The 56,952-nt window shown below is 70.6% G+C and carries 47 protein-coding genes (1 of these 47 only partly in view); 22 read left to right on the top strand and 25 right to left on the bottom strand.

All coding sequences use genetic code 11. From position 1 onward, the window contains the following. The 3 genes from ACBJ59_RS33655 to ACBJ59_RS33645 form a co-directional block, all read left to right on the top strand. Window positions 1-5,021, top strand: the 3' portion of a protein-coding gene (locus tag ACBJ59_RS33655) for an RHS repeat domain-containing protein (protein ID WP_375114223.1). 1,039 nt of this gene lie to the left of the window's left edge; the window shows 5,021 of its 6,060 coding nt (coding positions 1,040-6,060); its start codon lies beyond the left edge, outside the window; the stop codon is at window positions 5,019-5,021. A gap of 496 nt (window positions 5,022-5,517) precedes the next feature. Continuing rightward, the gene (locus tag ACBJ59_RS33650) at window positions 5,518-6,345 is read left to right on the top strand and encodes a carbohydrate ABC transporter permease (RefSeq protein ID WP_375114222.1); all 828 of its coding nucleotides are present in this window, start codon (window positions 5,518-5,520) and stop codon (window positions 6,343-6,345) included. Between the two features lie 11 nt (window positions 6,346-6,356). Further along, entirely contained in the window at window positions 6,357-7,238 is an 882-nt protein-coding gene (locus ACBJ59_RS33645) for a carbohydrate ABC transporter permease (protein ID WP_375114221.1), read from the top strand. Window positions 7,239-7,281: 43 nt separating this feature from the next. Here the strand turns inward: ACBJ59_RS33645 and ACBJ59_RS33640 are convergent, their stop codons facing one another. Then, window positions 7,282-8,685: a DUF4832 domain-containing protein gene (locus ACBJ59_RS33640; protein WP_375114220.1), complete on the bottom strand. Its 1,404-nt coding sequence runs from the start codon at window positions 8,683-8,685 to the stop codon at window positions 7,282-7,284. Between the two features lie 145 nt (window positions 8,686-8,830). On the opposite strand from ACBJ59_RS33640, the gene ACBJ59_RS33635 reads away from it, so the two are divergent. The 3 genes from ACBJ59_RS33635 (at window position 8,831) to ACBJ59_RS33625 (ending at window position 12,979) form a co-directional block, all read left to right on the top strand. Further along, on the top strand, window positions 8,831-10,201 hold the full coding sequence (locus tag ACBJ59_RS33635) for an ABC transporter substrate-binding protein (protein WP_375114219.1): 1,371 nt from the start codon (window positions 8,831-8,833) through the stop codon (window positions 10,199-10,201). A 78-nt stretch (window positions 10,202-10,279) separates the two neighbouring features. Continuing rightward, window positions 10,280-11,773 (top strand): glycoside hydrolase family 36 protein, encoded by a 1,494-nt coding sequence (locus ACBJ59_RS33630; protein ID WP_375114218.1) that lies wholly within the window; start codon window positions 10,280-10,282, stop codon window positions 11,771-11,773. A gap of 48 nt (window positions 11,774-11,821) precedes the next feature. Then, entirely contained in the window at window positions 11,822-12,979 is a 1,158-nt protein-coding gene (locus tag ACBJ59_RS33625) for an ROK family protein (protein ID WP_375114217.1), read from the top strand. 390 nt (window positions 12,980-13,369) lie between these two features. Here the strand turns inward: ACBJ59_RS33625 and ACBJ59_RS33620 are convergent, their stop codons facing one another. The 4 genes from ACBJ59_RS33620 to ACBJ59_RS33605 all read right to left on the bottom strand — a co-directional run bounded on the left by ACBJ59_RS33620 (window position 13,370) and on the right by ACBJ59_RS33605 (window position 17,307). Next, window positions 13,370-15,160, bottom strand: coding sequence for an FtsX-like permease family protein (locus ACBJ59_RS33620; RefSeq protein ID WP_375114216.1), 1,791 nt, complete (start codon window positions 15,158-15,160; stop codon window positions 13,370-13,372). Between the two features lie 5 nt (window positions 15,161-15,165). Beyond that, window positions 15,166-15,906, bottom strand: a complete 741-nt coding sequence (locus tag ACBJ59_RS33615) for an ABC transporter ATP-binding protein (RefSeq protein ID WP_375114215.1) — start codon at window positions 15,904-15,906, stop codon at window positions 15,166-15,168. Next, the gene (locus ACBJ59_RS33610) at window positions 15,903-16,436 is read right to left on the bottom strand and encodes a PadR family transcriptional regulator (protein WP_375114214.1); all 534 of its coding nucleotides are present in this window, start codon (window positions 16,434-16,436) and stop codon (window positions 15,903-15,905) included. Before ACBJ59_RS33610 ends, ACBJ59_RS33615 begins: the two co-directional genes overlap by 4 nt. Window positions 16,437-16,587: 151 nt before the next feature. Continuing rightward, complete coding sequence (locus tag ACBJ59_RS33605; protein WP_375114213.1) at window positions 16,588-17,307, bottom strand: TetR/AcrR family transcriptional regulator; 720 nt, start codon at window positions 17,305-17,307, stop codon at window positions 16,588-16,590. A gap of 181 nt (window positions 17,308-17,488) precedes the next feature. Here ACBJ59_RS33605 and ACBJ59_RS33600 point away from each other — a divergent pair, with 181 nt between their 5' ends. Continuing rightward, the gene (locus tag ACBJ59_RS33600) at window positions 17,489-18,139 is read left to right on the top strand and encodes a dihydrofolate reductase family protein (protein WP_375114212.1); all 651 of its coding nucleotides are present in this window, start codon (window positions 17,489-17,491) and stop codon (window positions 18,137-18,139) included. A gap of 206 nt (window positions 18,140-18,345) precedes the next feature. Here ACBJ59_RS33600 and ACBJ59_RS33595 read toward each other — a convergent pair whose 3' ends face one another. Then, window positions 18,346-19,416, bottom strand: coding sequence for a LacI family DNA-binding transcriptional regulator (locus tag ACBJ59_RS33595; RefSeq protein WP_375114211.1), 1,071 nt, complete (start codon window positions 19,414-19,416; stop codon window positions 18,346-18,348). A gap of 147 nt (window positions 19,417-19,563) precedes the next feature. Between ACBJ59_RS33595 and ACBJ59_RS33590 the strand changes: the two genes are divergently transcribed. From ACBJ59_RS33590 to ACBJ59_RS33575, 4 genes are all read left to right on the top strand, one after another. After that, the gene (locus ACBJ59_RS33590) at window positions 19,564-20,925 is read left to right on the top strand and encodes an ABC transporter substrate-binding protein (RefSeq protein ID WP_375114210.1); all 1,362 of its coding nucleotides are present in this window, start codon (window positions 19,564-19,566) and stop codon (window positions 20,923-20,925) included. 5 nt (window positions 20,926-20,930) lie between these two features. After that, window positions 20,931-21,860, top strand: a complete 930-nt coding sequence (locus ACBJ59_RS33585) for a carbohydrate ABC transporter permease (RefSeq protein ID WP_375114209.1) — start codon at window positions 20,931-20,933, stop codon at window positions 21,858-21,860. After that, window positions 21,857-22,681, top strand: a complete 825-nt coding sequence (locus ACBJ59_RS33580) for a carbohydrate ABC transporter permease (RefSeq protein ID WP_375114208.1) — start codon at window positions 21,857-21,859, stop codon at window positions 22,679-22,681. The genes ACBJ59_RS33585 and ACBJ59_RS33580 overlap by 4 nt, the downstream gene beginning before the upstream one ends. A gap of 170 nt (window positions 22,682-22,851) precedes the next feature. Continuing rightward, window positions 22,852-24,033, top strand: a complete 1,182-nt coding sequence (locus ACBJ59_RS33575) for a glycoside hydrolase family 68 protein (RefSeq protein ID WP_375114207.1) — start codon at window positions 22,852-22,854, stop codon at window positions 24,031-24,033. Between the two features lie 45 nt (window positions 24,034-24,078). Here ACBJ59_RS33575 and ACBJ59_RS33570 read toward each other — a convergent pair whose 3' ends face one another. Continuing rightward, on the bottom strand, window positions 24,079-25,101 hold the full coding sequence (locus ACBJ59_RS33570) for a LacI family DNA-binding transcriptional regulator (RefSeq protein WP_375114206.1): 1,023 nt from the start codon (window positions 25,099-25,101) through the stop codon (window positions 24,079-24,081). 124 nt (window positions 25,102-25,225) lie between these two features. Further along, on the bottom strand, window positions 25,226-26,269 hold the full coding sequence (locus tag ACBJ59_RS33565) for a LacI family DNA-binding transcriptional regulator (RefSeq protein WP_375114205.1): 1,044 nt from the start codon (window positions 26,267-26,269) through the stop codon (window positions 25,226-25,228). A gap of 245 nt (window positions 26,270-26,514) precedes the next feature. On the opposite strand from ACBJ59_RS33565, the gene ACBJ59_RS33560 reads away from it, so the two are divergent. Genes ACBJ59_RS33560 through ACBJ59_RS33550 form a run of 3 tightly spaced genes read left to right on the top strand, consistent with a single transcriptional unit; the run spans window position 26,515 to window position 29,559 of the window. Then, entirely contained in the window at window positions 26,515-27,786 is a 1,272-nt protein-coding gene (locus ACBJ59_RS33560) for an extracellular solute-binding protein (protein WP_375114204.1), read from the top strand. 1 nt (window position 27,787) lies between these two features. After that, window positions 27,788-28,732 (top strand): carbohydrate ABC transporter permease, encoded by a 945-nt coding sequence (locus ACBJ59_RS33555; protein WP_375114203.1) that lies wholly within the window; start codon window positions 27,788-27,790, stop codon window positions 28,730-28,732. Further along, window positions 28,729-29,559 carry a carbohydrate ABC transporter permease gene (locus ACBJ59_RS33550; RefSeq protein WP_375114202.1) on the top strand — a complete coding sequence of 277 codons (831 nt, stop codon included), beginning with the start codon at window positions 28,729-28,731 and terminating at the stop codon, window positions 29,557-29,559. The genes ACBJ59_RS33555 and ACBJ59_RS33550 overlap by 4 nt, the downstream gene beginning before the upstream one ends. 241 nt (window positions 29,560-29,800) lie before the next feature. Here ACBJ59_RS33550 and ACBJ59_RS33545 read toward each other — a convergent pair whose 3' ends face one another. Further along, the gene (locus ACBJ59_RS33545; protein ID WP_375114493.1) at window positions 29,801-31,234 is read right to left on the bottom strand and encodes a non-reducing end alpha-L-arabinofuranosidase family hydrolase; all 1,434 of its coding nucleotides are present in this window, start codon (window positions 31,232-31,234) and stop codon (window positions 29,801-29,803) included. 58 nt (window positions 31,235-31,292) lie between these two features. Continuing rightward, window positions 31,293-32,729 (bottom strand): endo-1,4-beta-xylanase, encoded by a 1,437-nt coding sequence (locus ACBJ59_RS33540; protein WP_375114201.1) that lies wholly within the window; start codon window positions 32,727-32,729, stop codon window positions 31,293-31,295. A gap of 525 nt (window positions 32,730-33,254) precedes the next feature. Here ACBJ59_RS33540 and ACBJ59_RS33535 point away from each other — a divergent pair. The 3 genes from ACBJ59_RS33535 to chrA all read left to right on the top strand — a co-directional run bounded on the left by ACBJ59_RS33535 (window position 33,255) and on the right by chrA (window position 35,668). Continuing rightward, window positions 33,255-33,737, top strand: a complete 483-nt coding sequence (locus tag ACBJ59_RS33535) for a Chromate resistance protein ChrB (protein WP_375114200.1) — start codon at window positions 33,255-33,257, stop codon at window positions 33,735-33,737. Then, window positions 33,734-34,165 carry a chromate resistance protein ChrB domain-containing protein gene (locus ACBJ59_RS33530; RefSeq protein ID WP_375114199.1) on the top strand — a complete coding sequence of 144 codons (432 nt, stop codon included), beginning with the start codon at window positions 33,734-33,736 and terminating at the stop codon, window positions 34,163-34,165. Before ACBJ59_RS33535 ends, ACBJ59_RS33530 begins: the two co-directional genes overlap by 4 nt. 132 nt (window positions 34,166-34,297) lie before the next feature. Further along, window positions 34,298-35,668, top strand: coding sequence for a chromate efflux transporter (chrA, locus tag ACBJ59_RS33525; protein WP_375114198.1), 1,371 nt, complete (start codon window positions 34,298-34,300; stop codon window positions 35,666-35,668). A gap of 48 nt (window positions 35,669-35,716) precedes the next feature. Here the strand turns inward: chrA and ACBJ59_RS33520 are convergent, their stop codons facing one another. From ACBJ59_RS33520 to ACBJ59_RS33500, 5 genes are all read right to left on the bottom strand, one after another. Then, complete coding sequence (locus ACBJ59_RS33520) at window positions 35,717-36,961, bottom strand: MFS transporter (protein ID WP_375114197.1); 1,245 nt, start codon at window positions 36,959-36,961, stop codon at window positions 35,717-35,719. After that, window positions 36,937-37,974, bottom strand: coding sequence for a PLP-dependent cysteine synthase family protein (locus ACBJ59_RS33515; protein ID WP_375114196.1), 1,038 nt, complete (start codon window positions 37,972-37,974; stop codon window positions 36,937-36,939). Before ACBJ59_RS33515 ends, ACBJ59_RS33520 begins: the two co-directional genes overlap by 25 nt. Window positions 37,975-38,045: 71 nt before the next feature. Continuing rightward, window positions 38,046-38,423, bottom strand: coding sequence for a hypothetical protein (locus tag ACBJ59_RS33510; protein WP_375114195.1), 378 nt, complete (start codon window positions 38,421-38,423; stop codon window positions 38,046-38,048). An 87-nt stretch (window positions 38,424-38,510) separates the two neighbouring features. After that, entirely contained in the window at window positions 38,511-39,182 is a 672-nt protein-coding gene (locus ACBJ59_RS33505; protein WP_375114194.1) for a response regulator, read from the bottom strand. Then, window positions 39,179-40,351 carry a sensor histidine kinase gene (locus tag ACBJ59_RS33500; RefSeq protein ID WP_375114193.1) on the bottom strand — a complete coding sequence of 391 codons (1,173 nt, stop codon included), beginning with the start codon at window positions 40,349-40,351 and terminating at the stop codon, window positions 39,179-39,181. The genes ACBJ59_RS33505 and ACBJ59_RS33500 overlap by 4 nt, the downstream gene beginning before the upstream one ends. A 167-nt stretch (window positions 40,352-40,518) precedes the next feature. Here ACBJ59_RS33500 and ACBJ59_RS33495 point away from each other — a divergent pair, with 167 nt between their 5' ends. Genes ACBJ59_RS33495 through ACBJ59_RS33485 form a run of 3 tightly spaced genes read left to right on the top strand, consistent with a single transcriptional unit; the run spans window position 40,519 to window position 43,825 of the window. Then, window positions 40,519-40,716, top strand: a complete 198-nt coding sequence (locus ACBJ59_RS33495) for a hypothetical protein (protein WP_375114192.1) — start codon at window positions 40,519-40,521, stop codon at window positions 40,714-40,716. Next, window positions 40,713-41,408, top strand: a complete 696-nt coding sequence (locus ACBJ59_RS33490; protein WP_375114191.1) for an ABC transporter ATP-binding protein — start codon at window positions 40,713-40,715, stop codon at window positions 41,406-41,408. The genes ACBJ59_RS33495 and ACBJ59_RS33490 overlap by 4 nt, the downstream gene beginning before the upstream one ends. Next, complete coding sequence (locus tag ACBJ59_RS33485; protein WP_375114190.1) at window positions 41,405-43,825, top strand: ABC transporter permease; 2,421 nt, start codon at window positions 41,405-41,407, stop codon at window positions 43,823-43,825. Before ACBJ59_RS33490 ends, ACBJ59_RS33485 begins: the two co-directional genes overlap by 4 nt. Window positions 43,826-43,973: 148 nt before the next feature. Here the strand turns inward: ACBJ59_RS33485 and ACBJ59_RS33480 are convergent, their stop codons facing one another. Further along, window positions 43,974-44,096 carry a hypothetical protein gene (locus ACBJ59_RS33480; RefSeq protein WP_375114189.1) on the bottom strand — a complete coding sequence of 41 codons (123 nt, stop codon included), beginning with the start codon at window positions 44,094-44,096 and terminating at the stop codon, window positions 43,974-43,976. Between the two features lie 80 nt (window positions 44,097-44,176). Here ACBJ59_RS33480 and ACBJ59_RS33475 point away from each other — a divergent pair, with 80 nt between their 5' ends. Beyond that, window positions 44,177-45,064, top strand: a complete 888-nt coding sequence (locus tag ACBJ59_RS33475) for a hypothetical protein (protein ID WP_375114188.1) — start codon at window positions 44,177-44,179, stop codon at window positions 45,062-45,064. 100 nt (window positions 45,065-45,164) lie between these two features. Here ACBJ59_RS33475 and ACBJ59_RS33470 read toward each other — a convergent pair whose 3' ends face one another. From ACBJ59_RS33470 to ACBJ59_RS33445, 6 genes are all read right to left on the bottom strand, one after another. Beyond that, entirely contained in the window at window positions 45,165-45,800 is a 636-nt protein-coding gene (locus ACBJ59_RS33470; RefSeq protein ID WP_375114187.1) for a response regulator, read from the bottom strand. Beyond that, window positions 45,797-47,041 carry a sensor histidine kinase gene (locus tag ACBJ59_RS33465; RefSeq protein ID WP_375114186.1) on the bottom strand — a complete coding sequence of 415 codons (1,245 nt, stop codon included), beginning with the start codon at window positions 47,039-47,041 and terminating at the stop codon, window positions 45,797-45,799. The genes ACBJ59_RS33470 and ACBJ59_RS33465 overlap by 4 nt, the downstream gene beginning before the upstream one ends. Before the next feature lie 7 nt (window positions 47,042-47,048). After that, entirely contained in the window at window positions 47,049-47,753 is a 705-nt protein-coding gene (locus ACBJ59_RS33460; protein WP_375114185.1) for an ABC transporter permease, read from the bottom strand. Then, complete coding sequence (locus ACBJ59_RS33455) at window positions 47,753-48,670, bottom strand: ABC transporter ATP-binding protein (RefSeq protein ID WP_375114184.1); 918 nt, start codon at window positions 48,668-48,670, stop codon at window positions 47,753-47,755. Before ACBJ59_RS33455 ends, ACBJ59_RS33460 begins: the two co-directional genes overlap by 1 nt. 562 nt (window positions 48,671-49,232) lie before the next feature. Continuing rightward, window positions 49,233-50,132, bottom strand: a complete 900-nt coding sequence (locus ACBJ59_RS33450) for a peptidoglycan DD-metalloendopeptidase family protein (RefSeq protein ID WP_375114183.1) — start codon at window positions 50,130-50,132, stop codon at window positions 49,233-49,235. Between the two features lie 545 nt (window positions 50,133-50,677). Further along, complete coding sequence (locus tag ACBJ59_RS33445) at window positions 50,678-51,361, bottom strand: SDR family oxidoreductase (protein ID WP_375114182.1); 684 nt, start codon at window positions 51,359-51,361, stop codon at window positions 50,678-50,680. A 265-nt stretch (window positions 51,362-51,626) separates the two neighbouring features. Between ACBJ59_RS33445 and ACBJ59_RS33440 the strand changes: the two genes are divergently transcribed. Next, the gene (locus ACBJ59_RS33440; protein WP_375114492.1) at window positions 51,627-52,862 is read left to right on the top strand and encodes an IS110 family transposase; all 1,236 of its coding nucleotides are present in this window, start codon (window positions 51,627-51,629) and stop codon (window positions 52,860-52,862) included. A 232-nt stretch (window positions 52,863-53,094) separates the two neighbouring features. Here ACBJ59_RS33440 and ACBJ59_RS33435 read toward each other — a convergent pair whose 3' ends face one another. From ACBJ59_RS33435 to ACBJ59_RS33425, 3 genes are all read right to left on the bottom strand, one after another. Continuing rightward, a complete protein-coding gene (locus ACBJ59_RS33435; RefSeq protein WP_375114181.1) occupies window positions 53,095-53,751 on the bottom strand; it encodes a DUF4389 domain-containing protein in 657 nt (218 codons plus the stop codon). Between the two features lie 346 nt (window positions 53,752-54,097). Beyond that, window positions 54,098-54,706 carry a hypothetical protein gene (locus ACBJ59_RS33430; protein WP_375114180.1) on the bottom strand — a complete coding sequence of 203 codons (609 nt, stop codon included), beginning with the start codon at window positions 54,704-54,706 and terminating at the stop codon, window positions 54,098-54,100. A 10-nt stretch (window positions 54,707-54,716) separates the two neighbouring features. Beyond that, the gene (locus ACBJ59_RS33425; protein WP_375114179.1) at window positions 54,717-56,399 is read right to left on the bottom strand and encodes a tectonin domain-containing protein; all 1,683 of its coding nucleotides are present in this window, start codon (window positions 56,397-56,399) and stop codon (window positions 54,717-54,719) included. Between the last annotated feature and the right edge of the window lie 553 nt (window positions 56,400-56,952).

Below are 56,952 nucleotides of genomic sequence, written 5' to 3'. Positions count from 1 at the left end.
GGGTCACCACGCCGGACGGCACCCAGTACACCTTCGGCCTGAACCGGCTGCCCGGCTGGGTCACCGGCAAGGCGGAGACCAAGTCGGTGCAGACGGTGCCGGTGTTCGGCAACAACAGCGGCGAACCCTGCTACAACAGCACCCCGGCCAACGCCTGGTGCCAGCAGGGCTACCGGTGGAACCTCGACTACGAGGTGGACACGCACGGCAACGCCACCACCTACTGGTACGAGCGCGAGACGAACTACTACGGCCGCAACATGAAGCCGGAGCTGGGCACCCAGTACGTGCGCGGCGCATACCTGACCCGGATCGACTACGGCTACCTGAAGAGCGAGCTGTTCACCAAGGCGCCGGCCGCTCGCGTGGTGTTCGAGGTGGCCGAGCGCTGCCTGCCCAGCGGCACCATCACCTGCGCCGCCGACCAGCTGAAGAAGGAGACCGCCGGCCACTGGCCGGACGTGCCCTTCGACCAGATCTGCGCCGCGGGGGTGACGTGCACCGACCGCCTGGCGCCGACGTTCTTCACCCGCAAGCGCCTGGCCAAGGTCACCACCCAGATCAGCAACGGCGCCGGCGCGTACAAGCCGGTGGACTCGTGGGCGCTGGCGCACCAGTTCCCCGCCTCGGGTGACGGCATGAGCCCGGCGCTGTGGCTGGCCTCGGTCCAGCAGACCGGTCACGTGGGCGGCACGATCACGCTGCCCCCGGTGAAGTTCACCGGCGTGCAGCTGCCCAACCGGGTGGACGCCCTTGAAGGGCGCGCCCCGCTGGTCAAGTGGCGCGTCCAGGCGATCAACAACGAGTCCGGCGGCGAGCTGCGGATCAACTACTCGGCGGCCGACTGCAAGCCGGGCGACGTCCCCACGGCGGACAAGAACACCAGGCGCTGCTTCCCGCAGCGCTGGGCCCCGCCGAACGAGGCCGAGGTCACCGACTGGTTCCACAAGTACCTGGTCACCCAGACCATCGAGGTCGACCGGGTCGCCGGCTCGCCGAACGTGGTCACCGACTACGAGTACCTCGACGGCGCCGCCTGGCACTACGCCGACAACATCCTGGTCAAGCCCGAGCACCGCACCTGGGCCGACTACCGCGGCTTCGGCCGGGTCCGCGTCCGCCAGGGCGACGGGCAGGACGGCAAGCGCACGCTGACGGAGTTCCGGTTCTTCCGCGGCATGCACGGCGACAAGCTGGCCGACGGCACCAGGCGGGTGGCCCAGGTCGAGGACACGGAAGGCGTCAAGCTGGACGACCTCGACCAGCTCGCCGGGTTCGAGCGGGAGGAGATCCTCTTCGACGGCGACGGCGGGACGCTCCTGACCGCGACCGCGCAGGAGCCGTGGTCGGTCAAGACGGCCGAGTCCACGCAGGGCGGCGTCACCAAGGCCGCGCACGTGGTCCAGCCCAAGTCCATGGTCACCCGCACCGCGCTGCCCGGGGCCAGGTGGCGGCGTACCGGCGAGGACCGCTCGTACGACGCCAAGGGCCTGCTGCTCCAGGTGGACGAGAAGGGCGACCTGGCCAGCACCGAAGACGACGAGTGCACCCGCTACAGCTACGCCCGCAATGACACCTCCTGGATGCTCGACTACCCCAGCAGGGTCCAGACGGTCGCCGCCGGCTGCGGCACCGCGGTCTCCACGCTGGCCGCCGGTGAGGTGATCTCCGACGAGAAGATCCAGTACGACGGCCAGGCGAACGGCCAGCCGCCGACCAAGGGCGACGTGACCACGGTCCAGGAGCTCGTCTCGGCCGACGGCCAGACGATCACCGGCACCACCCGCACCTACGACGCCTACGGCCGCGAGACCAGCGAGACGGACCCGGTCGGCACCAAGTCCGTCACCACCTACAGCCCGGCCGCCGGGGCCCCGGCGACGGAGACCACGGAGACGAACCAGCTCGGCCACGTCGAGCGCACCCAGCTCGAACCGGCCTGGGGCGAGCCCATCGCCGAGATCGACGCCAACAACCGCCGCGTCGACATGGAGTACGACGCGCTCGGCCGCCTGATCAAGGTCTGGCAGGCCGACCGCAGCAAGGCGGCCGGGCAGTCGCCCAGCACCGAGTTCTCCTACACGGTGCGTACCGACGGGCCCAGTGTCGTCACCACCAGGACGTTGCGCGCGGACGGCGGCTACACCACCAGCCACGAGCTGTACGACGGCCTGATGCGCGAGCGCCAGACCCAGGAACCCGCGCCCACGGACGACCAGACGCAGGACCCGGCGCTACGCGACGGGCGCACGATCACCGACACCTTCCACAACTCCCAGGGCGAGGAGTACAAGGCCAACACCGGCTACTTCGCCACGGGCACGCCGTCCACCGACCTGCTGGCGGTGGCCGACTCCGCCGTCCCCAACCAGGTCGTGTCGTTGTTCGACGGCGCGGGGGAGGTCAACGCCGAGATCCTCAAGGTGAAGGGCGTGGAGAAGTACCGGGTGACGGCCAAGGAGGAGGGCGACCGGCTCCACGTCACCCCGCCGCCGGGCGGCACGGCGACGACCCGGATCGGTGACGCGCAGGACCGGCTGATCGAGCTGCGCCAGTACAAGGGCGCCACCCCGACCGGCGAGTACGACTCCACCAAGTACACCTACGACCACGCCGGCCGGCTGTCCACGGTGACCGACCCGGCGGGCAACGTCTGGCGCCACCACTACGACCTGCGCGGCCGGGAGATCAGGACGGAGGACCCGGACAAGGGCGTCACGACCACCACGTACAACGACGCCGACGAGATCGTCACCACCACCGACTCGCGCGGCAAGACCCTGTGGTACGGCTACGACGCCCTGGGCCGCAAGACGCAGATGCGCGAAGGCTCGGCGAGCGGCCCGCTGCTGGCCGAGTGGAAGTACGACGCGCTGGCCAAGGGAGAGCTCAACGCCAGCATCCGGTACGTGGACGGCCAGGCGTACACGGCCGAGATCAACGCCATCGACGCCGAGTACCGCACCCTGCGCCAGACCGTGACCATCCCGGCACGGGAGGGCAAGCTGGCCGGCTCCTACCAGCTCAACACCCGCTACACGCTCGACGACCAGGTCCAGTCGATCAGCTTCCCGGCCGCCGGCGGGCTGGCGGAGGAGCAGGTCGTCTACAGCTACGACGGGCTCAGCCAGCCGACCAAGGTCACCGGCCTGTCGGCGTACGTGAGCGCGGCCCGCTACTCCAAGCTGGGCGAGACCCTCCAGTACGAGCTGGGCGAGGGCACCAGGAAGACCTGGCTCACCTACACCCACGACGAGGGCACCCGCAGGCTGAGCAGCATGCGCCTGGACCGGGCCGGTGCCGCCGCCAGCGATCTGGACCTTAACTACACCTACGACGCGGCCGGCAACGTCACCAAGATCGCCGACAGGGCCGGCCAGGACACGCAGTGCTTCCAGCACGACCATCTGCGCCGGCTGACCTCGGCGTGGACGGCCACCGACGACTGCGCCAGTGGCAGCCCGCAGTCCGGCACGATCGGCGGCGTGGCCCCGTACGCGGTCAGCTACGCCTATGACGTCACCGGCAACCGTACCCAGGAGACCAAGCACGCCTGGGGCGGCACCGCGGGGAGCGTCCGCACCTTCACCTATCCCGCGGCGGGCGGCAAGCAGCCGCACGCGCTGCAGACCGTCGGGTCGGACCTGTTCGAGTACGACGCCGCGGGCAACACCACCAGGCGCAAGGTCGGCACCTCCGACCAGAGCCTGGTCTGGGACGCCGAGGGCAACCTGGAGTCGGTGACCGAGGCCGGCAAGACGACGTCGTTCCTCTACGACGCCGACGGCGACCGGTTGCTCCGCAAGACCCCCACCGACGCCACCCTCTACATCGACGACATGGAGCTGCGCCTCGACTACGCCAAGGACGCCGTCGAGCAGACCCGCTACTACACCATCGGCGGCGAGGCCATGGCGGTGCGCACGCCGGACAACCAGGTCTTCTTCATGGCCAACGACCACCAGGGCACCGCACAGGCCATGGTGAACGCCGGCACCGGAGACGTGGCCATCCGCCGGCAGACCCCGTTCGGCGAGGACCGCGGGACACCACCGTCCTGGTGGCCGGGACAACGCGGCTTCGTCGGCGGCACCAAGGACGCGACCACCGGGCTCGTCCACCTCGGCGCCCGCGAGTACGACGCCACGAACGGCCGCTTCCTGTCGGTCGACCCGATCATCGACGAGAGCGATCCGCAGCAGCTCAACGCCTACGCCTACGCCAGCAACAGCCCCGTCACCATGAGCGACCCCGATGGTCAGCTGGTCTGGTTCGTCGTCGGCATCGCGGCGCGGCTCGCGGCGCGCGCCATCGCCAGGAAGCTGGCCCAGGCGGCGGCCAGGCGGGCCGCGCAGGCCGCGGCCAGGCGGGCGGCGCTCGCCGCGGCCCGGCGCAGGGCCGCGGAAGCGGCCAGAAGGCGGGCACTGGAGGCGGCCAGGCGCAGGGCCGCCGAAGCGGCCAGGAAGAAGGCGGCTGAGGCGGCGAGGAAGAGAGCCGCGGAAGCCGCCAAGAAGAGGGCGGCGCAGGCGGCCAGGAAGAAGGCCGCGCTGGCCAGGCAGCGGGCGGCCGCCGCGGCGGCCAGGCGGCGGGCCGCGGCGGCAGCGCGCCGGGCGGCGGCGGCCAGGCGACGGGCCGCGGCCGCGCGCAGGGCGGTGACCAGGCGTGCGAGCAGGCCCCGGAGCACGGTCAGGCATCGGCCCGCCGTCCGTCCGACCAGCCGCAGGGCGGTCCAACGGCAGTCCCCGCCCAAGGCACAGCGGAACCCGCCGAACACCGGCCAGAGCCAGTCGCGCGGGCTGACCGACGCGCAGAGACGCTCGGTCGACGAGCAGTTGGGGAGGGTCCATCCCACAGGCTCCCACCAGGGGAGCGCCCGGAAATACACGGAAACGATAGCTGACCAGGGCACCGGGCACGGCCCGGCCTCCAAGCCGTACACGTCGGACACCCCGTCCTCGAAGACGCCGACGATCCTCTGGCGCCTCTGGCAGGTCCTCAGGCCGCTGGAGCCCCCGGGGTAGCCACGCCGGGTGGCCAGGCGTGATGAGGAGCGGAGCTCCCGCCCGGACGGTGTCGACAAGACCACCGTCCGGTGCGGGAGCTCCGTTGCCGTACGGCTCAGTCCACGAGATCCACGGGGGTGCCGTCATCGCGCAGGCCGGCGACGAACTCCGCCGCCCGGGTACTTGGCGCCGTAGTCGTCGCCGGGGAACAGGTAGGGGGCGAAGCCCTTCAGCGGCCGCCCCACCGGCGTGGGGGCGTAGGGGTAGGTGTGGGTGGTCAGCGTCGTGTCGGATATGATTAGGCCTTGACAAAATATCGATAGCTCGCATCATTATTACCGACGACCGGCCCCATGGAACGCCGGCGAGTGGCTGTCGACAGGGAGCGCCCATGCAAGCGGTTGGGACACGACTCGATGCCGGGACCGACCGGCGTCAAGGGTTTCTCGGCCGCCAGAGCCGCCCGCGGCGACGGCGGGACGATCGCCGGGTCGCGTGGTTGTTCCTGCTCCCGGTGATCTTCGGTTTCGCGGTCTTCTACGCCTACCCGACGGTCCGGGGCGTCTGGTACTCGCTCACGGACTACAGCCTGCTGGCCGACCCGAAGTACGTCGGCGCGGACAACTACCGGCAACTGGTCAGCGACGGGCAGTTCTGGAACGCGCTCAAGGTCACGGGCTACTACGTGGTCGTGAACATCGTCTCGCAGACGCTGCTCGCGCTCGGGCTGGCCGCGCTGATGCACCGGCTGACCCGGTCGGTCGTCCTGCGCGCGACGCTGCTGGTGCCCTGGCTGGTGCCGAACGTGACGATCGGCCTGCTGTGGGCCTGGCTGCTGGATCCCGAGCTCGGGTTCGTCAACCACCTCGTCGGCCTGACCGGGCTCGACACGACCCTCTCCTTCAACTCGCCGGACTGGGCGATGCCCCTGGTGGCTCTGGTCAACACCTGGACCTACACGGGCTACACCGCGCTGCTGCTCTACGCGGGGATGCTGCAGATACCGCCACACCTGTACGAGGGCGCGGCGATCGACGGCGCGGGCGAATGGCGCATGTTCCGCTCGATCACGCTGCCGCTCCTGCGGCCGATCCTGGCGCTGGTGCTGGTGGTGTCGCTGATCGGCTCGTTCCAGATCTTCGACACGGTCGCGGTCGTGTACGGCGGCAAACCGCCCATCCCGGAGGCCCGGGTCATCTACTACTACATCTACCAGCGGGCGTTCACCTACTTCGACATGGGATACGCCTCCGCCCTGGCGATGGTCCTCGTGGTCATCCTCGGCGTGCTGACGACCATGCAGTTGCGGATGCTGCGCGCGTCGCGTTCGGACCTGGGTTAAGGAGCCTTCGGATGTTCTCCGGAATGAGAGTCGGCAGGAGGGCCGCCTGGCTCGCCCTCATCGTCGCGGTCGTGCTCACCGTCTTCCCCTTCTACTGGATGGTCCGCACGGCCCTGACCCCGGCGGGCGACCTCTACACCAACTCGACCGCGCTGTGGCCGGACAACCCCACGCTGATCAACTTCGCGCGGGTGCTGGGTCTGGTGGACGCCGAGACGGCCAGGGCCGCGGGCGGGTCGGGCGCGCAGCTGAACTTCCTGCTGTACACGATGAACTCGATCATCTACAGCGGGCTGATCGCCGCCGTGCAGACCTTCTGCTGCGCCATGGCGGGCTACGCCTTCGCCCGGCTGCGCTTCCCGGGCAGGGACCTGGCCTTCGCCGTCATCATCGCCGCGCTGATGGTGCCGCCGATCTTCACGATCCTGCCCAACTTCGTGCTGGTCAAGCAGCTGGACCTGCTGAACACCCTTCCGGGGCTGGTCCTGCCCAGCCTGCTGATGACGCCGTTCGCGGTGTTCTTCCTGCGCCAGTTCTTCCTGTCCATCCCCCGGGACGTGGAGGAGGCCGCGACGCTGGAGGGCATCAGCCGGTGGGGGATGTTCTGGAAGATCGTCCTGCCCATGAGCCGCGGCCCGCTGATCACCATCGGGCTCACCACGATCGTGTGGAGCTGGAAGGACTACCTGTGGCCGCTGCTGGTGGGCAAGGGTGAGGACACCCGGGTGCTCACCGTCGGGCTGGGCGTGTTCCTCCAGCAGTCGCCGAACCGGGGGCCGGACTGGACCGGGCTCATGGCCGGATCGGTGCTGTCCGTCATCCCGGTGCTCATCCTGCTCGTCTTCCTGGGCAAGCGGCTGGTGCAGTCGATGAACTTCTCCGGCATCAAGTGACGAAGCGGGGTGCGGCCGGCGCCGCACCCCTTTCGTGGTGACGTCAGGAGGCCCGGATCCGCCCGAGGGTCAGCCAGCCGGGAACGGTCGTGTCCTGGCCGGCGTTGGCGAAGCGCAGCGGCATGCCGTTCCGCAGCGGGTTTGCGGCCCGCAGGACCAGCGTGTACTCGCCCTTCCGCAACCCGTCGGCCGGTCCGTCGAAGGGCAGGGCGGCGGTGAGCTCGGCCGGCTCGCCGGGCATGACGCGGGTCAGCTTCCAGGACGTCGTCCAGGTCCGGGCGATCCGCCCGTCCCGGCCGAGCGCGGCCACCTGGACGGGCCAGTCGTAGGAGAACGGGGCGACGCCGTCGTTGCGGATCCGGACGGCGACGTCGAGGCCGCCGCGCCGCTGCTCGGTCCGCACCGCGGTGACCCTGAGCTCGTAACCCAGTGACTTCGCGCCCTTCAGCGCCTGGTCGTAGGCGGCGCCGGTGTACCCGGGGCTGAAGGCGTAGTGGTTGAGCAGCCAGGTGGCGTGGGTCTGGGCGACGCTCGTGGCGAAGTCCTTGTCCCCGTCGCCGGGACAGTCCATCGGCGTGTTGAACAGGCAGCCCTGGAGCTCGGGCCGCAGCTCGCCGGCGACCGTGTTGGTCCGCCACTTGTCGGTGGTGCCGGCCTGCCGCATCAGGTCCATGAAGTGCCAGCCGGGGCCCGGCAGGGTGGAGTAGGCGAAGGAGTCGTCGTGGTAGCCCAGGTCGTGTTCCTTGTTGTCGGCACCGGGGTAGCGGACCATGAGCCTGGTCCGGTCGAACGCCTTGTCGTAGGCGTCCAGCACCCTGAGCTGCTCGGCCGGGGACGCGAACCAGTTCTCCGTGCCGGGGTCCCCGTTGTGCGGCCAGGTGTGCCACTCGCCCCAGAAGCCCAGCAGGCCGAGCTGGACGAACCCGATCCGCGGGTCACCGTCGTAGCGGCGGCCGAGCGCGGCGATGAACCGATCGAGCGCGGCGGTCAGATTCGGGTCGTCGTAGTCGGGCGACACGCTCTGCCCGTTGTTGCCGAAGTCGTCGTACGGCCGGGTCAGCAGGTTCTGGTCGAGCAGGAACTGCGGGATGCCGCTGGGCTTGCCCGGATAGTCCAGGTAGAAGCGGAAGGCCGCCTGGTGGCCACGGGCGGCGATGGCGTCCAGCTGCTCCTCCAGCGCCCGCCAGTCGAACCGGTGCGCACCGGTCATCACCGCGTTCAGCGGTAGGTAGAACCACTCCATCGAGTGGGGGAACGTCGTATAGGCGCCGGCGTAGGGGATGAAGCCCTCCAGCGGGTTGGCGTCCGGGGCCTCCGCCGCCGCCAGGTTCCGCCAGCCCGGCTGGGCGGCCGAGGCCGAGCTCGGGGTGGGCAGCGCCGTGACGGCCGCGGCCAGGAGGGCGACGAGCGCCATCCGGGCAGGCCGGCCGGTCGGAGAGTGGACCATCGAAGCCTCCACGTGACGATTGCCAAGGCATTATGAGCTGGCCTTGACAAATTTTCGATGAGCCGCATCATTATTCGAGAGAGCCAACAAGGCAAGAGGGAACTTCTCGGGCCCTCGGCCCCATCCCCCAGGAAGAGGCACCTCGATGATCAATAGGAAGCGGGTCGGAGCGGCGCTGCTGTGCGCGCTGCTGGCGGGCACCACGCTCACCGCGTGCGGCGGTTCCGAGACGGGCGAGCCGGCGGGCGGTGACGAGGGCGGCAAGGTCACGCTCGACTACTGGCTGTGGGACGACAACCAGATGGCCTCCTACCAGGCCTGCGCCGACGCCTTCCAGAAGGCGAACCCGAACATCACCATCAAGATCACCCAGACGGCCTGGGCGCAGTACTGGCAGAACCTGACCACGCAGCTGGCGGCCGGCGAGGCCCCGGACGTGTGGACCAACCAGGTGTCGTACTACCCGCAGTTCGTCTCCAGCCAGCAGATCCTCGACATCCAGCCCTACGTCGACGCTGACAAGGTCGACCTGACCCAGTACCAGGACGGGCTCGCCGACCTGTGGACCAAGGACGGCAAGCGGTACGGGCTGCCCAAGGACTGGGACACCGAGGCGGTCGTCTACAACGCGGAGATGCTCGACAAGGCCGGCGTCAAGCCCGCGGAGCTGGCCGACCTGACCTGGAACCCCACCGACGGCGGCACCTTCGGGGAGATCATCGCCAAGCTCACCGTCGACGAGAAGGGCCGCAACGGCCTGGACCCGGCCTTCGACAAGGACAACGTCGCGGTCTACGGGTACCAGCCGGAGTGGAACGACGGCTCCCAGGGCCAGAACGGCTGGGGCGAGCTGGCCGCCGCCAACGGCTTCACCTACCTCGACAAGAACCCGTGGGGCACCCAGTACAAGTACGACGACCCCAAGCTGATCGAGACCATCAGCTGGTATAAGGCGCTGACCGACAAGGGGTACGCGCCCCGCTTCGACAAGCAGTCGACGCTCGGCATCGACGCCGTGATGAACTCCGGGAAGGCCGCGCTCACCATCGCCGGCTCCTGGACCATCAACACGTACCTGGGTGACGGCGCCAAGCAGAAGTTCGCGCTCGCGCCGCTGCCCGTCGGGCCGGTCGGGACCCGCAAGAGCGCCATCAACGGCCTCTCGGACGCCATCTGGGCGGGCACCGAGAACAAGGACGCCGCGTGGAAGTGGGTGAAGTACCTCGGCTCGACCGACTGCCAGGACGTGGTGGCCGGCAACGCCGTCGTGTTCCCCGCGATCAAGACCTCGGCGGAGAAGGCGCTGGCCGCCCACAAGGCCAAGGGCCGGGACGTGCAGGTGTACGTGGACTACACCAAGACCCCCGGCGGCACGTTCCTCCTGCCGATCACCGAGCACGGCACCGAGATCAGTCAGATCGTGCAGGACGCCCTGCAGGCGGTCATCCTCGGCCAGATCGAGCCCGCCGAGGCGCTGAAGAAGGCCAACCAGCAGGTCAACAGCCTGTTCGCCTGATCGTTCCGTCCTCTGCCCCGTTCGGCGGGATCCGCGCCGCACTTCCGCCGGACGGGCACTGCTGCTCGAAGGAGAACCATGCCCCTGCTCGTCGACCTGGCCGGTCGTGAATTCGCGGTCGAGCTCACGGGTTCCGAGCCCCCCACGCCCGTCGCCGGCGGTCTCGTCCTGCCGCCCGGCCGGGTCGCGATCCTGCACGGCCTCGCCGACGCCCTGTTCTATCGGCACGGCCAGAACTCCTGGAGCCCGTGCGGGTGGCGCCGCCTCAGCGAGCCCCCCTTGCGGATCGCCGACCCCCAGCGGCGCCTGACCGCGGACGACACGGTCTGGGACGACCCGGCCCGCCACCACTCCTCGGCCGTGGCCGCGCTGCAGGGCGCAGACGGGCAGGTGCTGCTGCTGGGCTCACTCGGGCTGGGCACCCCGCGCCTGGCCGCCGACCACGACACCCTGGCCGGCTGGTGCGAGGACGACGGGGCCCCCTGGTTCCTCGCCTACGGTCCCGAGCAGGAGGTCTTCGCCCACTACACCGACCAGCTCGCGGCCCGGCTGGGCAGCAGCGACCGGCAGGCCGGCAACGTGTGGTGCACCTGGTACGCGTACTACGAAGGCATCAGCGAGGAGGCGCTGAACAAGGACATCGCCGCGCTGGCGGGCCTCCCGTTCGACGTCGTCCAGATCGACGACGGCTGGGAGCTGGCCGTCGGTGACTGGGAGCCCAACCACAAGTTCCCCTCCGGCATGCGCGCCCTGACCGAGCGGATCAGCGCCGCCGGAATGAAGGCTGGCCTGTGGCTGGCGCCGTTCATCGTGCTGCCCACGTCGGCGACGGCCCACGAGCACCCCGAGTTCCTGCTGCGGGACGCCGACGGGCAGCCGGTCGTCGCCGGGCACAACTGGGGCACCTCCTACTGGGCCCTGGACCTCACCCACCCCGGCGTCCAGGAGCATCTCAGCCGGATGATCCACCGGGTCGTGCACGAGTGGGGTTTCACCTACCTCAAGCTCGACTTCGTCAACGCCGGCGCGGTCCCCGGCGTCCGGCACTCCGGGGCGCCCCGCGAGCAGGCCTACCGGGACGCGCTCGCCCTGATCCGGCGCGTCGCGGGCCCGGAGGTCTACCTGCTCGGCAGCGGCGCCCTGCTGCTGCCCTCGCTCGGGCTGGCCGACGGGCTGCGCAGCGGCCCCGACGTCGCCCCGCTGTGGACCAACTACGCCAGCGACGACCCCTCGGACGCCATGGCCTACAACGCCGTCGTGAACACGCTGCACCGGCTGTGGCAGTCGCGCCTGCTCCAGGTCGACCCGGACATCGTGTACTTCCGCAGCCGGCTCAACCTGCTCACCGAGACGCAGAAGGGCTGGCTGCAGGACCTGGCCACGATCTGCGGCTTCAAGGCCGTCTCCGACCCGCCGTCGTGGCTCAACGCCGACGAGCTCGAACACCTGTCGACCTACCTGGCCGAGCAGCCGGAAATCGTCCCGACCGGCCGGTACAGTTTCGCCATCGACGGCCGTGCCGTCGATTTCGCCACTGCGCTGGACCCGGGACAGCAGTATCCGATCACGTGACAGGGCCGTTAGAATTACGCTATAACGAAGCATAATTGGGGGGTTGGGGTGCCCGAGGCGGCCGGAGCCGACGTCAGCAGACTCCGCGAGATCAACTCGCTCAGCATCGTCCGGGCGATGCGGGGTCAGCCACCCGCCACCGTCACCGAGCTCGCCACCCGCACCGGCCTGTCCCGGCCCGGCACCGACGTCGTGGTCCGCGGGCTGGTCACCGACGGATGGGTGCAGGTCGTCGAGCCCGACGGCAGCAGCGTCGGCCGCCCCGCCCGCCGCTACCGCTTCAACGCCGGTGCCGGGCACGTGCTCGGCGTCGACGTCGGCGGCCACAAGATCCTTGTCCTGCTCGCCGACCTCGAAGGGCAGGTGCTGCACAGCCACCGGCTCCCGGTCGAGCCCGACGCCGACCCCGCCGCGCGGCTCCGGGCCGTCGACGCCGCCATCACCCAGTGCCTGTCCGACGCCGGGATGCGGCCCGACCAGATCTGGGCGGTGACGGTCGGCGTGACCGGCCCGGTCGACGCCACCGGTCGCACCACGCTGTTCACCCCGCTGCCGGGCTGGGCGAGCGTCTCACCCGCCGAGCACCTCTCGGCCCGCTTCAGCTGCCCGATCCTGGTCGAGAACGACTGCAAGCTCGCCGCCGTCGCCGAGCGCTGGAAGGGCGCCGCGCAGGACGCCGACGACATCGTCTACCTGCTGGCGGGCATGCGGACCGGCGCGGGCCTCATCCTCGACGGCACCCTGCGGCGCGGGTACGGGGGAGCGGCCGGCGAGATCGGCGCCCTCAAGGCGGTCCGCTGGCTCGCCGCCCCCTCCCACATCGAGAACTGCCCGGGGGTGCCCGAGGACATCCACCCCAATGACAAGGCCGCCTGGGTCTTCGAACGCGCCCGCGAGGGCGACCAGCACGCCCGCACCGCGCTCCGCCGCTACGTCAAGGACCTGGCGGTGGGCGCCGCGGCCCTCGTGCTGACCCTCGATCCGCAGGTCGTCATTCTCGGCGGCGGCTACTCCCGCTCCGCGGACCTCCTCATCGAGCCCTTCGAGCGCGAGCTGGGCCGCCTCTGCCTGCGCGTCCCCGAGATCCGGGCGTCAAATCTCGGCGCGGACAGCGTCGCCCTCGGCGCGCTGCGCGTCGCCCTGGACCAGGTCGACGCGCGACTGTTCACGGACGGGATGCCCGCCCCGATCACCCTCCAGGCCTGACTCGCACGTCCCGATCGCCGGAAACCTGGCCTGGACCTCCTGCTCGGATCATGCCCGCCCGGCGCCGGGCCCGACCGGCTCGGCAGCGGCCGCGTCGGGCCGGAACAGCGCCCCGAGCGCCAGGCGGCCGGCCCGGCGACGACCGGCGCGCCGGTCCACAGCTCGGGCACGGCAGGCAGGCCGCCGCCGGTGGCCGAGGCGATGCCGATGTACAGCGACCAGGTGGCGAAGGCCGACAGCCCGGCGAAGGTCCAGTAGGCGGCGCGCCGCTCACCGACGGCCGCAGCAGTCGGATCAGCAGGTCGCTCACGAACCGGATGAGGTCTCCGCGGGGTGGTGGGGGCCCGGCCCGCTGGGGGGCACCGCTGCCGACGCCTGCTGGGGGGCCGATCACGCTGTCTCGGCGCTGAGGGCCTGCGCCACCGGCCGGCGCGCCGCCAGGCGTGCGGGCAGGGCGGTGAGCACCGCCGTGGCCAGGAGGATCGCGAGCGCGGCGCCGCACATCCAGGAGAAGGGCGGTGCGGTCGCGTTCCTCGCGCTGAACAGCCAGAACACGGCGATGCCCATGGGGATGCCGACGATGGCGCCGGGCAGGGCGGGCAGCAGCTGGGCGGCGGACAGCCCCGCGGAGATCTGCCCCGGGGTGGCGCCGAGCGTACGCGCGATGGCCATGTTCGCCCGGGCCTCCATGGCAGTGGTCCAGGTGAACGTGATGGTGTTCACGACGGCGAGTGCGATCAGCAGGATGGTGACGGCCAGCATCAGCCGGCGGTCGAGCTCGCCCCGCAGGTTGGGCAGGGCGGAGGAGCCGTGCAGGCCGTAGCCCCGCTCCGCCTGGGCGTAGAGGGCCAGCAGGGCGATGATCGCGATCACCGTCGTGGCGGTGGAGCACGCCTGCAGCACGGCGCGGCCCGGCCGGCGGGCGGTCAGCCGCAGCCCGAGCAGAAGCGGCGTGGGCAGCAGCGCGGACAGCGCGGTGAGCCAGGGCCGGTGACGGGGCTGGTACGCGGTGGCGGTCAGCGCCGTGACGGTCGCGGTACGTACGGCCCGCAGCGTGGGACGCAGCGTGGACAGCACCGCCACCGCCACGGCGAGCACGGTCGCCGCGGCGACGGTGGCGCCGGTCAGCCCGGCGGCGTCGCCGATCCGGCTGGCGGTGGGGCTGGCGATGGCGGGCGCGGTCAGGCGGGCGATCAGCAGCCCGAGCGCGTCGCCGGCCAGCGCCAGCGCCAGGTACTCGGTGAGCAGGACGGTGGCGATCAGGCCCGGGGTGGCGCCGACGGCCTTGAGCAGCCCGGCCCGGCGCGTCTGCTCGACGGCGCGGCCCGCGGCCAGCGCCGCCACTCCGGTGATGGCCAGGAAGCTGAGCAGCCAGCTACCGATGACCAGGATCGGCTGGCTGTTCCTGAGGATGACCATGTCCTGTTCGGCCTTGAACTGCCAGGAGTGGAAGTTGATCCTGATGGTGGCGCCGCGGTGGGCTTCGCGGAAGGCCTCGGTGGCGGCGGGGTCGCGCAGCTTGAGGTCCAGGGCCGAGGTCACCGGGAGATCCTGGGACGACGCCAGCGTCCGGGCGTCTGATGTGGTCATCCAGGCCAGTCCGGTGTAGTCGCTGGGGCCGCCGCCCGGGCCGATCTGCGCCGCCCAGGGGTAGATGGAGGTGGCCGCGGTCACGGCGATCCCGACGACGGGGTACGACCGGCCGGCGATGGTGACGCGGTCACCGACGCCGATGCCCAGCGCGGTGGCGAAGCCCCGTTCGACCACCGCGCCGCCGGGCCGTACCCAATGACCCGAGGTCACCAGCGGCCGGTTGACCGTGCCGGGCGTCTCGGCGAAGCCGTGCACCACCACCGGGGACGACGTGGAGCCGCGCGTGGTGAGGTTGGCGTAGACGATGCGATAGGGGCCGTGGTGGGCGACCACTTCAGGTGCGTTCGCCAGCGAGGTCAGGGCCGAGGTCACGTCGGGGCCCGTGTCGCCGGAGACCGCCACCACGTCCGGCCCTGCGGTGGCCGCGCGGGTCTGCTCGTACAGCGCGTCGCTCACGCCGCGCAGGGACAGACCCAGTGCCATCGTGGCGGTGGCCACGGTCACGGCGAGCAGGAGCATCACGGCCTGGACCCGGTGCCGCCGCACGTCAGCCAGCACCAGACGTATGACGAGCACGATGGAGCCCATGACGTTCAGCCCTCCAGCCCGATCAGCCCGCCGAGTCCGCGCGGGTGGGCGCCGGCCAGCCGGGTGTCGTCGACGAACATCCCGTCGCGCATCGAGATCAGCCGATCCGCCGTGGCCGCCACCCGCTCGTCATGCGTGACGATCACGAAGGTCTGCCCCGCGGAACGCAGCTCCTCGAAGATCCTCAGCACGTCGAGGGTGGCCGCGGTGTCGAGGTTGCCGGTCGGCTCGTCGGCCAGGACGACCAGCGGCTCGTTGACCAGCGCGCGGGCGATGGCGACCCGCTGACGTTGACCCCCGGACAGCTGCGACGGCAGATGCCGGGCCCGGTCGGCGAGCCCGACCCGTTCCAGCAGCAGGCCCGCGCGCCGCCTGGCCTGGCGGCGCGAGCGCCCGGCCAGCAGCGCGGCCAGCTCCACGTTCTCCGCCGCCGACAACTCCTCCACCAGATGGAAGGCCTGGAAGACGAACCCCACCGACCGGCGCCGCAACCGCGCCAGGGCCCGCTCGCTCAGGGTGTCGACGCGCCGCCCGGCCACCCACACCTCCCCGCCGGTGGCCCGCTCCAGGCCGCCCAGCAGGTGCAGCAGAGTGGACTTCCCGCAGCCGCTGGGCCCCATCACCGCCAGCATCTGTCCCTGAGGCACCTCCAGGTCGACCTCGTCCACCGCGCGGACCCGGCTCTGCCCCTGACCGTGCGTCTTCACCAGGCCGCAGGCCCGGACCGCGGCACTCGACACGTTCATCCACCCTCAACTTCGTCATCGACCTTGGACCAGGCCCGCTCGCAGGCATCCAGCCAGCGCAGGTCCGCTCGCAACCGCAGCGCGACCCCTTCCAGCAGCAGGCCGGCGCCCGACCCCGCCGGCTCGGCCAGTGCCGCCTGCTGCGCCTCACGCAAGCGGCGCAGCAGCTCACGGCGCTGCGCCGCCACCAGCTCCACCGGGTCGGCCAGCCGGGCCGCCGCGGCGGCGGCGAGCTTGAGATGGAACTCCGCCAGGTCCGGTTTCGGCCAGCCCACCTCGGCCAGCCAGGCCGCCACCCGCTGCTGCCCGGCCGGCGTCAGCGCATAGACCTTGCGCTCCGGCCGCTCGGGCAGGCCGTCCGCCCGCTCGCAGACCACGAGCCCCGCTCGCTCCAACCGGGCCAACGTCACATAGATCTGACCGCGGTTCATCGACTCGCCCAGCGGGCCTAGGCTGCGCCGCAGCCGAGCGTGCAACTGGTACCCGTGCGACGGCTCCTTGGCGAGCATCGCCAGCACTGCGTCCTGCACTCCTGCCCCCTAACGGTTGGCCAATAGATAGCGGTTATCCGTGGGAGGTGTCAAAACGGTACATCTGGCGATGTCCTGACCGGCCCGCCGTCAGCCGGGCTCCTGGTCCTGCCCGGACGCTCGCCTGACCGTGACCTGTCCTCGCGATGGCTCAGACATCGGCACTGTTCCGGGTGTGCCGGGTGACGGCGTGTTCCAGGCCGTCGAGGATGGCGCGCAGGCCGAACTCCTGCGTCGTGGTGGCCGAGGGGGCGGCCTGGGTGGTGGCCAGCAGCGGGAAACGGTCGGCGTTGAGGAGGAGCAGGTCGCGCATGATCGAGGTGGCACTGCCGCCCGTCCAGGTCTGAGTGCCGGGAGTGGCGGCCGCGTGGGTGGCGCGGATGTGGTTGGACACCAGCATGACCGCCTCCAGCCGTTCGCGTTCGGTCAAGGGGGTGTCGGCCAGGGCACTGAGGGCGCTTTCCGGCCAGCCGGTCTCGCGTGGGCCCATGACGCGGTCGCCCACGGTGACCGACGGCAGCCAGGGGTGGCGCCGCCAGGCGGCGGACAACTGGCGCGCGTACTCTTCCAGCCTGGCCCGCCAGCCGGTCACCCCGCCCAAGTCGGGGGGTGTGCCGACCGCCGCCTCGATCATGACGGCTATCAGCTCTGACTTGCCGTTGACGTAGCGGTACAGGGCCATCTTGGTGAGACCGAGCTCGGCGGCCACCCGCTGCATGGAGACGGCCTCCAGCCCTTCGGTGTCGGCGACCTTCACGGCGATGTCGGCCACCTGGGCGACGTCGAAGGCGGGCCTGGGGCCTCTGCTACGCGGTTTCCGCTGGCCCCACAGCAGTTCGGCCACTGCCCTCGGATCCTCGTTGGCCGACATCGCGCCCTCCCACTTGTCATCTCCCCGAAACTGTATCTATGATACACAGTGTCCTAGAGACACAGTTACTCCCCGGAGCGTGGGAGCAGAACCTGGGGCGGCGATGACAGAATGCCGCGACCGACCTTCGTTTCCGGACCGCCGACGACAACCGACCCCGATCACCGAAGGGGCATCAGTCATGTCACTCGCCCGCGTCCACAACTTCTCCATCTCACTCGACGGCTTCGGCACCGGTGAGGGTCAGAGCCACGACGCACATTTCGGTCACGCCGGGCAAAGGCTGCACGAGTGGATGTTCGCCACCCGGTGGTGGCGGCACAAGAGGGACGGCCAGTCCGGTGGCACCGGCGGAGTCGACGACGCCTTCGTCCACCAGCACAGTGCGGGAATCGGCGCCGAGATCATGGGTGCCGGGAAGTTCGGCCATCCCGGGTGGCACGAGGACCCGGAGTGGAAGGGCGCGTGGGGTCCCAACCCGCCGTTCCACACGCCGGTCTTCGTCCTCACCCATCACGTGCGCCCGTCCATCGAGATGGAGGGCGGCACGACCTTCCACTTCATCGACGCCTCGCCTGCCGAGGCGCTCGAGGCGGCCCGCAAGGCTGCGGACGGCCTGGACGTACGCATCGGCGGGGGTCCCACCGTGATCCGCGACTTCCTTGCCGCCGGGCTCATCGACCACCTGCACACGGTGGTGGTCCCGATCCTGCTCGGCCGAGGCGTACGCCTCTGGGACGGACTGGAGGGCCTGGAGAAGGACTACGAGGTCGAGTCCATCTCCTCCGCCAGCGGAGTCACGCATGTGACGTTCACCCGTGCGGGTGTCTGAACCGCCTCGGCCGAGAACCCGGGCGACCGGCAGGGCTCCAGGGCCTCGCCACCACCCTGCCGGACCAGGCCATCGCCCGGAGCGCCGCGCTGAAGACCCTGCGCGGCCCTTGTAGACGCCGGGGGTCGCGGTGAGGCCGGCCGCTCCGGTCAGGCTTCCGGCCGGCTGCCCGGAGACGGGATGGCCGCGGCGGCCCGCGGCGGCGTTCAGCCGGATCGCGCGGCAGACGGTGACGCGATGGACTCGCGGCTGCGCAGGGGCATGGGGACCCGGTGCACCTCGCCCGGTCGATCAGGGTCCGTGGCGTCGTTGTCGATCTCGGTGAACAGCACGTCGACGGCCTTGCGGCCGAGCTCGTAGTGCGGCAGTGCCACGGTCGTCAGCCGGGGCCGGATCCACGAGGCGATGGGGTGGTCGTCGAAGGAGACGACGGACACGTCGTCCGGAACCTTGAGCCCGGCATCGTCGAGCGCCTGGTAGGCGCCCATCGCGATGCGGTCGTTGAAGCAGATCAGCGCCCGTGGACGCGCGGTCTCCAGGAGTTCCCGCGTCGCGGTGAAGCCGTGTTCCGGCTGCCAGTCGGGGCAGGTACGACCGCCCGCCACCTTGACGCCCGCCTCGCCGAGCGCCTCCCGGATGCCGACGAGCCGTTCCACCGCCGCGACGCTTTCCGGGGGAACGTCGCGGATGCCGGGGCCGGCGCCGATCAGGTGGATGCCGTCGCGGTGGCCGGCGTCGAGCAGGACACGGGCCGCGCGGCGGCCGGCCTCGACCTCGTCAGGGAGGATGGCCGGCAGGGGAGTGGGCTGTTCGGGCAGCGCGTTGAGCAGCACGGCGGGGGCGGCCGTGATCGACTTGGGCACCTTGATGGTCCGGGTGAACATCGAGGCCAGAATCAGCCCGTCCACCTGGCGGTCGTGCATGGCCTGCAGCAGCAGGCGCTCGAGCTCGGCGTCCCCCTCCGTCTCGCCGATGAACAGCATGAAGCCACGCTCGCGGGCGGCCTCGAGCGCACCCTTGATCATGTCGCCGGCCAGCCGTGAGGTGGCGACTGTGTCGGAGATGAAGCCGATCGTCCGGGATGTGCCCGTACGCAGGCCCACGGAGACGATGTTGGGCCGGTACTGCAACTCGTCGGCGGCCCGCACGACACGCTGCTCGACGTCTTGAGAGATCCGCAACTCGCGCCCGCGGCCCGACAGCACCAGTGAGGCGGTCGTGCGGGAGACGCCCGCGGCTTTGGCCACATCGGCCAGCGTGACCCGTCGTGGGCTCACCCAGAACCTCCGATCGTCAAGAGTGCGTTACGGGGGGTTGACATCGTACGACGCGCGTGGTGAGACTATCGGGCGCTAACCCGATTTAGCAACGGAGTCGGGACATCAGCCCGGTGCCGATTGTCCCAGGCAGCAGAGGAGATGCACATGGCTCGTCGAGTCCGCCCCGGCAGGTCCGGGGCCGCGCTTGTGATCGCCATGGGGACGCTGGCCGCCGCCTGCGCGGCACCCGGCGGCAACAGTCCGCAGCCCGCGGCCACCAGCGCGTCGCCGCAGTCCGCCGCGCCCGCCTGCGGCACGGCGCAGATCACGATGAACGGCTACTTCGAGACCGGCTTCCCGCTGCCCAAGGCGCTGACGACCGAGTTCACCAAGCAGCACCCGAACGTCACCTGGAACATCCGCGAGGACCAGTTCGCGGTCATCACGCAGAACGCCCCGCGCGTCCTGGCGGACAACCCGCCCGACCTGATGCGCCTGCCCCAGGTCTCCGAGCTGGTCAAGGACAACCTGCTGAAGAATCTCGACGGCTACGCCCAGGCCTTCGGCTGGGACAAGTGGCCGGCCTCCCAGCTCGAACAGCTCCGCCTGGGCCCCGGCGGACGGCCGCGCGGCCAGGGCTCCCTGTACGCCCTGGGCCTCAACTTCAGCATGACCGGCGTCTTCTACAACAAGAAGCTCGCCACCCAGATCGGGATGTCCACGCCGCCCGCCACGCTGGCGGAGCTCGACGCCGCGCTGTCCAAGGCCAAGAGCGCGGGCATCACGCCGATCGTGCAGTTCAACGGCGGAGCCACCGGTGGGCTGGCGTTCCCGCTGCAGAACCTCATGGCCTCCTACGGCCCGGCCGGACCGATCAACGACTGGATCTTCCAGAAGCCCGGCGCCACCATCGACACCCCGTCGAACCTGCAGGCCGCCCAGCACCTGGAGAAGTGGATCAAGGCGGGTTACTTCCAGAAGGACGTGAACGCGGTCGACTACGCGACGATGATGAGCCGCTTCATCGACGGCCAGGGCCTGTTCATGTTCAACGGCGACTGGGAGTCGGGCAACCTCGACAAGCAGATGCCGGGCAACGTCGGCTTCACGCTGATGCCGCCCGCCCAGCAGGGCGGCAAGCTGGCCGCCATGTCGGCGCCCCTCACCTTCGGGATCGCCGCGAACGCCAAGAACGCCGACTGCGCCGCCTTCTTCCTCAACTGGGTGGCCACCGACCAGCGGGCCCGCGAGATCGGCGTCGAGGTCGGCGGATCGCGCCCGATGGGACCGGCCGACGCGTACATGCCGGCCGTCGCCTCCGACAAGGTCACCGCGAGCACGCTGGCCGCCGGGGCGGACATCGCCGAGGACAACGGTGCGATGGACTTCATCGCCAACGCCACCGGCGCCATCTACGCCAAGAGCTGGACCCCGAACCTGCAGAAGCTGGTGGCCGGAGAGCAGACCCCGCAGGGGCTGCTGAAGGCGGTCCAGGCCGACTACGCCGGTCAGCTCGAAGGGAACTGAACGAGTTGACGCCCCGGTCCGCCGCCGCCCGGTCCGCGCACCGTCGGCCGGCCACCACCAAGCTGCGCGGCACCCGCGGCTTGGTCGGCTGGCTGTTCATCATCCCGGCGCTCGCCTTCTACGCGGTCTTCGTGCTGCGCCCGATCGCCTTGACGTTCCAGTACTCGCTGTACGAGTGGGACGGCATCGGGCCGTCCACGTGGGTGGGGGCGGCCAACTACGGCAGGGTCTTCACCGACCCCGACCTGTTCGACTCGCTGGTCAACGCCTTCCAGCTGATCGTCTTCTTCAGCGCGATCCCGGTCGTGCTCGGCCTGGCGATCGCCGCCACGATCAGGCGCATCGCCCAGAGCCGGCTCGCCCTCGTGGCCCGTACCGTGCTCTTCCTGCCGCAGGTGATCCCGCTGGTGGCGGCCGGCATCGCGTGGAGCTGGCTGCTGGCCTCCACCGGAGTGATCAACCAGCTCCTCTCGCTCATCGGCCTCGGCGGGGTCACCCGGGCCTGGCTGGGCGACTTCGCCACCGCCCTGCCGGCGGTCGGCATGATCGGCGCGTGGGTGCTGCTCGGCCTGTGCACGCTGCTGCTCCTGGCCGGCATGAGCAAGATCGACCCGGCGCTGTACGAGGCCGCCCGGCTGGACGGTGCCGGGCCGTGGCGGGAGTTCGTCTCCATCACGGTGCCCAGCCTGCGCCAGGAGATCGCGGTCTGCGTCACCGTGACCGTGATCGCGGCCCTGGCGAGCTTCGACATCATCTACATCTCCACCCAGGGCGGTCCCGGCAACACGACCATGGTGCCCGGCCTGCAGATCTTCTACCTGGCCTTCTCCGAACGCGAGGTGGGGACGGCCTCGGCCCTGGCCATGGTCCTCATGCTCCTCGTGATCGCCTGCGCCCTTCCCATCCAGTGGTTCGCAAAGGACGGCAACCGATGATCCTCGCGTGGCGGGAGGCCTGGACCGGCAGGCTGCTGCTCGTCGTCATGATGGCGGTCACGCTCCTGCCGTTCCTCAGCCTGTTCGTCACCGCCCTGCACCCCTCCGGCACCTACCCGGCCGGACTCGCCTGGCCCCGCGACCCGCAGTGGGGCAACTTTCTGCGGGCCTTCGAGGCCGCGAACATGGGCGAGCTGCTGAAGTCGAGCGTCCTCATCGTGCTGGGCGTGGTGCCGATCTCGATCCTGCTGGGCACGATGGCCGGCTTCGCCGTCGGCCACCTGCGCGTGATCGGCGGGCGCGTGGTCTTCCTGCTGTTCGTGCTCGGCCTGACGCTGCCCTTCGAGGGCATCATCACGCCGCTGTACTACCAGATGCGGGACATGGGACTGCTGAACACGCGCTGGGCGATCATCCTGCCGCTCATCGGCCTGTTCATGCCGTTCTCGGTCTTCTGGATGCGCGCGCACTTCGTCAACATGCCCGCGGAGCTGTCCGAAAGCGCGCGGATGGACGGCGCCAACGTGTGGCAGCTGTTCCGGCGCATCCACGTCCCCCTGGCCATGCCGGCGATCTCGTCCCTGGGCATCCTGCTGTTCCTGTGGACCTGGAACCAGTTCCTGCTGGCCATCGTCCTCGTCGACGATCCGGCCAAGCGCACGATGTCCGGCGCGCTGGGCGCCTTCCAGGGCCAGTGGGGAACCGACATCCCGCTGCTGTGCGCCGGATCGCTGCTCATCCTGACACCCACCCTGGCGATCTTCCTCATCTTCCAGCGGCACTTCGTCAAGGCCCTGCTCCAGGGCTCCCTGAAGGGCTGACGGCACCGCGCCCGGCCCCACCAGGGCCGGTGGAACCCGCACATCCCACCCCACGAGTGAAAGCAGAGGTCGTTCATGGTCCTACGAGGAAGGTCCGGCGGCGCACGGAAACCGGCGAGCGGATCCAGCCCGTTCGCCGGACATGCCCACGTCCCCGGGCGGGGCGGCGCGTGAACGGCGGCCGACCGGCGCTCTGGACCAGCCGGCACCTCGATCTGCTCGCCGGGACCACCGCGACCACCGCGCCCGTCTTCGACCCCACGGCCGTGCCCCGGCTCCTGCCGGGTCACGATCTCTGGGATCTGTGGCCGATCCAGGAGGAGGACGGCTCGACAGCCCTGTTCGGCGGCCACGAGGTGTGGATGGTGCTGTCCGCCCCGGCTCTCGGCCACCCCGAAGAGCGCCACGACCACGCCCGGATCCGCCTGTTCGCCAGGCACGGCGACGGATGGGAGGACCTCGGGAACGCCTTCGCCGACGGCGCCTCGCCCGGCAGCCGGGAGTGGTCGGGATCAGCGGTCCGGCGGCCGGACGGGACGGTGTCGGTGTTCTACACGGCCGCCGGCCGGCGGGGCGAAGCGCGTCCCACGTTCCGGCAGAGCGTCATCGAGACGCGCCTCCGCCGGCTCGCCGGCGGCGACAGGTTCCTGCCGCACGAAGCCGCCGGACATCGGGAGATCCTCCGCTCCGACGGCCGGATGTACCTGCCGACCGAGGAGGCCGACGGGTCGCCGGGGAGCATCAGGGCATTTCGCGATCCCGGCTGGTTCCGCGACCCGGCCGACGGGCGCGACCACCTGCTCATCGCGGCCTCCATCGCCTGGGGCGACGGCTTCACCGGCGCCATCGCCCTGGCCGAACCACGGGCCGGCGGCTGGTCGCTGCTCCCGCCTCTCCTCGTGGCCGAGGGCGTCAGCCGGGAGCTGGAACGGCCGCACGTCATCGTCCACCAGTCGCGGTACTACCTGTTCTTCACCACCCAGCGCCACTCCTTCCAGCCGGCCGATCGCGCACCCACCGGGCTCTACGGCTTCGCCGCGCCCAGCCTGACGGGACCGTACGAGCCGCTCAACGGCTCCGGGCTGGTGATCCGGAACCCGTCTTCCGAACCCGATCAGGCCTACGCGTGGCTGGTGCTGCCCAGCCGCCACGTGGTCAGCTTCGCCAACTACCGAGCGCGGCGGGGAGGAAATCCCCTGGATGCGGAGCCGGCGCAGGCACGAGCCGCCTTCGGCGGGACCATCGCGCCCATGCTCGAACTCGATCTGGACGGGATGACCACGTCCGTCGCCCCCGCCTCGGAAGATCCAGCGGAGCGCCGCGGCGTGCCCTTGACGGACGGCCGGGCGTGAGCCACCCCGGCTCGCCCCGCTGATCCTCGGAGGCCGCGCTCCGGCTCAGGCGGGCGGGAGCGCGGGCGGCGCGGTGCTCTCGCGTACGACGAGCTCGGTGGCCAACTCGACGCGGCTTTGCGGCAGCTGCTCGCCATGGGCCAGCTTCAGCAGCATCGAGGTGGCCGCCGCGGCCATCTCGGCGAGGGGCTGGCGGATCGTGGTCAGCGGCGGGATGGCCCACCGCACCGAGGGCATGTCGTCGAAGCCGATCACGCTGAGATCGTCCGGTATGCGCAGGCCGAGCTGGTGGGCCGCGTGGTAGACGCCGATGGCCTGACCGTCGTTCGTGGCGAAGATCGCGGTAGGCCGGTCGCGCAGGCGCAGCAGGCGGTGGGCCTCGGCCAGACCGCCCTCGATGAGGAAGTCCCCCCGGCCGACCAGCTCCGGATCCGCGGGCACGCCGGCCATGTCGAGGGCGGTCCGGTAGCCGTCGAGGCGGGCCCGGCTGGACAACGCGGAGTCCGGCCCGGTGATGATGGCGATGCGGCGGTGCCCGAGCTCCAGGAGGTGGCGGGTCGCCATGAGCCCGCCGTTCCAGTTCCCGGCGCCGACCGACGGGACGTTCCCGGCAGGAGCGTCGGCCGGATCCAGCAGGACCAGCGGGATCTCGCGGCGGGCGAGCTGTTCGTGCTGGCGTTCGGTCAGGCCGGAGAACACCGCGATCACGCCGCTCGGCCGGCGCCGCAGCACGCTCTCCAGCCAGGCGTCCGCGGCGGTGTGGTCATGGCACAGGTCCGCTATCGCCACCGTGAGCTCGTGCTCGCGCGCGACCGCGGCCACACCCTTGGTGATCTCGACGGGATAGTCGCCCTCCAGCGCGTGGAAGACCAGCTCCACCAGGGCCGTCGGCGTGGAGCGGCGGCGCTGTCGCCGGTAGCCGTGCCGGCGGATGAGCTCCTCCACGGCTGCGCGGGTTTCGGACGAGACCTCGGAACGGCCGTTCACGACTTTGGAGACCGTCGCGGTGGAGACTCCGGCCAGCTCGGCGAGCTGGGCGATGGTGAGGGGGGACGACTCCGTGGTCATGGCGGCAGTCTAGTCACGGAGCGCTGACAGGCGGGCAGCGCCGGATCGCCGTGGACCGGCCGTCCGTGCCGTCACCAGCGGTCGATCCGTACGGCCGTTTTCGGGAGGATCGCCGTAAGTTTCGTCAGCCCGCCGGTGGAGCCGTGCTCTCCCGGATGATCAGTTCGGTGCCCAGCTCCACGCGGTGCTGTGCCAGGAGCTCGCCCTGTGCCAGCTTGAGCAGCATGTCGGTGGCGGCGGCGGCCATCTCGGTGAGCGGCTGGTGGACCGTGGTCAGGGGCGGGTTCATCCACCGGACCGCGGGCAGGTCGTCGAAGCCCACGACGCTCACATCGCCGGGGATGCGCAGGCCGAGCCGATGGACGGCGCGGTAGACGCCGGTGGCCTGCCCGTCGTTGCAGGTGAAGATCGCCGTCGGCGGGTCGGGCAGCCGCAGCAGGCGTTCGGCCTGGGCCAGGCCGCCCTCGACGAGAAAGTCACCCTGGCCGATGAGCTCCGGATCGACGGGGAGGCCGGCCATGTCGAGGGCGGTCCGGTAGCCGTCGAGACGGGCCCGGCTGGCGAGGGCGTAGTCGGGCCCGGTAATGGCGGCGATGCGCCGGTGTCCGAGGCCGAGCAGGTGGCGCGTCGCCATGAGCCCGCCGTTCCAGTTGCTCGCGCTCACCGAGGGCACCTGGGGCGCGGGGTCGCCCCGCGGGTCGAGCAGGACGAGGGGGATGCCGCGGGTCGCGAGCTGCCGGCGCTGCGCCTTCGTCAGGCCGGAGAACACGGCGATCACGCCGATGGGACGGCGGCTCAGCACGCCTTCGATCCAGCCCTTGCCCGGGGTGTCGCGGTGCTGCAGCTCCGACAGCACCAGGGCGAGCTGGTGCTCGCGCGCCACCTGCTCGACCCCCTTGGCGATCTCGCTGGGATATTCGCCCTCCAAGGCGTGGAAGACCAGCTCCACCAGGGGCGCGGAGGTGGCGCGGCGCCGTTGCGGCCGGTAGCCGTGCTCGTGGATGAGCCGCTCGATGAGGGCACGGGTCTCGGGTCCCACCTCGGAGCGCCCGTTGACGACCTTCGACACGGTGGCCGTGGAGACCCCGGCCAGCTCGGCGAGCTGCGCGATGGTCATCGGCTGGGACAGGGTGGCGCCGTCGTCGGACGGGCCTTCGGCCGTGGTCATGGCGGCAGTTTAGCGAGCAGGTTTCGGCGAACTGTCCCGCTCATTTCGGCGATCTTACGGGAGGTTCTTGACGAGTTTCAGAATCCGCACGTAGGGTCCGGCGTTAACGATCGCTCTTGACTCCGAAACTTTCTGATCCGCGGGTGTCCAGTAATCAGCTCCTGATCAGCCGGCCACTCCCGGATGCCCGGCCTTCTTCCGGATCACCTCCGCCCTCCGCTCCTGAACCCAGGAAGAGATCATCTGTGAAGCTCCGTGAAGCCACACCGGTCGTGCTCGCCACGGCTCTCGTCCTGACCGCCGCCGCCTGCGGAGGCGGCGGCCCAGCCCAGCCGTCAGGCGACGGCCGATCATTCGAGTTCTGGTCGTTCACCGGCATCAACCAGAAGGAGTCCGTCGAGGACTACCAGAAGGCCAACCCGGGCGTGCAGGTGAAGCTCACGGAAGTGGGCACCTCGGTGGAGACCGCTCAGGCGCTCACCACGGCGCTGGCCGGTGGCAAGGTGCCCGACCTCGTGCTCATCCAGGGCGACGATCTGCCGAAGTTCGTCCAGCAGCCGCAGAACTTCCAGGACCTGCGGCAGTACGGCGCGGACAAGGTCAAGGGCGACTACCTCGACTGGGTGATCAGCCAGTCGGTGGCGAAGTCCGGCGAGATCATCGGCATCCCCACCGACGTCGGCGGCATGGCCGTGGCCTACCGGACCGACCTGTTCATGGAGGCCGGGCTGCCCACGGCCCGCGACGAGGTGAGCAAGCTCTGGCCGACCTGGGACGCCTTCATCGAGACCGGCCGGAAGTACACCGCCGCCACCGGCAAGGCGTTCATCGACAACGCCGCGACCAGCGTCTTCTTCCAGGCCGTCAACCAGGGACCGCAGAAGTACTACGACCCGTCCGGCAACGCCGTCTACGCCACCAGCCCTCAGGTCAAGACCGCGTTCGACCTGGCGATCAGGACCGCCCAGGCCGGGATCACCGCGAAGCAGAGCTCGTTCTCCGAGGGCTGGAGCGCGGGCATGGGCAAGGGCGACTTCGCCGTGATCTCCGCGCCGTCGTGGATGCTCGGCTCCATCCGCGACAACGCGCCCGACACCAAGGGCAAGTGGGACATCGCCACGATCCCGGGCGGCGCCGGCAACTGGGGCGGCAGCTACCTGGCCATCCCCAAGGGCGCGGCCAACCCGAAGGCCGCCTGGGACTACATCTCCAAGACCCAGTCGCCGCAGGGCCAGCTCGAGCACTTCACCGGCTCCGGCGCGCTGCCCACCACCCCGTCGGTCTACCAGGATCCGAAGCTCACCGGGCTCAAGGACCCGTTCTTCTCCGACGCGCCGACCGGGAAGATCTACACCGACTCGCTGCTCGGGCTCAAGCCGTTCCTCATCGGCCCGGACAGCTCCGCCATCGGCCAGGAGTTCCTGAACGCGATCACCAACGTCGAGCAGGGCAAGGGCGACCCGGCCAAGGCGTGGGACGCGGCGCTGGCCAACATCAAGACCGCGATCGGCACGTGACGTGGCCACGACGCTCAGCCCGCCTCGGGCGATGCCCGAGGCCGAGACGCGGGTGCGGCAGGGCCTGGCCGAGCGGCTGGCCCCGTACGCCTACATAGCCCCGTTCTTCCTGCTCTTCGCGGTCTTCGGGCTCGTCCCGCTGCTGTTCACCTTCTACGTCGCGCTGTTCGACTGGAACCCGATCGGCGAGCACGTCTTCATCGGCTTCGACAACTTCGCCCGCCTGTTCGGCGACACCCGGTTCTGGAACGCGGCCTGGAACACGATCAGCATCTGGCTGCTGTCGACCGTGCCGCAACTGCTGATCGCGCTGGGGCTGGCGCACCTGCTCAACCACGCCCGGCTGCGGCTGGCGGTGTTCTGGCGGATGTCGATGCTGGTGCCGTACATCACCTCGGTGGCGGCCACCGCGATCGTCTTCGCCCAGATGTTCGACCGCGACTACGGCCTGCTCAACTGGCTGCTGGGGCTCGTCGGCGTGGGGCCGATCGACTTCCTGCAGTCCGGGTGGGGGAGCCATGTGATGATCGCCGCGATGGCGACCTGGCGCTGGTTCGGCTACACCACGCTGCTCTACCTCGCCTCGCTGCAGGCCGTCCCCCGCACGATCTACGAGGCCGCGGCGGTGGACGGCGCGGGCGCGTGGAAGCAGTTCCGGCACATCTCCATCCCGTCGCTGCGCCCGGTCATCGTGTTCACCATCGTCACCTCCACCATCGGCGGCCTGCAGATCTTCACCGAGCCGCTGCTCGTCTCCCGCACCGCCCCGCTCACCTGCGGCCCCGTCCGGCAGTGCCAGACCCTCACGCTCTTCCTGTACGAGCAGGGCTTCGGCCGGTTCCAGTTCGGCTACGGCGCCGCCATCGGCGTGGCGCTGTTCGTGCTGATCATCGCCGTCGCGGCGCTCAACTACGTCCTGTCCACCCGTATCCGCCCGGAGCGATGATGAAGAAGGCCGACCGGGTCCGGTGGTGGACCTATCTGTTGCTCGCGGTGGCCACGCTGGCCTGCGTGTTCCCGCTGTACTGGATGTTCGTGGTGGCCACGACGGACACGGCGACCGCCACCCGGCTGCCGCCGGAGATCGTCCCCGGCGGGAACTTCTTCCACCTGGCCGGGCTCGTCTTCTCGACCGTGCCGTTCGTCCGCTCGATCCTCAACAGCCTCGTCGTGGCCGGCACGATCGGCGTCGGGCACGCCGTGCTGTGCTCGCTGGCCGGGTTCGCCTTCGCCAAGCTGCGGTTCCGCGGCCGCAACGCGCTCTTCCTCATCGTCGTGCTGACCATGACCGTGCCGACCCAGCTCGCCGTCATCCCGCAATACATGATCATCTCTTCGCTGGGGTGGGTCGACACCCTGCAGGCGCTCATCGTGCCGGGGCTGGCCAGCGCGTTCGGCATCTTCTGGATGCGCCAGCACCTGGCCACCACGATCAGCGACGAGATCCTGCAGGCCGCCCGCATCGACGGGGCCACCACCTGGCAGATCTTCTGGCGGATCGCGTTCCCGCTGGTGCGGCCGGCCGCGTTCGTGCTGGGGCTGCTCGGGTTCGTCACCGCCTGGAACGACTTCCTGTGGCCGTTCATCGTGTTGAAGTCGCCCGAGATGTACACCGCGCAGATCGCCATCAAGGCGCTGCAGAACAGCCTCTCGGTGGACCTCGGCCTGGCCATGTCGGGCTCGTTCCTGGCCACGCTGCCGCTGGTCGTGCTGTTCGTCTTCGTCGGCAGGCGCATGGTCGCCGGGATCATGGACGGCGCCTTCAAGGGCTGACCTTCCGTGCCGCTGCTTCGCTCCGACGTACCGGACGTGGGCGTGGAAGGCGTCCCGGCCGCCCGGGGCCGGGACGTCTGCCTTCGTGCTCGGCGACACACTGACCGCGCAGGGCCGGCCACTCGACACCGGTACGGGTGCCGCCGGGCCGCCCCGAGGCGATCGGCGCGGCAGGGCCCTGGGCACGGCGGATGCTCCCAGACGCCGTACCCAGGACCCGGTTCACATGGTGATCACCGCATCAGCGCTGCAGTGTCAGCACGCCTGGCCGGTAGGGCAGCAGGCCGTAGTCGCCGCCGGAGTTGGGGCTGCGGCCCTGGTAGAGGAGTTGGAGGTTGCAGGGGTCGATGGTCATGGTCTGGTCGGCGCTGGTGCGGATGAGTTCGCCGTGGCTGATGTCGTTGGTCCAGGTGGCGCCGCTGTTGGCCTTGCCGGCGAAGGGGTTGCTCTCGGTGGCGGCCTGGGGGGTCCAGGTGCCGTTGAGGCTGGTGGCGGTGAAGGAGCGGAAGTAGCGTCCTTGGGCGCCGATGGCTTCGACGATCATGAGGTAGCGGTTCTGGCCCTGGAGTTTGTAGACCTGGACGGCTTCGAAGAGGTTGTTCGTGGTGTCGCTCATGATCACTGTTGAGGTGGTGCCGAAGCTGCCCGGGAAGTTGCCGAGGGGCATGCTCGCCCGGTAGATCTTGCCGTTGTCGCCGGCGAAGAACAGGTACATGTTGGTGCTGTCGCCGATGAGGGTCTGGTCGATGGGGCCGGTGCTGGAGCCGGAGATGCTTCCGGAGAAGAGCACCTGCTGTGCTGACCAGCCGTTCGGGTTGGTGGGGTCGGTGGAGGTCCGGTAGGAGAAGGCGGTGCCGCCCCACTGGTAGGCGAGCACCCAGATGTTCTTGGGGGCGAAGTAGAGGAGGGTGGGTGCGACGGTCGAGGAGGACATGGTGTTCTGGCTGGCCGAGGCCATGTCGGACCAGTTGGTGAAGAGGCTGAAGTTCATCGAGCCCCATCTCGTGCCGGTGTCGTGGGTCGTGGCGTAGACGAGGTGCCGGCCGTTGTAGGGGGCGACGGTGAAGTCCTTGAGCGAGACCCAGCCCGACTTCGGGGTCGCCAGCGGGCCTGTCGAGGTCCAGCGGTATGACGACGGAAGATCGCACGTACCGGTCGGCGTGGGCGTGGGTGTCGGGCTCGGGTTGCCGCCGTCGACCTGGACGAGCTGCCATTGCTGGTTGGCGCCGCCCCAGTCGTCGTACTGGACGATGTTGGCGCCGTCGGCGGTGGCGGCGCCCTGCACTTCCAGGGCCTTGTTGCTGTGGCGCGAGATGAACCTCACGTGGCCGTCGGAGCTGTCGGCCAGGCGCCATTGCTGGTTGGTGCCGTTGCCGTCGGCCCATTGCACGATGGCTCCGCCGTTGGCGGTGGAGAAGTTGTAGACGTCGAGCACCTTGCCGGAGTGGCGGGACTTGATGCGGTAGTAGCCGCCGCCGGAGTCGACGAACTGCCACTGCTGCTGGTTCTGGTTGTTCCTGCTCCACTGGGTGATGCGGGCGCCGTCGTTGGTGGCGAGGTTGTAGACGTCCAGGGCCTTGCCGCTGTTGCGGTTGACCAGGACGTACCAGGCGTTGGTGTCGACGGTGGCCGCGCTGGCGGACTGCGTCTGAAGGGCGACGAACAGCCCCGCCAGTAAGGTGGCGACCGTCGCGAGGACGGCCAGGAATCTGTATTTCACGAGGTTCTCCGATTCATCCGACTCGGACGAGTTGCCACTGCTGGTTGGCGCCGTTCCAGTCGTCGTACTGGACGATGTTGGCGCCGTCGGCGGTGGCGGCGCCCTGGACCTCCAGGGCCTTGCTGCTGTGCCGGCTGATGAGGCGGACGTAGCCGCTGCTGTCGGCGACACGCCACTGCTGGTTGGTGCCGTTGCCGTCGGCCCACTGGACGATCGCGGCGCCGTTGGCGGTGGAGAAGTTGTAGACGTCCAGGACCTTGCCGGACAGGCGCGACTTCAGCCGGTACCAGCCGCTCTCCGAGCTGACGAACTGCCATTGCTGCTGGTTGCCGTTGTTGCGGGTCCACTGGGTGATGCGGGCGCCGTCGTTGGTGGCGAGGTTGTAGACGTCGAGGGCCTTGCCGCTGTTGCGGTTGACCAGGACGTACCAGGCGTTCGTGTCGATCGGTCCCGGGTCGGGCGAGCCGCCGTTGAGGGCGTCGAGGGTGGCGGTGTAGGCGGCCTTCTTGTTGCCCGAGGAGTCGAACAGCAGCGGGTTCTCCCCGGTCCGCCAGGAGTCGCTGTCCCGGATGCCCCAGACCGTGATGCCGGTGCAGCGGGAGACCGCCAGGCAGGCGCGGGTCACCGAGGCGTAGATGCCGGCCTGGCTGGCGCCCTGGGCGACGTCGAGTTCGGTGATCTGGACGTCGACGCCGAGGTCGGCGAAGCGCTGCAGGTTGGCCTGGTAGTCGCCGGAGAGCGAGGTGCCCAGGTGGGACTGGAAACCGACGCAGTCGATCGGGACGCCCCGCGCCTTGAAGTCGCGGACCATGTTGTAGATGCCGGTGCTCTTGGCGTTGATCCCGTCGGTGTTGTAGTCGTTGTAGCAGAGCTTGGCACCCGGGTCGGCGGCGCGGGCGGCCCGGAAGGCGGCCTCGATCCAGTCGTTGCCGGTGCGCTGGAGGATCGAGTCGCGGCGCCCGCCGCTGCCGCCGTCGGCGAAGGCCTCGTTGACGACGTCCCAGGAATGGATCTTGCCCCGGTAGTAGGTGGCGACCTGCGTGACGTGGTTCATCATGGCCGTGCGCAGGGTCGAGCCGGACAGGGCCTGCGCCCAGCCGGGCATCTGCGCGTGCCAGAGCAGGGCGTGCCCGCGGATCTTCATGCCGCGCCCGATCGCGTGGTTCACGATCCGGTCGCCGCGCGTGTAGTCGAAGGAGTTCCGGGACGGCTCAGTGGCGTCCCACTTCATCTCGTTCTCGGCGGTGACCGAGTTGAACTCCCGGTTCAGGATGTTGACGTACGTCGAGTCACCCAGCCTGCCGGCGGCCACGGCGGCGCCGAAGTAGCGGCCGCCGCGCTCGGCCGCGGAGGCGCCCAGCGTCGAGGCGGCGTCGGCCGGCCCGGTGAGCGCCACCGACAGGCCGATGGCGACCAGCCCGGTGGTGAGGAGGGACAGCAGTCGTTTCATGGATGGGTCGTGCCTTTCTGCGTCGATGTGTCGGGCCGGGGGGTGGTCACACTCCGCGGCCGAAACTCGCGCGCGGTCGGTGCGCGGTTGCCGGGGACGAGGGGGACATCCAGGGCTCCTTGCCTAGACCGAAGATGGCGACCACCAACGTTGTTAGCGCTAACATTCGATCTTGCACAGCTGCTTGACTCATTCGGTGAGTACGTTGTCGCGGAGTACATCCGACGGTCCGGCCGGACGTCAACGAAGGGCAACCGTTACCGGCCTGGGCGTTGTCACCGGCACGCGGCCCGGCCTGGAGTTTCGCCCGGGAGGAGACCGGGCCGCACTGTCCGCGCAGCTGAAAGTTTCACCGAGGTCACCAGGCTGAAGTCGGATAACTTGCGGCGTCTCAGGAGTTAACTTGCTGCCGCCGGTTGCCCCTCGTCACCCTGCTCCACCCCCGCCCACGGTCAGAGGTTTGCGTGACAGCAACTCTCGTGAAACCATGGTTACAGTAACGACGGTTGCACGATGGAGGCTTGAGTGACGGGGACGGCGGGGCAGTGGGTGCTGCTGGCGTACCGGATTCCGCGCCAGCCGTCGACGCTGCGGATCACGATCTGGCGCAAGCTGGACCGGCTCGGTGTGGCGCGGCTGGGGGACGGGCTGGTGGCGTTGCCCGCCGACGCCCGTACCCGTGAGCAGTTGGAGTGGATCGCCGAGGAGATCGGCGAGATGGAGGGCACCGCCACGGTGTGGCTGGCCGTCGCCGGCAGCGTGGCGCAGGAGAAGGCCATCGCCGCCGAGATGCGCGAGGCGCGGGCGGCCGAGTACCGCGCGGTGGCCGAGCAGGCCGAGGCCGCGGCGCGGGCCAGGCCGGGGGAGCGGAGCCGTACGGTCAAGCGGCTGCAGGCCGAGCTGCGCAGGATCGGGCGGCGCGACCATTTCCCGCCCGCCGAGAAGGAGACCGCGCAGCGGGCGGTGCGCGCCCTGGCGGAGGCGGTCGTCGTGGAGGGCGGCCGATGAGGTGGGCCACGCGGGCGGGAGTGCACATCGACCGGGCCGCGTGCGCCTGGCTGATCCGGCGGCACCTCGATCCGGAGCCGGAGTTCGTGTTCGTCGACGATCCGGCGCTGGTGCCGGCCGATGCGACGCCGTTCGACATGCGCGGGGCGGAGTTGTCGCATCACGGGGGCGACTGCAGTTTCGAGACGATCCTGCGCCGCTACGAGTTGGACGATCCGGTGTTGTGGAAGCTGGCCGAGATCGTGCACGAGGCCGACATCGACGATGAGCGGTTCGACGCGCCGGAGGCGCGCGGCGTGGACGTGATCCTGCGCGGGCTGTCGATGATCTGCGACGACGACCGGGTGCTGGAGATCACCGGGCCGATCTTCGACGGCCTGTACGAGTTCCACCGCCGCGCCCTGCTGCTGGGCCGGGAACCGGCATGAGCCCGGCCGGCCGCGTGGTCGCCCCGGCGCTCCCGTCCGTCATCGCCGGCGCCGCCAAGACCGCCTGTGACCTGACCGACCCTGCGGCGGATCCTCCGAGCCGTCCGCCTGCCCGCCCGCTGAAAGGCCGCCATGACCATTGACGCGACCCGCGACGTGATCCCGTTCAGGCAGGCCGTGCGGGCCTGGTTCCTGATCTCGCTGCAGACGTTCGGCGGCCCCGCCGGGCAGATCGCCGTCATGCAGCGCACCTTGGTGGAGGAGAAGCGCTGGATCGGCCAGCAGCGTTTCAACCACGCGCTCAACTACTGCATGCTGCTGCCGGGGCCGGAGGCCCAGCAACTGGCCATCTACGTCGGCTGGCTGCTGAACGGCACCCGGGGCGGGCTGGTGGCCGGGACCCTGTTCGTGCTGCCGGGCATGCTGGCGCTGCTGATCCTGTCGGCCGTCTACATCCTGTGGCAGGACACCACGGCGGTGACGGCGCTGTTCGCCGGGATCGCCCCGGCCGTGCTGGCCATCGTCGCCCAGGCCGTCATCCGGGTGGCGAAGCGCTCGCTCACCCACCCCTTCTTCGTCGCCCTCGCCGTGGCCGCCTTCGCCGCGCTGGCGCTGTTCGGCGTGCCGTTCCCCGTGGTGGTCGCCGCCGCGGCCCTCGTCGGATGGTCCGTCCACCGCCTGGCCCCGCACGTCTTCAAGGCCGGCAACGGGCACGGCGGCGACGGCGGCCCGGCGCCGCTGATCCCGGACGACGCCCTGCACCACGCCCAGCCGAGCCGGCGGTCGGCAGGCAAGATCCTGGCCGTGGGGCTGGTCGCCTGGTGGCTGCCGGTGGCCGCGGTGGCGCTCTTCCTCGGTACGGACAGCGTCTTCACCACCCAAGGATTGTTCTTCTCCGGCACGGCGCTGGTCACCTTCGGCGGCGCGTACGCCGTGCTGGCCTTCGTCGCCCAGCGGGCCGTGGAGGTCTACGGCTGGCTGAGCCCGGGGGAGATGGTGCGCGGGCTGGCCCTGGCCGAGACCACGCCGGGGCCGCTCATCATGGTGGTGCAGTTCGTCGCCTTCCTGGGTGCCTATCGCGACCCCGGGGTCCTGACGCCGTGGGGCGGCGCGCTGCTGGGGGCGCTGCTGACGACCTGGGTGACGTTCGTGCCGTGTTTCCTGTTCATCTTCCTCGGTGCCCCCTACGTGGAGCGGCTGCGGCACAACGCCGCCATCAGCGCGGCGCTGACCGGCATCACCGCCTCCGTGGTGGGCGTCATCGCCAACCTGGCGTTCTACTTCGCCGAGCACACCCTGTTCGGCACGGTCTTCACGTGGGCGTGGGGGCCGTTCAGCATCCGGCTCCCCGACCTCGGCACGGTGAGCCCCGTGGCTCTGGCCATCACCGTGGCCGCGCTCGTGATGACGTTCGTCCTGAAGTGGCCGATGCTGCGCACCCTCGGCATCTGCGCGGTGCTCGGCCTGGCCACGATGCTCATCGGGGGCGTGGGAACGGGCTGAGTGCGCGCCACCGTCACGGCGTGGCGGCCGGACGAAGGAAGATCGCGTTCAGAACGGTGTGCTCGTGGACGAGATGCGGCGCGTACGTCCCCGGAGCCGGTGCCTGCGAGGGGCGCCGAGCCGCCGGACGGCCAGCGCGCACGCCGCCCCCGTGGCGGCGAGCACGCTCCACACCCAGACCGGCCCGACGTCGAGCAGCCGCCCGACCGCCAGGTTGCCCCCGGCGACGCCGAGACCGGCGACCGTGTTGTAGAAGCCGTAGTGGGTGGCCACCCGGTGCCCGCCCGACAGCTTGACGATCGTGTCCATCTCGAAGGGACAGGTCAGCACGGTGCCGAGCGTGAGCAGCACCGTGCAGGCCAGCCCCGCGGCCACGGGCACCGGCGCGCCGGCGACCCCGTACGGGATGAGCGGCACGAAGGCGAGCCCCATCAGCGCGAGGCCGCGCGCGATGGCCTGGGAGGCGGTCCAGCGCTTGCGCGCCCAGTCGGTGATGTGGACCTGGCCCAGCAGGGCGACCAGCGCCGACACGACGAACAGCGCGCTGACGGCTCCGTGGTCGCCGATCGCCAGCGGCAGGGCCAGGTAGATCTGGAACGACAGCACGTACGAGCCGGCCATGGCCAGCGCGAACATCCGGAACGGCCGGTTGGCCGCGACGCCCTTCCAGTCCGCCAGCACACCGCCGCGCTGCGGCTCCTCGTTCCGGCACGGCGGCAGGGCCGACAGCTGCAGCACGGTGAGCACCGCGAAGATCGCCGCCGCCACCACGCACACCAGCCGGAAGTCGGCCGCGAGCAGGGCCACGCCGATCGGCGGCCCCAGCAGGATGCCCGCCTGGCAGAACACGTTGAACAGGGCGAACGCCTCCACCCTGCGCTCACCGGCGCCGTGCGCCACGTACGCGCGCACCGCCGGGTTGAACAGTGCCCCGGCGATCCCGGTCATCACCGAGGCGACCAGCAGGACGGGCAGCGTGGCCGCGAACCCGAGCAGGGCGAAGCCCGCCGTGCGCAGCACGCAGCCCGCGATGATGACGGGCCGGTAGCCGAGGCGGTCGGCGAGCGTCCCGCCCAGCAGGAACAGGCCCTGCTGGCTGAGATTGCGCATGCCGAGCACCAGCCCCACGGACCAGGCGGCCATCCCCAACCCGTCGGCCAGGTGCCCGGCGAGATACGGCATCAGCATGTAGAAGCCGACGTTGATGGCGAACTGGTTGACCATGAGCAGCCGGACGCTGCCGTCGAAGGAGCGGAAGCGGCGCCACATCAGCGCGTCACCATGCGGGTCCACCGGGTGACCTCGGCCTCGCCGGGATGTTTGATCTCGTCGGGTGCGGCGGCGGGCGGCCGGTCGAGCAGGTCGTGCGCGGCGCAGTAGGCGTCGTCGAAGACGGTCGTGTAGTAGCGGGCGGGGCCGTCCGGGAAGATCGCGGCGATGCGGGTTCCGGGTGGCCGGGTCCTGGCGTGCCAGGAGGCCACGACGGTGACCGCGCCGACGCTCCATCCGCCGGTGGCGTAGTGGGTCTGGGCGAGAGTGCGGCTGGCCCAGACCGCTTCGTGCGGTGCCACCCAGTGCACCTCGTCGAAGGCGTCGTGGGCGACGTTACGCGGATGGATGCTGCTGCCCAGCCCGCGCATCAGGCGTGGCCGCGCGGGCTGGCCGAAGATCGTGGAGCCGATGGAATCCACCCCCACCAGGTGTAGTGCCGGGTTGTGCAGGCGCAGCCGCCGTGCGACCCCGGCCGAATGGCCGCCGGTGCCGACGCTGCAGACCAGCACGTCGATCCGGCCGAGTCGTGCGACGAGCTCGTCGGCCAGGCTCGTGTACGCCTCGACGTTGTCCGGGTTGTTGTACTGATCCGGGCAGTAGGCGCCCGGCTCGCTCGCCAGGAGACGGGCGACCCGGTCCAGGCGGGCCTGCTGCCAGCCGCCGACGGGATGAGGCCGGGCGACGATCTCCACGCGGACGCCGTACGAGACGAGCAGCGTGTGGATGATCGTTTCCATGCCGGGGTCGGTCACCACGGTGATCGGATGGCCGCAGGCGATGCCGGCCAGCGCGAGCCCGAGGCCGAAGGTGCCCGACGTGGACTCGACGATCGTCGCGCCGGGAGCCAGCTCGCCGCGGGCCCTGGCCTGTTCCACGATGTACAGGGCGGACCGGTCCTTCAGCCCGCCCGGGTTGGCTCCTTCGAGCTTGGCCCAGAAGCCCTGGCCGCGCGGGGCGAAAGGCTCCCCGATCCAGCAGACAGGCGTGTGTCCCACCAGATGCGTCATGGTGAGTTCAGTGGTGTATGAAGACATGTCGAACGCTCGTTTCGGCGCATGCTGCGCCAGGTCGCTGCTTGCAGAGGACGGTGACGTGCACGTCCTCGTCAGCAGCGGCACACCTCGAGCGTGCGGGTGAGCGCGGCTCGTCCGCGGTGGCCGCCGGGCGGTGCGCGGCCCATCGGCAGCGGCACCGCGTCTCGCTCCGCGTCCGCGGGCAGGACGGCCACGGCCGTCCCGTTGCTCTGACCGGGCGGATCCGCGTTCGTGGCGGTCGCCACGAACGGATGGGAATGGGCCTGCTCGCCGTGGTCGTCGTGGTCGTGGTCGTGGTCGTGGCCTGGGTGGCTCGCCGCCATGAGCGCGTCGGCGGTCACGTGATCGGCGACCTGCACGGCGTGGGACCACATGTGCGCGAGAGTGAGCAACCCGAGCACGGCGGCGAACCACGCGTGCCTGCGTGGTCCCCGTGCCAGGATTCTCAACAATGCGTACATAACTAGCTACTCAGCGTAGTTGTCCGGTTCGGCGGCGATGCACGCGGCCCCCTTGTGGCCGCCCCGCTCGGAGGCTCAGCGGGCTTCGTCCGGCCGACGCGGGCGGTTGATGCCGGTCTCGTACGCGAAGATCACGGCCTGTACGCGGTCGCGGAGGCCGAGCTTCATCAGGATCCGCTTCACATGGCTCCGGATCGTCGACTCCTCGACCACCAGCGAGGCGGCGATCTCCCGGTTGGACAGGCCCCTGGCGACCAGTTCGAGCGTCTCGCGCTCCCGCGCGGTCAGCGTGCCGAGCCGGGACTGGTCGGCGAGGTCGGGCATGGGCTGCTGAGCCAGGCGGTCGATCACGCGCCGGGTGACCGAGGGAGACAGGAGCGAATCTCCCGAGGCGACGGTGTGCACCGCGGCGATCAGCTCCTCCGGGCGGGCGCGCTTGAGCAGGAACCCCGAGGCGCCGGCCCGCAGGGAGCCGAAGATGTAGTCGTCCTGCTCGAACGTCGTGAGGATGAGGACCTTCACCTCCGGCGCCGTCCGCGAGAGCAGCCGGGTGGCGGCGATGCCGTCCAGGTCCGGCATCCGGACGTCCATGAGGACGACGTCGGGTGCGAGCCGGCCGGCCCTCTCGACGGCCTCACGGCCCGTGGCGGCCTGCCCGGCGATCTCGATGCCGGGGTCGGCGGTGAGCAGCTCGATCAGCCCGGCCCGCATCAGGTGGTCGTCGTCGGCGATGAGCACGCGGGTCATGGCTGCTGTCCTCCGTAGGGGAGCTGGGCGCGGAGACGGTAGGCGTCCGCCGTTCTCGTGGCGTCGAGGCTGCCGCCGGCCAGGGTGGCCCGCTCGCGCATGCCGATCAGACCGTGGCCGTTCGTCCGGCGTGGGGTGCCGCGCACCGGGTTCGTGACGGTGAGCGTGAGCTCCGGGCCGGTGAAGTCGAGCTCGATCCGGGCGTTGCCGATGCCGTGGCGGGCCGCGTTGGCCAGCGCCTGCTGGAGGATGCGGTAGGCGGCCTGGTCGGCGGCGGCGGCGAGGGGCCGGGCCGCGCCGGTGACGTCGAGCTCCACCCGCAGTCCGGCCGCGGTGTGGTGGGCGACCAGGGTGTCGAGCGAGGCCAGCCCGAGCGGTGTGGCCGGTTCCGGGTCGCCGTCTCTCAAGGAGCCGACGAGCTGGTCGATCTCCGCCGCCGTGTGCCTGGCCAGCTCCTCGATCGCCGCCAGCGCCGCCGGGGAGCCGTCCTGGCGCAGCCGGGCCGCGCCCGCCCGGACGGCGATCAGGCTGATCGCGTGGCCGGCCGAATCGTGCAGGTCACGGGCGATCCGGGCACGCTCCTCGGCGACGGCGAGCCGCCGCTCCCGCTCGGCCTCGCGCACCGCTCGCCGGCGTTCGGCCGCCGCCTCGCGCTCGGCGTCCACGGCGCGCTGCCTCAGCTCGGCCACCTGCTGGCGCCGTAGCCGGGTCCGCTCCCCGGCGAACCACGCCGCCGCCCAGGGCAGGGCGGTGTGCACGAGTTCGACCACCGGAAAGGCGGGTGCCGTGGCGGCCGCCGCGCCCACGTACGCGAGGGACAGCCCGGCGACCACGGCGGCACTGCGTACCGTCCACGCCGCGTTGGCGGCCAGCAGGTAGAGGGCGGCGAGGGGCCCCGGCAGCAGCCCGGTCGGATAACCCATCCCCGCCAGGACCACGCTGACCCCCGCCGCCACCGTGAAGACGGTCAGCGGGAAGCGCCGCCGAACCACGAACGGCACGGCGGCGCAGGCCACGAGCACGCCGCCGAGCAGGTCGAGCCCGCGGGCACCCGCACGGACCGCCACGGGACCGTCGTGTGCGAGCAGCAGCAGCGAGACGACGAGCACGGCTGAGGCCAGAGCGGCGTCGAGGAGCGCCCGCGAGCGGGCTGTGGTCGGCGATGACATGGCAGGGCAAGGGTACGCCGCACGTTCTCGGCGGGCGTCCTCCCGGGGAGGGATCCCTCTCCACGAAACGGGGACGCGGAAGACCCGCTCACGGGGTGTTTCGGCGTGGCACGCGGCGCTCGTAGCGTGACGGCCGGTAACGACACCGGCGCACGGAAGGGGCGCGTATGGCCGGAACCGGCGACGGCATGGCCCGCTGGGTGAAGGTGGCGGGGATCGTCGCAGCCATCGTCGTCCTGCTCGTCATCGCCATGATGCTCATCCGGGGTGGCGGCCTGGGCCATCAGATCCCCAGCCATGGTGGCGGCGCGAGCGGCGCGCCACCCGTGGGTGGCCACACTCCGCCGAAAGGGGTTCACGAATGATCGAGGTCACTGATGTGGTGAAGACCTATCCGCTGGGGGAGGGCGAGGTGCTCGCGGTGGATCGGCTCAGCCTGTCGGTCGAGGCGGGGGAGTTCGTCGCGGTGGTGGGGCGGTCGGGGAGCGGCAAGACGACCCTGCTCAACCTGCTCGCCGGGATCGACCGGCCCACGTCGGGCACGGTACGGGCGGCGCAGGCGGATCTCGGCGGGCTGTCGGAGTCCGAGCTGGCCGAGTGGCGGGGGCGCAACGTCGGGCTGGTGTTCCAGTTCTTCCAGCTCCTGCCCACGCTGACGGTGGTCGAGAACGTGATGCTGCCGATGGACTTCGCCGCCAGGATCCCCGCCGTACGCCGCCGCGACCGGGCGCTGGAACTGCTGGAGCGGGTCGGCATCGCCGACCAGGCGGGCAAACTGCCGGCCACCCTGTCCGGCGGCCAGCAGCAGCGCGCGGCGATCGCCCGCGCGCTGGCCAACGATCCGCCGCTGCTGCTGGCCGACGAGCCCACCGGCAATCTCGACTCCCACACGGCGCAGGCCGTCCTGGACGTGTTCGCCGGCCTGAACGCCGAGGGGCGCACCATCGTGGTCGTCTCACACGAACGCGACATCAGGGCCATCGTGCGCCGCGAGATCACTCTCGTGGACGGGCGCATCGTCGCCGACGAGGACGACCGGGCGCGGGTGCGGGCATGAGCGGGCTGCTGCGGGTGAAGCTCCGCCGCGACCTGCGGGTGAGCTGGTCCAGGTTCGTGCTGATGGTGGTCGCGATCGCGGTCAGCCTGACGGTGTTCGGGGGCATGCTGAACGCCTGGGCGGCCATCGGCAGGGAGACCAGCGGCGCGTACATGAGCACCGGACCGGCCTCGGCCACCATCGTGCTCGACCGGGGCGTCACCCCCGAGCGGATGGCGGCGGTGACGGCCGCGGCCCGTACCAGGCCGGGGGTGCTGGAGGCGACCGGGCGGACGCAGTTCGAGGGCGCGGTCGAGGTCGGCGGGAAGGTGCTGGACGTTCCGCTGCAGGTGTTCGTGGCGGCGGCGGACGATCCGATGCGGATGGTGAAGTTCGACGTCGGGCAGGAGGGGCGCTGGCCGCCGTCGGAAGGCGAGGTGCTGCTCGGTGCGGACTCGCTCGCGCTGCTCGGGGTGGCGGTCGGCGACTCGGTGACCGTACGGGGGCCGGGCGGGCAGCTGCCGCGGCTGCGGGTGGCGGGAACGGTGTACGACCCCGGCCTCGCCCCCTCACCGCAGGAGCAGCGGGGCCGCGGCTACCTGTCCACGGCCGCTCTCGGCCGGCCGGCCCTGCTGGACCAGGTCAAGCTGCAGATCGCCGACCCGGGCGGTCGGGAGCCGAGCCGGGACCGCGACGCCGTGGTGGCCGCGGCCACCGAGGTCGGCGACTGGCTGCGCCGCGAGCAGGGACTGACGGTCGCCGAGATCCAGGTGCCCCAGCCGTACGCGCACCCGCACCAGTGGCAGTCGGACGTGTTGCTGCTGTCGCTCATGGCGGGCGGCGCCGCGGCGTTGCTGCTCAGCACGATCCTGGTGGCGAACATGCTCAACACCCTGTTCACCCAGCAGATCCCGCAGATCGGCATCATGAAGGCGATCGGCGCCCGGTCCGGCACCATCGGGCGCTACTACCTCGTGATGACGCTGCTGGTGGCGGCGCTCGCCACGTTGATCGCGCTGGGCCCGGCCATCTGGATCGGCCGGGCGCTGCTCGGGACGCTGCTGACCACGCTCGGCATCCAGCCCGAGAGCCTCGCCGCGCCCTGGTGGGCGTACGTGGTGATCCTGGTCGCCGGTCTCGGCCTGCCACCGTTGGCGGCGCTGCCGCCGCTGGTCAAGGCCGGCCGGACGACCGTGCGGGCGGCGATCGACCACCGCGGCGTCGAGTCGACTCCGGGCGGTCTCCTGGCGCGGCTCAGCCGGATCCCCCGGCTGGACCGGGGGCTGCTCATGGCACTGCGCAACACCGTGCGGCGGCCGGCCCGGTTCTGGCTGGCGGCCGGGCTGCTGGCGACCGCGGGCGCGGTGTTCGTCGCCGGGATGTCCCTCGAAGCCGGTGCGAACGCCGTCACGGAAGAGCAGGCCGCCCAGCGCACCTGGGACGTCGAGCTGCGGCTGGGCAGCCCCGCCGCGACGGACGCGGTCATCGGGGCGGTACGGCGGGTGCCGGGCGTCACTCGCGTCGAAGGGCTCCGCACCGAACCCGTCGGGGTGGCCGGACCGTTCGGGTTCCCGGTCACCCGGACCTACCCCGACCAGGGACACGGCCGAATCACGCTGACCGCCGGCGTCACCCCGTCCCTCAAGCTCCTGGAAGGGCGCCGGCTGAACCCCGGCGAGACCGGCGCGGTCCTGATCAGCCAGACCGCCAGGAAGAACACCGTGCCGGGGCTCGCGGCCGGGGACAGCGTGCGGCTGTTCATCGGCGGGCGGCCGACGTCGTGGCGCGTCGCCGGGGTGGTCGAGGAGCGGGGCGGCGCCGGCGTCTATGTGACGGCGGAGGGCCTGGCCGCCGCCACGGGGCGGTCCCAGGAGGCCGACCAGCTCCGGGTCTTCACCGCCGGCCATGACGAGGCGACCCGTGACGCCGTCGCCGCGGCCGTCGGCAGGGCGGCCACCGCCGCCGGGTTCACGGTGGAGTCGGCGTCCTCGATCAGCCGCAGCGAGGCCGTCAGCGCGGGGCACATGGGGCCGTTACTGCTGGTCCTGCTGGGGATCGCCGTGCCGCTGGGCGTGCTCGGACTCATCGGGCTGGCCTCGACCATGGGGGCGAACGTGCTTGATCGGACCCGGGAATTCGGCATCATGCACGCCATCGGGGCCCGGCCCCGGGCCGTACGCCGCATCGTCGTCGCCGAGGGCCTCCTCCTCGCGCTCGCCGGATGCGTGGCCGCGATCGTGCCGGCGCTCGTGCTCACCTGGCTCCTGGGGGCGGGGCTCGGCAACCTGTTCATGAGCGCGCCCTTGCCGTACCGGATCTCCGCCCCCGCGGCCGGGATCTGGCTCCTGCTCGCCCTGCTGGGCGCCGCGCTGGCGACCGACGCGGCCGCGACCCGCGCCTCCCGCCTCACGGTCCGGGAGGCCCTCGCCCACCTGTGAACGCAGCCGGACACGGGCGTCGCGTGCCGGGCACGCCACGCGACGCCCTTCCCGGCGCCGGATCGAGCGGGTCGGGGGCGGAGCCGCAGGAGTTCGTGAGGGCGAACCCGCACCGCACTACCCGCGCGGATGTGCTGGGGTCCGTGGATCAGCCGGACACCTGGACCAGCGACCACTGCTGCTCGGGCAGGTCCTGGTCCGGCCACTGGATGACGTGGGCGCCGTCGTCGCGGGAGGTGTCGCCGCTCTCGCCCTCGCGCCCCGCCGCCATGGCAGCAGTGGATCCCGCGCCGCGAAGCGGCAGGGAGAGGTTCGCCGGAAGTCTCGCCAGGTGACCCTTATGATCACCGGATGGCCTTACCGAGGATCGCAACGATCGTCCTGCTGCTCGCCCTGACGACCGGCTGCGGAGACGGCGACGCGGTCACGGCGCGAACGCCCGCCGAGGCGGTGACCCAGCGGATGAAGGGCTCGGCCGGCGTGAAGGTCACCAGGCTCGTCCGCCTGGACTACGGCGAGAAGGTGTTCACCCCGCCGGCGGAGGACGACTCCGTCGCGCTGGTCAACATCGGCGAATACAGCGAGAGCCGCGCCACTGGCGTCCTCGGCGCGACCGCCTCCGACCTGACCGCGACCTACTACCGGACCAATGTCCCCGATGAGCTGAAAAGCGTTGTCCCGACCGACCTGTCCTACATGACGACCAGGACGATCACGATCGCAGGCTCCGGCACCTACCAGTACCGGGCTGATCGGCAGGACGTTCCCGCGGGCAAGTCCTGGCTTCATGGCGGCGGCTCCGGTTGCGAGCAGTTGTTGCGCGCCATCGGCTCGCTCGGCGTACGCAGCCTCGTCTCACCCGAGGTGCTGCGAAAACTGGCGGCCCCCGCTCCCTCCTCGGGGGCGGCCATCGACGGAGTCGCCACCGTCGTGCACGCCGGGAGCGGCTCGCTGACGGAGTTCGCCATCGCGGCTCCACACGACGACCCCGTGATCGCCGCCCAATTTCGCGAGCGGAACGACTCGACACAGGTCTCCTGGCGGTTGTGGGTCGGACCGGACCGGCTTCCCCGCCGGGTGCACCTCACCTCGACCTATCCCATGGCCGAGGACAACCAGCCCAAGACCAGCGTGATCGAGGTCGACTTCACCGACTGGGGGAGCGAGGTGCTCATCGACCCCCCACCGTCGGACCAGGTGCACGAGACCGGGACCTGCCTGGACCCGGAGCCGTACTGAGCCGTTGGAGCCCGGTCAGCCGGCGCTCAACGCTCAGCTCGGCATCCCGCTGCCGTTACGGGCCGCCGCCGTCGGGCTCGGCCGCCACCGCTGAGCCTCATCAGGACCGGTTGAACAGCCCTCGCTCGAAGGCCACTGCCACGGCGGCGGCGCGGTCGTTGACGCCGAGTTTGGCGTAGATGTGCAGCAGGTGGCTTTTCACGGTGGCCTCGCTGATGAACAGGCGGGAGGCGGCCTCGCGGTTGGTGGAGCCGCGGGCGATCAGCGCGAGCACCTCCAGCTCACGTGCACTCAGCGGATCGGACGGCGCGCGCACCTGGCTGATCAGCCGGGTGGCCACCGAGGGGGACAGGACCGCCTCGCCGCGCGCGGCGGCCCGCACGGCGCGGACCAGTTCCTCGGGCATCGCGTCTTTCAGCAGGTAGCCGGTCGCGCCCGCCTCGATGGCCGGCAGCACGTCGCTGTCGGTGTCGTAGGTGGTCAGCACGAGGACCCTGGCCGTACTGCCGCGCTCGGCCAGCCGCCTGATCGCGGTGACCCCGTCGGTGCCCGGCATCCGCAGGTCCATGAGGATCACGTCGGGCCGCAGCTCCTCGGCGAGGCTGACCGCCCGCGCGCCGTCACCCGCGACCCCGACCACCTCGAAGCCCGGCTCGCCGGTGAACATGCCGCGCAGGCCGTCGCGGACGATGGGATGGTCGTCGACGACGATCAGCCGGATCGGGGATTCGCTCATCGGAGCTCCTGAGCCGGGACCGTGGCCGAGACGGCGGTGCCCGCGCCGGGCTCCGACTCGATCTCCAGGCTGCCGGCCAGCCTGGTCACGCGTTGCCGCATGGAGGTCATGCCGAAGCCGCCGCTGTGGGCGTCCGGGACGAACCCGGCGCCGTCGTCACGCACGTCCAGCGTGACCACGTCGTCCATGTAGGACACGGTGACGCCGACGCGGGTGGCGCCCGCGTGCTTGCCCACGTTGGCCAGGGCCTCCTGCGCCACGCGCAGCAGGGTCACCTCCACCTCGGGGTGCAGCGGCCGGGCCGGGCCGGTCGTGGCGAACTCGGTCCGTACGCCCTGGATGCCCTCCCACCGCCTCACCACCTCCGCCAGCGCCTCCGGCAGACGGGCGGACTCCAGCTCCCACGGACCCACCGCATGCACCGACCGGCGGGCCTCGGCCAGGCTGTCCCTGGCCAGCTGGGCGGCGTTGTCGAGGTGGCGCTGCCACTCGCCCGGGTCGTGCTTGGCCCGGGCGGCCGCCTGGACCTGGGTGATGATCCCGGTCAGCCCCTGCGCCAGCGTGTCGTGGATCTCCCGTGCCATGCGCTGGCGCTCGTCGGTGGCGCCTGCCTCGCGGGCCTGCAGGAGAAGCTGGGCCTGGAGTCCGGCGTTCTCCCGCATCGTCTCCTCCAGCTTGGCGTTGGTCTCGGCGAGCTGGTCGACCATCTTCTTGCTCCGGACGCTCTGGTCGGCGGTCATGTCGCCGAAGAGGCTGAACAGGACGACCAGGATCACGATGGCGACCATGACCAGCACGTAGGAGGAGATGATGGCCGGATCAGGGCCGGGCAGCCCGCCGAAGTAGCCGGTGACCGCGGCCGCCGCCGTCGCGGTCACGCCCGCGATCCGCCATCGGCCACGCAGCATATGCCAGGAGTGGACGTAGCCGGTGAAGGCGTAGAAACCGGCGAACCACGGGCTGAGCAGGCCCAGCGCCGCGATGAACGCCACCAGCCCGGCGATGTAGAGGCCCGCCGCCTTGCCGTTCGCCATCCAGCCAGGGTGCAGCGTGACCATCCACAGCGTCCATCCTGCGGCGAGCGCGCTCAGCCCCAGGACGCCGAGCCGATGGTCCCACGAGGTGTCGTCCCCGGTGAGCAGCGCGAGCCCCGCCGAGACGGCCAGCAGCACGTACGGAACGACAGCCAGACCGATGGCCCACCGCCCTTCCGCGGTGTCGAGCGGGCCGGACGGCGTCATCGCCGCCTCACTCCCAACGGAAGAAACGGGCCGCGACCAAACCGATGACCAGCGCATATACCGCCATTATCGCCAGAAGCAGGGGCTGTGTCGCCGCCCCGCTCCAGGCGTCGTGGACAGCCTGCCTGAACAGGCCGAGCGGGGTGAACTCACCGATCGTGGCCGGCAGCTCGGGCATGGCCTCCTTGGGTTGCATGACGCCGCCGAGGTAGGCCAGCGGGAAGTAGAGCAGCACGCCGACCCCGTTGGCGGCGCGCCCGCTCGCCGCGGTCGCGGCGATGAGCAGACCGACCGCGAAGATCGCCGAGGTGCCGAGCAGGAAGGCGGTCACCATCGTCACGACGCGGGCGGGCACGGCCGCCTGGAAGACCGCCACCGAGACCGCGACGAGCACCGCCGAGGCGAGCACCGCGAAGACGAGCTGGAGGATCAGCTGCACGCTCAGCAGGGCGCCCGGGCTGACCGGCGTGGTGGACAGCCTGCGCAGGATGCCCCGCTCCCGGTAGGTGGCCAGGGTGGTGGGCACCATGTAGAGCCCCACCAGCCCGACCGCGATCGTCATCGACATCGAGGGCAGCGCGGTGTCCCCCGGACTGGTCCCGCTACCGAAGATCCCCAGGATGAAGAGCGGAACGGCCATGCTGAAGATCGCGCCGGGGTCGCGCAGCAGCAGCTTGGACTCGACCTTGGCGAGTTTGGCGAAGCCGGTCATCAGGTCTCCTGGGTGCCGAAGGCGCGGCCGGTCAGGGCGACGAAGGCGTCGTTCAACGTATGCTGCTCGACCCGCAGCTCGGCCACCGGGACATGGTCACGAGCCAGCGCGGAGGTCACCGCGCCGGCGAAGTCTCCTCGGCCCGCGACGATCACCCGGTCGCCGGAGCGGGTCACCGACACCACCCCCGGCAAACCCGTCAGCAGCGCGTCGTCGAAGGGCGCCAGCGGCCGGAAGCGCAGATGCTGGTCGGCGTCCACGGCCGAGATCAGGTTCGAGGGGGTGTCCATCGCGACGATCCGCCCCCGGTCGAACACCGCGACCCTGTCGCACAGTTCCTCCACCTCGTCCATGTAGTGGCTGACCAGGACGACGGTCACGCCCGCCGCTCGTACCTGCTTGATCAGCTCCCAGGTGACCCGGCGGGCGGCCGGATCCAGCCCGGTGGTCAGCTCGTCCAGGAACGCCACCTCCGGGTCGCCGACCAGCGCCAGGGCGATGAAGAGACGCTGCTTCTGCCCGCCGGACAGGGTGGCGAACCTGACGTCGCGCTTGTCGGCCAGCCCCCACTCCTCCAGCAGCGCCCGCCAGTCCTTGGGCGCGCGGTAGAAGGAGGCGTACAGGTCGAGCGCCTCCCACACCTTGATGTTCTCCGGCAGGAGCGACTCCTGCAGTTGCACGCCGACCTGGTGGCTCAGCTCCCGCGCGTCCCTGACCGGGTCGAGCCCGAGCACCCTGATCGATCCCGAGTCGGGCCGCCGCAATCCCTCGGCGCACTCCACGGTGGTCGTCTTGCCCGCCCCGTTGGGCCCCAGGATGCCGAAGATCTCGCCCTGCTCCACGGAGAAGGACACCTCGTTCACCACCGGATGCCTGCCGTATCTCTTGACGAGGTCGTTCACCTCGATAACTGCCATGTAGCAACCTTCGGCCGTACCTCCCCTCGCCCGAATCGCCCGCCCGGCCATGGTCCGCCGCTGATGCGGCTGAGCCCGGAATCCACCGATCGGTTGATGCGGTCCGCCGAGGACTCCACTACAACGCCCGGGCAGGCGGCACTTCCAGCTTGCGGACCGACCTCTGTCGGGATGAGCAGCTCCATGCCATCGCCCCATCTACGCGATGTTGACGCTGTCAGCCTCTCCGATGTTCGCCAGCAGCTGCGCTGTGCATCCAGTCACGCCTGGCCCACGCCAGTTGGGGCGAGCGGGTTGGCACGGCCGAACGGCGCCAGGCCGGGCAGGAGCGCGCGGGCAGGAGCGGGCAGGTGCGCGCGAATGGGTGCGCGCGGGCATGAGACAGCCGGCGCCGCTCGGCGGTAAGGCAGAGCGGCGCCGACAGCACCGCGAACGTCTCGGTTCGCGGTCTGCGGGGGCGAGGGCGTTCAGGTTCGGGGTCGAATACGGACGCCGGACGCCCTCGCCACATCCCCGCAGCCGAACCGAACAGCAGGCGCTGGCGGGCCTGCCACTGACGCCCCTAGCCGAGCGGAATGACCGGCTCGGTCGACCGGCCGGCGTAGTAGCAGCCCGTGGTGGACAGGCTGCTCGCCGCCGGTGGAGTGGCGCCGTCGTAGACGGCCAGCAGGAAGTTCTGCGGGCACCGCCGGGTGCTGCCGGTGCGGATGCCGAAGTGCAGATGCGGACCGGTCGAGTTGCCGGTGTTGCCGGTCAGCCCGATCTGCTGCCCGGCGCCGACCGACGCGCCGTTGGAGACCGACCACGACGAGAAGTGGCAGTACGTGTAGATGGCCCCGTCGGTTCCGGTCAGGTTGATGCCTCGCCCGCACAGGCTGTCGTCGATGACCGTCACCGTGCCGGCGCGCACCGCGTACGCCGGGGTGCCGGTGCCGACCGGGAGGTCGATCGCGGGATAGTCGTGGTGCGGGTCGTCGTACTCGCTGCGCGGCAGCGCGTTGCGCGGAAGGGGTAGCGCGAACGAGCCACCTCCGGTGGACGAGGTGATCCGGACCGCGTCGGCGACGACGTAGCCGGGCTGGCTGGTCCAGCGGCTGACGCCGACCACGTTGTAGTCGCCGGCGGCCAGGGTGAACGTCCCGAGACTGACCCAGCGGCCACCGTTGGCGCGCTGGTCGATGACCACGGTACGGATGCCGTCGGTGGTCGCCACCATGAAGGGGGTGGCGCTGTTGTAGCCGGCGTCCGCCGGGTACCAGACCTCGACCAGGTGAGCCCCGGCCGCTGCGATGGACGCCTTGAACCAGGCGGCGTCGCTCGCGACGGTGTTCGGTGTCGCGAACCGGTAGTCCGCGCCGTACCGCTGCGCGGACCATGCCGAGGTGCCCCAGTCGGCACCGGCGGTGAACTGGCCGGCGGTGGCGTTGTCGACCGTGGTGGTCGCGGCGGTCGCGGGCGCCACAGCGCCGAGCAGAACCAGAGAGGCTGCTACGACGGCGGCCGATAAACGAGTGATGGTTTTCACGAGCTGGTCCCTCCGGGGGGTTGAGGGGAAGCGCGGGTGAAGGTATCTAACCAAGATGCGAGCGTCAATGAAAGATATTTACATAGATGAGTTTCTTGGCCCCAGGTCCGCGGTCGGAGTGGGCGGTAGCGGCGATAACCGGTGACCGGATCGACGATCGCCCATCGGCGGCTCTGGCGTAGATGCGGCGCGGCAGTCATGGGCCGCCGCGCCACGGACCCGGCATTGCGGCGTTCGCAGATCAACTCGCGATCCCGCGGTCCCGGCCAAGCCCTCCCGATATCCACATGCGGACACCTCATCGGAGGCTCGCCGTCGTGCCGTGGGTTGGCCCAACGCCGCACGGCCCGGCGATCACGGAGGTCGATGCAGGGGTTCGGGCAGGTGGTGCGGGTCGGTGTGGAGGGTACCGGCGCGCCGGAACTGTGCGGAGGCCGCATCGAGACGCCGCGCCGCCCGCGTCGAGGTCCGCGGCGTGGCCGTCAGTAGGTGGCGCGTCCGCCGCTGATGTCGTAGACGGCTCCGGTGGAGAAGCTGACCTTGTCGGAGGCGAGCCACGCAATGAGCTCGGCGACTTCTTCCGGCTTTCCGACGCGGCGCATGGGGATGAGGCTGGTGATGTGAGCGAGGGCCTCGGGCCCGGTGTCGGCGTTCATCGGAGTCTCGATGACAGCGGGGGCGATGGCGTTGGCGAGTACGCCGCTGGTGGCCAGCTCCTTGCCGAGGGACTTGGTGAGCGCGATGACGGCGGCCTTGGAGGCGGAGTACGGCGACATGTTGGGGTTGCCGTCTTTTCCGGCCATGCTGGCGAGGTTGACGATGCGGCCCCAGCCGCGTTCGCGCATGCCGGGCACGAACGCGCGGCAGGTGTGGAACGTGCCGTTGACGTTGACGTCGAAGGTGCGCTGCCAGCCGTCGAGCGGGATCTCCCACAGCGGGGCGTTCGGGCCGACGATCCCGGCGGAGTTGACCAGGATGTCCACCGGACCCACCTGTTCGGCGGCGCTCTGGACGGCGGCGGCGTCGGTGACGTCCACGACCAGGTCGGCGCCGTCGGAAACATCGAGGGTGATCACTTCGATCCCGTCGGCTTCCAGGCGGATGGCGGCGGCCTTGCCCAGGCCGCTGACACCGCCGGTGATGAGGGCGGTGCGAGCGGAGATCATGGGGGTCCTAATGAGTCCTGGGAGTAAGCCATCCGGCAGACTCCGTGGTGGATGGTGGCCGCCGGCAGGTGAGCACTCGGGTGTCCTGGACGTCGAGTCCTGATGAAAGACCGTGCCCCTGCCGGTTGGTCGGGAGAGTTGATCGCTGATGGGATGTCGTGCCCGCCCGCATGCGGCGTGAGCACTGCTTCATTAGGTCGCAGATGCCTCTCCCACGGGCTGCTGACCAGCGGGAACGAAGACATCGACGGGAGGAACTGTGCGGCTGTTCGTGGGAGACGACTGGGCCGAGGACCACCACGATGTGGAGCTGATGGACGCCACCGGCGCGCGGCTGGCCAAGGCCCGACTGCCGGAGGGGGTGGCGGGCATGGCCCGGCTGCACGCGATGATCGCCGAGCAGCTCGGCCCGGACATTGAAGATGAGGAGGAAGCCGCCCGTCAGGTGCTGATCGGCATCGAGACCGACCGGGGCCCGTGGGTGCAGGCGTTGGTGGCGGCCGGCTACCAGGTGTTCGCGGTCAACCCGCTGCAGGCCGCCGACTACCGCAAGCGGCATAAGGTGTCGGGCGCCAAGAGCGACGCCGCCGACGCGCACGTGCTGGCCGACATGGTGCGCACCGACGCCCACCAGCTGCGTGCTGTGGCCGGCGACAGCGACCAGGCCGAGGCCATCAAGGTGGTCACCCGCGCGCACAAGACGCTGATCTGGGAGCGCACCCGGCAAACCCAGCGGCTGCGGCACGCACTGCGCGACTACTTCCCCGCCGCCCTGGCCGCCTTCGACGACCTGGACGCACCCGAAGCCCTCGACCTGCTGGCCCGGGCGGCCGATCCTGCCGCCGCCGCAAGGCTGACGATCAGCCAGATCAGCGCGGCGCTCAAGCGGGCCGGCCGCCGCGGCGACCTGGCCGCCAAGGCCGCGCCGATCCAGGCCGCCCTGCGCACCGAGCACCTGGGCCAGCCCGAGGTGGTCACCACCGCCTACGCTGCCTCCGCCCGCGCCCTGATCGCCGTCCTTGCCACCCTGAACCAGCAGGTCGCGGCCCTGCACAAGGAGGTCGAGGCGCATTTTGGGCAGCACCCGGCCGCTGAGATCATCTGCTCCCAGCCGGGACTGGGACCGATCCTCGGTGCCCGGGTGCTCGCAGAGTTCGGCGATGACTCCCAGCGGTATGCCAGTGCCAAGGCGCGTAAGAACTACGCCGGCACCAGCCCGATCACCCGGGCCTCGGGCAAGAAGAAGGTCGTCGCGGCCCGCTACGTGCACAACGACCGGCTGATCGACGCCTTGCTCACCCAGGCGGCCACTGCCGTCCGCGTCTCGCCCGGCGCCCGCGCCTACTACGACAAGCAACGGGCCCGCGGCGCCGACTACAACGCCGCCCCGCGCCAGGTCGCCAACCGGCTCGTCGGCATCCTGCACGGCTGCCTCAAGACCGGCGCCCTCTACGACGAGGCAACCGCCTGGTCGCATCACGCCGAATCGCTTGCTGCTTGACAACTAAAGCTCCTGGGATGTCTTTCTCGGTCTGGTTCGGCATGCTCTGCCGTCTCTGGTTCGGTGATCAGCCGACGGCCGCTGATGGGCCGTCAGAAGATCAGCGCCACTTCACCGGAGGTGAGCAGAGCGATGTTGAGCGAATGGGCCGGGACCAGCACCAGGTCGAGCCCGGCGATCACCAGCAGGATGCCGATCACGCGCGGTGGGCTGCCCCATGCGCGGGAGCAGGTCAGCCTCCGGCGGGGATCGAGCGGAGGGCGGGGTCCTCGCTGGAGGTGGTGGGCTCGCTGGGGGAGGTGCCGGGGTCGTCGCCGCCGAGATCGAGCCGGAAGGGCGGGTAGCGGTCGGTCATCAGCGAGGTGTAGCCGCCGACGCGCAGCGCCCAGCGGTTCAGGCCGAGAATGAGGTCGAACAGGGGGCGCGGGTAGGTGCCGGTGACCGCGAGCAGGATCGCGGCGACCAGGACGAGGAGTCCGGTCACTCCGCCGCCGCCCCAGAGCCAGGCCTGGTCGCCGGCCTGCCAGGTGAGCCAGCCGCCGCCGCCGAACAGAACGCCGACGATCAGCAGGTGTGGGATGGCCAGGAGCCATTTCACCAGGACGAGACCGCGGTGCAGCCGCGCCGGGTAGTCGACGGTGAGGCCGGCCGGGTAGCCGGGGACCTCCGCGAGGGTGAAGGGCGGGTAGCGGTCGGTCGCCAGCGCGCTGTAGGCGTAGTAGCCCACCCGCCAGCTCCAGCGCAGCACGCCGACGTTGAAGTCGAAGATCGGCCGAGGGTATCGGCCGGTGGCCACGATCGCGACCAGCGCGACGAGGCTGAGCAGCAGGAAGGCGATCCATAACGGGACCAGCACCAGCGCGTGGGGCAGGATCAGCAGCCACTTCACCAGCCACAGCCATCGCGATGGAGGGCTGTCCGGGTGGGCGTGCACCCGGAGGGGGTACGGCCGTTCCCCATGATTGGGGGCGCGGGGGCTCATTGGAGTCGTGGAGCTCACGATGATTTCCTCTCAGGCCGACACCGGCTCGGGGGTCGGCTGGGTTGGTGCCGGAGGCGCCGGATGGGCGTGCGCCTCACAGGGTGATGACGACCTGGCCCCGGGCGCGGCCTTCGCGTACGTACCGGATGGCCGCGCGGGTTTCGTGCAGCCGGCGCATGCGGGCGGCGCCGCCGACCCTAGGAGCCCCGCCTGGCAGCAGGTGGGTCGACTGCCAGACAGGGGCGGGTCCGGGTCAGGGCGCGGTGGTGGGCCCTGGCGTGTCGGGCTGGTCGGGCTGGTCGGGAAGGGCCGCCGAGCGGGCCAGTTCGGACAGGTCGTTGAAGAACTCCTCGGCCGGCATGCGCTTGCCTGCCTTCCCTACGGGCGAGGGCTCCATCGGCACCAGCAGGTCGGTGTCGGTCGCGTGCAGCCATAGCGCCATCATGTAGAGGGCGGGGATGCGCAGCAGGCGCAGTTCGAAGCCCTTGGCTTCGAGCTCGGGGAGCTTGCGGAGGATCTTGACGGCTTTGTCGGTGGCGGCCACGAACGGCCCCTCGGCGAACTGGGACACCTCCTGGGTGCCGTCCGGGCCCGGCGCGGTCTCGGCGGTGGCGATGGGCTGTCCGCCTTCGACGATCAGGTAGCGCCATCCCACCGGCTGCGCCCGGTCCAGGCCGCCGCCCGCGGTGATGTCGTTCAGTCCCAGCGTGTAGACCTCGTGCGGGGTGGACACGTCGAGCTGGTCTTTGCGGGCGCCGCGCAGCGCCTTGGTGGTGAACTGGGCGTCGTCGGCGAACGCGTGGAGCTTCGATTTGACTCTCGCGGGCACGTCGGGTGACGGGTCGGACAGGTGCACTGGCATGGCGTTCTCCTCAGCCCTGAGTCTTGTATGAGACGTTCCAGGTCCCGCTGCCCTGATAGCTCTCGCGGAAGGTGGTGTAGGACACGTTCCGGGGTCCGTCCCACGGATCGGCCACGCTGACCCACTCGATCCCGTCGGCGTCGAGGAAGCGGCCTGTCACCACCACGATGTGGCCTCCGCCGCCCGACCAGGCGATGTTCGCCATGACCGGCGCGGATTTCGCCATTTCGGCGCTGACCTGCGCGGGCGTCAGGCCGGCGTTCAGACGTTCGTTCCAGTGCTTGATCCGCTGCAGCGCCGTGTCCGGCCACCGTCCCTGGTTGCAGGGTGATACCGCGCCTTCGCCCACGCAGCAGTCGTCCCGGTCCAGCTCGGCGTCGGCCAGCGAACACTGGGTCCAGTCGGTGGCGGGGTTGTAGAACTTCGCGATGGCGACCGAGGACGCCGACCAGCACCACATGGTCTGGCTCTGGTGCTGCCACTCGAAGTTGAGGCGCTGGTCGACCGCGTCGATCACGGCGACCGCGGTCACCGGGCTGCTGTTGGGGACCGGTTTCCAAGGCCCGGTCAGGCCGGAGCGCGAAAACAGGGTGTGCAGGTTCGGCTCAATGGCCACGCCGAGGATGGTCCCGTCGGGCAACGCGGTCACCGCCGTGACGCTGCCGCTGCCGGGAACGAGGACCCAGCCCGCGGTCAGGCTCGCCCGCGTGTACAGCTGTTTGTCGGTGCCCGCGCCGACGATGGTCCCGTCGGGCAGCACGGTCACCGCCGTCACGCTGCCGCTGTTGGCGACCTTGACCCAGCCCGCGGTCAGGCTCGCTCGCGTGTGCAGTTGCATGTCGGTGCCCACGCCGAGGATGGTCCCATCGCGCAGCACGGCGACACCCATCACCAGGCCGCTGTTGGGGATCTTGACCCAAGCCGCATTCAGGCCGGCTCGCGTCATGAGCATGTTGTCGGTGCCCACCCCCAAGATGGTCCCGTCGCGCAGTGTGGTGATTGCCTTCACGGTGCCGCTGCCTGGCACCGTTACCCAGGGCGCGGTCAGACCCGCTCGTGTCATGAGCAGGCCGTCCGTGCTGACGCCCAGGAGGGTCGTCTCCTTCAGTGCCGTGGCCGTGCTCACCAGGCCGCTGTTGGGCACCTGGACCCAAGCCGCATTCAGGCCGGCTCGCGTCATGAGCAGGTTGTCCATCCCCACGCCGACGAGGGTCCCGTCGGCTTGCGCGGTCACCGACTTCACCGTGCCGCTGCCCGCCACCTGTGTCCAGGCCGCGGTGAGGCCGGCTCGCGACCAGAGTTTGTTGTCGGTGCCGACACCCACGATGGTCCCGTCAGGCAGCACGGTCACCGACGTGACGCTGCCGCTGTTGGGAATGCGGACCCAGCTTGCGGTCAGGCTCGCTCGCGTGTACAGATTCTGGTCGGTGCCCACGCCGAGGAGCCTGCCATCGAGCAGCACCGCCACCGCGATCATGGGGCCGCTGTTGGGGACGACGACCCAGCCGGCGCTCAGGCCGGCGCGCGTGTAGAGCTGTTTGTCGGTACCCACACCGACGAGGAGTCCGTTCTTCAGCTGGCTGACCGCGGTCACCGGTCCGCCGTTGGGCACCGGGACCCAGCCCGTGTTCAGCCCGGCCCGGAAGTGGAGATTGTTGTCCGTACCGATGGCGAGGAAACTGCCGTTACTCATGGTTCGGCGCTCCTATCGACGTTCCCGACGGTGACCGCTGCGATGTGACAGTCACCTTGCTCGCACGTAAATGAATCCATGGCACAACGCAAAGGACAACCGACTGCACAGTTCGGTTCCGAGGGCCGCTTGAAAAGGGGCCGTCCTGGGCCAAGTGGCCGTGCTGGTGGCCTGCTTGAAGCTACATTCAAAGTCGAGAATCAGCAATGATTACAGTATTTACGGACCAACATTGCCGAGAGTTCCCCAACGGCCATAAGGTGGGTTTGACCTGCCTGAATCCGGCCCAGAATATTTTGTGGGTCACCGTCGGCACGGCCGCTGTCAGCGTAAACGCCTTTTTATTCGATCGCGCCTCCTGGAAAGTCGGCCGTAAAACTGTCCAGGATCGACTTCTTCAAATAATTCGAGGGGGTGAGCTGTTAACCTCGATTCTTCAGCGGGCGGTGCTGTGTGAGTGGCTCCGCGATTTGCCCGTAATGTCCCCGACGCGGTTGGGGCGGGCCGTCGCATGACGCTGCGGGGGCGCCGGGTTCCACGGACCCGGAGCAGG

This window comes from Nonomuraea sp. MTCD27, assembly GCF_041950495.1.
GTDB lineage: Bacteria > Actinomycetota > Actinomycetes > Streptosporangiales > Streptosporangiaceae > Nonomuraea.
This window is presented reverse-complemented; position numbering and strand designations above follow the sequence as displayed.

Excerpts from the sequence above, each read along its gene's own strand:
- ACBJ59_RS33645 (WP_375114221.1), top strand. The coding sequence starts at position 6,357 with ATGTTCTCCGGAATGAGAGTCGGCAGGAGGGCCGCCTGGCTCGCCCTC.
- ACBJ59_RS33600 (WP_375114212.1), top strand. The coding sequence starts at position 17,489 with ATGTCACTCGCCCGCGTCCACAACTTCTCCATCTCACTCGACGGCTTC.
- ACBJ59_RS33605 (WP_375114213.1), bottom strand. The coding sequence starts at position 17,307 with ATGTCGGCCAACGAGGATCCGAGGGCAGTGGCCGAACTGCTGTGGGGC.
- ACBJ59_RS33515 (WP_375114196.1), bottom strand. The coding sequence starts at position 37,974 with ATGTCTTCATACACCACTGAACTCACCATGACGCATCTGGTGGGACAC.
- ACBJ59_RS33455 (WP_375114184.1), bottom strand. The coding sequence starts at position 48,670 with ATGGCAGTTATCGAGGTGAACGACCTCGTCAAGAGATACGGCAGGCAT.
- ACBJ59_RS33550 (WP_375114202.1), top strand. The coding sequence starts at position 28,729 with ATGATGAAGAAGGCCGACCGGGTCCGGTGGTGGACCTATCTGTTGCTC.
- ACBJ59_RS33530 (WP_375114199.1), top strand. The coding sequence starts at position 33,734 with ATGAGGTGGGCCACGCGGGCGGGAGTGCACATCGACCGGGCCGCGTGC.
- ACBJ59_RS33570 (WP_375114206.1), bottom strand. The coding sequence starts at position 25,101 with ATGACCACGGAGTCGTCCCCCCTCACCATCGCCCAGCTCGCCGAGCTG.
- ACBJ59_RS33580 (WP_375114208.1), top strand. The coding sequence starts at position 21,857 with ATGATCCTCGCGTGGCGGGAGGCCTGGACCGGCAGGCTGCTGCTCGTC.
- ACBJ59_RS33505 (WP_375114194.1), bottom strand. The coding sequence starts at position 39,182 with ATGACCCGCGTGCTCATCGCCGACGACGACCACCTGATGCGGGCCGGG.
- ACBJ59_RS33590 (WP_375114210.1), top strand. The coding sequence starts at position 19,564 with ATGGCTCGTCGAGTCCGCCCCGGCAGGTCCGGGGCCGCGCTTGTGATC.
- ACBJ59_RS33495 (WP_375114192.1), top strand. The coding sequence starts at position 40,519 with ATGGCCGGAACCGGCGACGGCATGGCCCGCTGGGTGAAGGTGGCGGGG.
- ACBJ59_RS33475 (WP_375114188.1), top strand. The coding sequence starts at position 44,177 with ATGGCCTTACCGAGGATCGCAACGATCGTCCTGCTGCTCGCCCTGACG.
- ACBJ59_RS33430 (WP_375114180.1), bottom strand. The coding sequence starts at position 54,706 with ATGCCAGTGCACCTGTCCGACCCGTCACCCGACGTGCCCGCGAGAGTC.
- chrA (WP_375114198.1), top strand. The coding sequence starts at position 34,298 with ATGACCATTGACGCGACCCGCGACGTGATCCCGTTCAGGCAGGCCGTG.
- ACBJ59_RS33640 (WP_375114220.1), bottom strand. The coding sequence starts at position 8,685 with ATGGTCCACTCTCCGACCGGCCGGCCTGCCCGGATGGCGCTCGTCGCC.
- ACBJ59_RS33465 (WP_375114186.1), bottom strand. The coding sequence starts at position 47,041 with ATGACGCCGTCCGGCCCGCTCGACACCGCGGAAGGGCGGTGGGCCATC.
- ACBJ59_RS33620 (WP_375114216.1), bottom strand. The coding sequence starts at position 15,160 with ATGGGCTCCATCGTGCTCGTCATACGTCTGGTGCTGGCTGACGTGCGG.
- ACBJ59_RS33630 (WP_375114218.1), top strand. The coding sequence starts at position 10,280 with ATGCCCCTGCTCGTCGACCTGGCCGGTCGTGAATTCGCGGTCGAGCTC.
- ACBJ59_RS33460 (WP_375114185.1), bottom strand. The coding sequence starts at position 47,753 with ATGACCGGCTTCGCCAAACTCGCCAAGGTCGAGTCCAAGCTGCTGCTG.
- ACBJ59_RS33485 (WP_375114190.1), top strand. The coding sequence starts at position 41,405 with ATGAGCGGGCTGCTGCGGGTGAAGCTCCGCCGCGACCTGCGGGTGAGC.
- ACBJ59_RS33470 (WP_375114187.1), bottom strand. The coding sequence starts at position 45,800 with ATGAGCGAATCCCCGATCCGGCTGATCGTCGTCGACGACCATCCCATC.
- ACBJ59_RS33615 (WP_375114215.1), bottom strand. The coding sequence starts at position 15,906 with ATGAACGTGTCGAGTGCCGCGGTCCGGGCCTGCGGCCTGGTGAAGACG.
- ACBJ59_RS33635 (WP_375114219.1), top strand. The coding sequence starts at position 8,831 with ATGATCAATAGGAAGCGGGTCGGAGCGGCGCTGCTGTGCGCGCTGCTG.
- ACBJ59_RS33500 (WP_375114193.1), bottom strand. The coding sequence starts at position 40,351 with ATGTCATCGCCGACCACAGCCCGCTCGCGGGCGCTCCTCGACGCCGCT.
- ACBJ59_RS33480 (WP_375114189.1), bottom strand. The coding sequence starts at position 44,096 with ATGGCGGCGGGGCGCGAGGGCGAGAGCGGCGACACCTCCCGCGACGAC.
- ACBJ59_RS33445 (WP_375114182.1), bottom strand. The coding sequence starts at position 51,361 with ATGATCTCCGCTCGCACCGCCCTCATCACCGGCGGTGTCAGCGGCCTG.
- ACBJ59_RS33565 (WP_375114205.1), bottom strand. The coding sequence starts at position 26,269 with ATGACCACGGCCGAAGGCCCGTCCGACGACGGCGCCACCCTGTCCCAG.
- ACBJ59_RS33425 (WP_375114179.1), bottom strand. The coding sequence starts at position 56,399 with ATGAGTAACGGCAGTTTCCTCGCCATCGGTACGGACAACAATCTCCAC.
- ACBJ59_RS33490 (WP_375114191.1), top strand. The coding sequence starts at position 40,713 with ATGATCGAGGTCACTGATGTGGTGAAGACCTATCCGCTGGGGGAGGGC.
- ACBJ59_RS33540 (WP_375114201.1), bottom strand. The coding sequence starts at position 32,729 with ATGAAACGACTGCTGTCCCTCCTCACCACCGGGCTGGTCGCCATCGGC.